The sequence below is a fragment of the Caballeronia sp. ATUFL_F1_KS4A genome, from assembly GCF_023630905.1.
Taxonomy (GTDB): Bacteria; Pseudomonadota; Gammaproteobacteria; order Burkholderiales; family Burkholderiaceae; genus Caballeronia; species Caballeronia zhejiangensis.
The window spans coordinates 53,631-110,556 of the sequence record NZ_JALQEB010000047.1; the positions used below are offsets into that span (position 1 = coordinate 53,631).

General features: G+C 63.8%; 53 protein-coding genes and 2 pseudogenes (2 of these 55 only partly in view). 39 read left to right on the plus strand and 16 right to left on the minus strand.

The window, feature by feature from the left end:
* Positions 1–555 carry the end of a GGDEF domain-containing protein gene (locus NCS03_RS30410; RefSeq protein WP_250530448.1) on the plus strand. It extends 663 nt beyond the left edge of the window, so only the last 555 of its 1,218 coding nucleotides appear in the window; its start codon lies off the left edge, out of view; it ends in the stop codon at positions 553–555.
* Between the two features lie 46 nt (positions 556–601).
* On the opposite strand, the gene NCS03_RS30415 is transcribed toward NCS03_RS30410, so the two are convergent.
* Positions 602–2,101, minus strand: a complete 1,500-nt coding sequence (locus NCS03_RS30415) for an argininosuccinate lyase (protein ID WP_250530449.1) — start codon at positions 2,099–2,101, stop codon at positions 602–604.
* 267 nt (positions 2,102–2,368) lie between these two features.
* Here NCS03_RS30415 and NCS03_RS30420 point away from each other — a divergent pair, with 267 nt between their 5' ends.
* Both NCS03_RS30420 and NCS03_RS30425 read left to right on the plus strand, forming a co-directional pair.
* Positions 2,369–3,745 (plus strand): DEAD/DEAH box helicase, encoded by a 1,377-nt coding sequence (locus NCS03_RS30420; RefSeq protein ID WP_175982151.1) that lies wholly within the window; start codon positions 2,369–2,371, stop codon positions 3,743–3,745.
* A gap of 278 nt (positions 3,746–4,023) precedes the next feature.
* Positions 4,024–6,120: a hypothetical protein gene (locus NCS03_RS30425; protein WP_502801558.1), complete on the plus strand. Its 2,097-nt coding sequence runs from the start codon at positions 4,024–4,026 to the stop codon at positions 6,118–6,120.
* A 180-nt stretch (positions 6,121–6,300) separates the two neighbouring features.
* Here NCS03_RS30425 and NCS03_RS30430 read toward each other — a convergent pair whose 3' ends face one another.
* From NCS03_RS30430 to NCS03_RS30445, 4 genes are read right to left on the minus strand one after another with little or no spacing between them, the layout of a single operon-like run.
* Positions 6,301–7,095, minus strand: coding sequence for an ABC transporter substrate-binding protein (locus tag NCS03_RS30430; RefSeq protein ID WP_250530451.1), 795 nt, complete (start codon positions 7,093–7,095; stop codon positions 6,301–6,303).
* Between the two features lie 46 nt (positions 7,096–7,141).
* Positions 7,142–8,602: an NAD(P)/FAD-dependent oxidoreductase gene (locus tag NCS03_RS30435; RefSeq protein WP_250530452.1), complete on the minus strand. Its 1,461-nt coding sequence runs from the start codon at positions 8,600–8,602 to the stop codon at positions 7,142–7,144.
* On the minus strand, positions 8,599–8,901 hold the full coding sequence (locus tag NCS03_RS30440; protein ID WP_008345641.1) for a (2Fe-2S)-binding protein: 303 nt from the start codon (positions 8,899–8,901) through the stop codon (positions 8,599–8,601). The genes NCS03_RS30435 and NCS03_RS30440 overlap by 4 nt, the downstream gene beginning before the upstream one ends.
* 2 nt (positions 8,902–8,903) lie before the next feature.
* The gene (locus NCS03_RS30445; RefSeq protein WP_250530453.1) at positions 8,904–10,028 is read right to left on the minus strand and encodes an NAD(P)/FAD-dependent oxidoreductase; all 1,125 of its coding nucleotides are present in this window, start codon (positions 10,026–10,028) and stop codon (positions 8,904–8,906) included.
* A 102-nt stretch (positions 10,029–10,130) separates the two neighbouring features.
* On the opposite strand from NCS03_RS30445, the gene NCS03_RS30450 reads away from it, so the two are divergent.
* The 7 genes from NCS03_RS30450 (at position 10,131) to NCS03_RS30480 (ending at position 17,612) form a co-directional block, all read left to right on the plus strand.
* Complete coding sequence (locus NCS03_RS30450) at positions 10,131–11,039, plus strand: LysR substrate-binding domain-containing protein (protein ID WP_250530454.1); 909 nt, start codon at positions 10,131–10,133, stop codon at positions 11,037–11,039.
* A gap of 241 nt (positions 11,040–11,280) precedes the next feature.
* A complete protein-coding gene (locus NCS03_RS30455) occupies positions 11,281–11,685 on the plus strand; it encodes a thioesterase family protein (RefSeq protein WP_008345636.1) in 405 nt (134 codons plus the stop codon).
* 24 nt (positions 11,686–11,709) lie between these two features.
* A complete protein-coding gene (locus NCS03_RS30460) occupies positions 11,710–13,059 on the plus strand; it encodes a phenylacetate--CoA ligase family protein (RefSeq protein WP_250530455.1) in 1,350 nt (449 codons plus the stop codon).
* The gene (locus NCS03_RS30465; RefSeq protein ID WP_033535650.1) at positions 13,056–13,826 is read left to right on the plus strand and encodes an enoyl-CoA hydratase/isomerase family protein; all 771 of its coding nucleotides are present in this window, start codon (positions 13,056–13,058) and stop codon (positions 13,824–13,826) included. The genes NCS03_RS30460 and NCS03_RS30465 overlap by 4 nt, the downstream gene beginning before the upstream one ends.
* A complete protein-coding gene (locus tag NCS03_RS30470) occupies positions 13,823–14,542 on the plus strand; it encodes an HAD family hydrolase (RefSeq protein WP_008345631.1) in 720 nt (239 codons plus the stop codon). The genes NCS03_RS30465 and NCS03_RS30470 overlap by 4 nt, the downstream gene beginning before the upstream one ends.
* Entirely contained in the window at positions 14,539–15,672 is a 1,134-nt protein-coding gene (locus tag NCS03_RS30475) for a branched-chain amino acid ABC transporter substrate-binding protein (protein ID WP_008345630.1), read from the plus strand. The genes NCS03_RS30470 and NCS03_RS30475 overlap by 4 nt, the downstream gene beginning before the upstream one ends.
* Before the next feature lie 83 nt (positions 15,673–15,755).
* On the plus strand, positions 15,756–17,612 hold the full coding sequence (locus NCS03_RS30480) for a sigma-54 interaction domain-containing protein (protein ID WP_250530456.1): 1,857 nt from the start codon (positions 15,756–15,758) through the stop codon (positions 17,610–17,612).
* Between the two features lie 22 nt (positions 17,613–17,634).
* On the opposite strand, the gene NCS03_RS30485 is transcribed toward NCS03_RS30480, so the two are convergent.
* Complete coding sequence (locus NCS03_RS30485) at positions 17,635–18,519, minus strand: SDR family oxidoreductase (protein ID WP_250437892.1); 885 nt, start codon at positions 18,517–18,519, stop codon at positions 17,635–17,637.
* A 115-nt stretch (positions 18,520–18,634) separates the two neighbouring features.
* Between NCS03_RS30485 and NCS03_RS30490 the strand changes: the two genes are divergently transcribed.
* Both NCS03_RS30490 and NCS03_RS30495 read left to right on the plus strand, forming a co-directional pair.
* Complete coding sequence (locus NCS03_RS30490) at positions 18,635–19,528, plus strand: LysR family transcriptional regulator (protein WP_250437893.1); 894 nt, start codon at positions 18,635–18,637, stop codon at positions 19,526–19,528.
* Between the two features lie 204 nt (positions 19,529–19,732).
* On the plus strand, positions 19,733–21,016 hold the full coding sequence (locus NCS03_RS30495; RefSeq protein WP_250530457.1) for a sensor domain-containing diguanylate cyclase: 1,284 nt from the start codon (positions 19,733–19,735) through the stop codon (positions 21,014–21,016).
* 42 nt (positions 21,017–21,058) lie between these two features.
* Here NCS03_RS30495 and NCS03_RS30500 read toward each other — a convergent pair whose 3' ends face one another.
* A complete protein-coding gene (locus NCS03_RS30500) occupies positions 21,059–23,416 on the minus strand; it encodes an acetamidase/formamidase family protein (protein ID WP_250530458.1) in 2,358 nt (785 codons plus the stop codon).
* Between the two features lie 290 nt (positions 23,417–23,706).
* Between NCS03_RS30500 and NCS03_RS30505 the strand changes: the two genes are divergently transcribed.
* The 12 genes from NCS03_RS30505 (at position 23,707) to NCS03_RS30560 (ending at position 36,606) form a co-directional block, all read left to right on the plus strand.
* Entirely contained in the window at positions 23,707–24,588 is an 882-nt protein-coding gene (locus NCS03_RS30505) for an ABC transporter substrate-binding protein (protein WP_250530459.1), read from the plus strand.
* A gap of 18 nt (positions 24,589–24,606) precedes the next feature.
* On the plus strand, positions 24,607–26,190 hold the full coding sequence (locus NCS03_RS30510; protein WP_175982136.1) for an amino acid ABC transporter permease/ATP-binding protein: 1,584 nt from the start codon (positions 24,607–24,609) through the stop codon (positions 26,188–26,190).
* 39 nt (positions 26,191–26,229) lie between these two features.
* Positions 26,230–27,480 carry an acetamidase/formamidase family protein gene (locus tag NCS03_RS30515; protein WP_250530460.1) on the plus strand — a complete coding sequence of 417 codons (1,251 nt, stop codon included), beginning with the start codon at positions 26,230–26,232 and terminating at the stop codon, positions 27,478–27,480.
* Between the two features lie 379 nt (positions 27,481–27,859).
* Positions 27,860–28,828, plus strand: coding sequence for a CobW family GTP-binding protein (locus NCS03_RS30520; RefSeq protein WP_008345613.1), 969 nt, complete (start codon positions 27,860–27,862; stop codon positions 28,826–28,828).
* Positions 28,829–28,862: 34 nt separating this feature from the next.
* Positions 28,863–29,366: a DUF1097 domain-containing protein gene (locus tag NCS03_RS30525; RefSeq protein WP_008345611.1), complete on the plus strand. Its 504-nt coding sequence runs from the start codon at positions 28,863–28,865 to the stop codon at positions 29,364–29,366.
* A 28-nt stretch (positions 29,367–29,394) separates the two neighbouring features.
* Positions 29,395–30,138 (plus strand): nitrile hydratase subunit beta, encoded by a 744-nt coding sequence (nthB, locus tag NCS03_RS30530; RefSeq protein WP_175982133.1) that lies wholly within the window; start codon positions 29,395–29,397, stop codon positions 30,136–30,138.
* A 31-nt stretch (positions 30,139–30,169) separates the two neighbouring features.
* Complete coding sequence (gene nthA, locus NCS03_RS30535) at positions 30,170–30,793, plus strand: nitrile hydratase subunit alpha (RefSeq protein WP_008345607.1); 624 nt, start codon at positions 30,170–30,172, stop codon at positions 30,791–30,793.
* A 10-nt stretch (positions 30,794–30,803) separates the two neighbouring features.
* A complete protein-coding gene (locus NCS03_RS30540) occupies positions 30,804–31,139 on the plus strand; it encodes a nitrile hydratase accessory protein (RefSeq protein ID WP_061119069.1) in 336 nt (111 codons plus the stop codon).
* A 29-nt stretch (positions 31,140–31,168) separates the two neighbouring features.
* Complete coding sequence (locus tag NCS03_RS30545; protein WP_008345603.1) at positions 31,169–31,378, plus strand: CbtB domain-containing protein; 210 nt, start codon at positions 31,169–31,171, stop codon at positions 31,376–31,378.
* A 13-nt stretch (positions 31,379–31,391) separates the two neighbouring features.
* Positions 31,392–32,177, plus strand: a complete 786-nt coding sequence (locus tag NCS03_RS30550; RefSeq protein WP_250530461.1) for a CbtA family protein — start codon at positions 31,392–31,394, stop codon at positions 32,175–32,177.
* The gene (locus NCS03_RS30555) at positions 32,174–33,166 is read left to right on the plus strand and encodes a GlxA family transcriptional regulator (protein WP_250530463.1); all 993 of its coding nucleotides are present in this window, start codon (positions 32,174–32,176) and stop codon (positions 33,164–33,166) included. Before NCS03_RS30550 ends, NCS03_RS30555 begins: the two co-directional genes overlap by 4 nt.
* Before the next feature lie 239 nt (positions 33,167–33,405).
* On the plus strand, positions 33,406–36,606 hold the full coding sequence (locus tag NCS03_RS30560; protein WP_250437899.1) for a bifunctional diguanylate cyclase/phosphodiesterase: 3,201 nt from the start codon (positions 33,406–33,408) through the stop codon (positions 36,604–36,606).
* Between the two features lie 112 nt (positions 36,607–36,718).
* On the opposite strand, the gene NCS03_RS30565 is transcribed toward NCS03_RS30560, so the two are convergent.
* Complete coding sequence (locus tag NCS03_RS30565) at positions 36,719–37,420, minus strand: TMEM175 family protein (protein WP_008345595.1); 702 nt, start codon at positions 37,418–37,420, stop codon at positions 36,719–36,721.
* A 477-nt stretch (positions 37,421–37,897) separates the two neighbouring features.
* Here NCS03_RS30565 and NCS03_RS30570 point away from each other — a divergent pair, with 477 nt between their 5' ends.
* A complete protein-coding gene (locus tag NCS03_RS30570; protein ID WP_175982130.1) occupies positions 37,898–39,589 on the plus strand; it encodes a methyl-accepting chemotaxis protein in 1,692 nt (563 codons plus the stop codon).
* A gap of 207 nt (positions 39,590–39,796) precedes the next feature.
* The gene (locus NCS03_RS30575) at positions 39,797–40,240 is read left to right on the plus strand and encodes a response regulator (RefSeq protein ID WP_144403563.1); all 444 of its coding nucleotides are present in this window, start codon (positions 39,797–39,799) and stop codon (positions 40,238–40,240) included.
* 343 nt (positions 40,241–40,583) lie between these two features.
* On the opposite strand, the gene NCS03_RS30580 is transcribed toward NCS03_RS30575, so the two are convergent.
* On the minus strand, positions 40,584–41,225 hold the full coding sequence (locus NCS03_RS30580; protein WP_250530466.1) for a hypothetical protein: 642 nt from the start codon (positions 41,223–41,225) through the stop codon (positions 40,584–40,586).
* Entirely contained in the window at positions 41,225–41,812 is a 588-nt protein-coding gene (locus tag NCS03_RS30585; RefSeq protein WP_033535651.1) for a MarR family winged helix-turn-helix transcriptional regulator, read from the minus strand. Before NCS03_RS30585 ends, NCS03_RS30580 begins: the two co-directional genes overlap by 1 nt.
* A 235-nt stretch (positions 41,813–42,047) precedes the next feature.
* Here NCS03_RS30585 and NCS03_RS30590 point away from each other — a divergent pair, with 235 nt between their 5' ends.
* The 8 genes and pseudogenes from NCS03_RS30590 to NCS03_RS30625 all read left to right on the plus strand — a co-directional run bounded on the left by NCS03_RS30590 (position 42,048) and on the right by NCS03_RS30625 (position 50,496).
* Positions 42,048–43,400, plus strand: a complete 1,353-nt coding sequence (locus tag NCS03_RS30590; protein WP_008345585.1) for an MFS transporter — start codon at positions 42,048–42,050, stop codon at positions 43,398–43,400.
* Between the two features lie 185 nt (positions 43,401–43,585).
* Positions 43,586–44,548: a PDR/VanB family oxidoreductase gene (locus NCS03_RS30595; protein ID WP_250530468.1), complete on the plus strand. Its 963-nt coding sequence runs from the start codon at positions 43,586–43,588 to the stop codon at positions 44,546–44,548.
* Between the two features lie 41 nt (positions 44,549–44,589).
* The gene (locus NCS03_RS30600) at positions 44,590–45,915 is read left to right on the plus strand and encodes a Rieske 2Fe-2S domain-containing protein (RefSeq protein WP_008345581.1); all 1,326 of its coding nucleotides are present in this window, start codon (positions 44,590–44,592) and stop codon (positions 45,913–45,915) included.
* Positions 45,915–47,108, plus strand: coding sequence for a Gfo/Idh/MocA family protein (locus NCS03_RS30605; RefSeq protein WP_250530469.1), 1,194 nt, complete (start codon positions 45,915–45,917; stop codon positions 47,106–47,108). The genes NCS03_RS30600 and NCS03_RS30605 overlap by 1 nt, the downstream gene beginning before the upstream one ends.
* 2 nt (positions 47,109–47,110) lie before the next feature.
* Positions 47,111–48,103, plus strand: coding sequence for an ABC transporter substrate-binding protein (locus tag NCS03_RS30610; RefSeq protein ID WP_008343726.1), 993 nt, complete (start codon positions 47,111–47,113; stop codon positions 48,101–48,103).
* Between the two features lie 265 nt (positions 48,104–48,368).
* Positions 48,369–49,301, plus strand: a complete 933-nt coding sequence (locus NCS03_RS30615) for an MBL fold metallo-hydrolase (RefSeq protein WP_250504513.1) — start codon at positions 48,369–48,371, stop codon at positions 49,299–49,301.
* A gap of 107 nt (positions 49,302–49,408) precedes the next feature.
* Positions 49,409–49,977: pseudogene (locus NCS03_RS30620) on the plus strand (YbhB/YbcL family Raf kinase inhibitor-like protein).
* Between the two features lie 81 nt (positions 49,978–50,058).
* On the plus strand, positions 50,059–50,496 hold the full coding sequence (locus tag NCS03_RS30625; protein ID WP_175982125.1) for a pyridoxamine 5'-phosphate oxidase family protein: 438 nt from the start codon (positions 50,059–50,061) through the stop codon (positions 50,494–50,496).
* Here the strand turns inward: NCS03_RS30625 and NCS03_RS30630 are convergent.
* Together NCS03_RS30630 and NCS03_RS30635 are read right to left on the minus strand one after the other, a co-directional pair.
* Positions 50,483–50,599 (minus strand): annotated as a pseudogene (locus NCS03_RS30630) (zinc-binding dehydrogenase); the annotation flags it as partial. The gene NCS03_RS30625 and the pseudogene NCS03_RS30630 overlap by 14 nt on opposite strands.
* A gap of 28 nt (positions 50,600–50,627) precedes the next feature.
* Positions 50,628–51,116, minus strand: a complete 489-nt coding sequence (locus NCS03_RS30635) for a hypothetical protein (protein WP_175982124.1) — start codon at positions 51,114–51,116, stop codon at positions 50,628–50,630.
* Here NCS03_RS30635 and NCS03_RS30640 point away from each other — a divergent pair.
* Positions 51,115–52,419, plus strand: coding sequence for an SDR family oxidoreductase (locus NCS03_RS30640; RefSeq protein WP_250442243.1), 1,305 nt, complete (start codon positions 51,115–51,117; stop codon positions 52,417–52,419). The genes NCS03_RS30635 and NCS03_RS30640 overlap by 2 nt on opposite strands.
* Positions 52,416–52,880, plus strand: coding sequence for a DUF2269 family protein (locus NCS03_RS30645; RefSeq protein WP_175982122.1), 465 nt, complete (start codon positions 52,416–52,418; stop codon positions 52,878–52,880). Before NCS03_RS30640 ends, NCS03_RS30645 begins: the two co-directional genes overlap by 4 nt.
* A gap of 9 nt (positions 52,881–52,889) precedes the next feature.
* On the opposite strand, the gene NCS03_RS30650 is transcribed toward NCS03_RS30645, so the two are convergent.
* Genes NCS03_RS30650 through NCS03_RS30665 form a run of 4 tightly spaced genes read right to left on the minus strand, consistent with a single transcriptional unit; the run spans position 52,890 to position 54,612 of the window.
* Positions 52,890–53,135 (minus strand): DUF3460 family protein, encoded by a 246-nt coding sequence (locus NCS03_RS30650; RefSeq protein ID WP_250437908.1) that lies wholly within the window; start codon positions 53,133–53,135, stop codon positions 52,890–52,892.
* Positions 53,136–53,162: 27 nt separating this feature from the next.
* Positions 53,163–53,717, minus strand: coding sequence for a DUF3005 domain-containing protein (locus NCS03_RS30655; RefSeq protein WP_008345556.1), 555 nt, complete (start codon positions 53,715–53,717; stop codon positions 53,163–53,165).
* Positions 53,718–53,773: 56 nt separating this feature from the next.
* Positions 53,774–54,358, minus strand: coding sequence for a diguanylate cyclase (locus tag NCS03_RS30660; protein ID WP_250520563.1), 585 nt, complete (start codon positions 54,356–54,358; stop codon positions 53,774–53,776).
* Complete coding sequence (locus tag NCS03_RS30665) at positions 54,355–54,612, minus strand: hypothetical protein (RefSeq protein WP_250437910.1); 258 nt, start codon at positions 54,610–54,612, stop codon at positions 54,355–54,357. The genes NCS03_RS30660 and NCS03_RS30665 overlap by 4 nt, the downstream gene beginning before the upstream one ends.
* 805 nt (positions 54,613–55,417) lie before the next feature.
* Here NCS03_RS30665 and NCS03_RS30670 point away from each other — a divergent pair.
* The 3 genes from NCS03_RS30670 to NCS03_RS30680 form a co-directional block, all read left to right on the plus strand.
* The gene (locus tag NCS03_RS30670; protein WP_034471109.1) at positions 55,418–56,341 is read left to right on the plus strand and encodes an NAD(P)/FAD-dependent oxidoreductase; all 924 of its coding nucleotides are present in this window, start codon (positions 55,418–55,420) and stop codon (positions 56,339–56,341) included.
* Positions 56,342–56,537: 196 nt separating this feature from the next.
* Complete coding sequence (locus tag NCS03_RS30675) at positions 56,538–56,900, plus strand: HigA family addiction module antitoxin (protein ID WP_008345543.1); 363 nt, start codon at positions 56,538–56,540, stop codon at positions 56,898–56,900.
* On the plus strand, positions 56,890–56,926 hold the 5' end (the start) of the coding sequence (locus NCS03_RS30680) for an ATPase domain-containing protein (protein ID WP_033535654.1). Its footprint extends 1,472 nt past the window's final position; 37 of the gene's 1,509 nt are visible here — the first part of the coding sequence; it begins with the start codon at positions 56,890–56,892; its stop codon lies off the right edge, out of view. The genes NCS03_RS30675 and NCS03_RS30680 overlap by 11 nt, the downstream gene beginning before the upstream one ends.

Below are 56,926 nucleotides of genomic sequence, written 5' to 3' on the forward strand. Positions count from 1 at the left end.
CGCGAATCGCAGACCGATTACCTCACGGGTCTCGGCAACCGCCGATGGTTCTTCGAAGAAGGCGCACGCGTCATCCGCGAAAGCGACGCCTTTCCGCCGGCGTCGTGTCTCGCGCTCGACCTCGACCGCTTCAAGGCGATCAATGACCGCTTCGGCCACGAAGCCGGCGATGACGTACTGAAGGCGTTCGCGAAGATTCTGCGCAGCGTGCTCGGACGCGATGTGATCCTGGCGCGCATCGGCGGCGAAGAGTTTGCCGCGCTGTTGCCGGGGCACGAAAGCGCCCGCGCGAAAGACCTGGCCGAAGCCGTCGTTCGCCGCTTCGCGCAGACCGTCACGCGCACGGCGGGCGGCGTGGAGATCGAGGCGACGGTGAGTATCGGCATGGCGCGCATCGGCACCGATGAAGACACGCTGGAAAAAGTGCTCGCTGCCGCGGATCGCGCGCTCTACAGCGCAAAATCGCGCGGCGGCAACCGGCTTGAAATCGCGCGAGCCGCGACGGCCCGCGCGAATCTCGACGATGCGCCGGACCGCCGTCTGACGGCACTCTGAGCGTTCATTCGCCTGGGTCGAGCAGCCCGTTGCGACACCCGGACGATCACCGGCTGCTCAAGAGCTTGTCGAAGTCACGATCGAGTCCGGCCAACGATGAATCGATCGTCTTGCGCTTCTCGGCCACCCATGCGTCCTGCTGCGCGATCTTCGCTCTTGCCGCAGTCAGCATGCGTGCCATCTCGGCCGGTTGAGGCCCGCCGACGGTACGCCGGTTATCGACGATAGCCGCCGGATTCAGCGTCGAACGAAATTCCTCTTCGCTCATCGGCAGCACGCCGTTGCCGTAGCCTTTGGTCGTTTCGGCGTAGATGCGCTGCGCCTGATCGTAGGGGAAATCGCTGGGCTTGATATCGTTCGCTCGCGCGTATTCCACGACCTCCGACGCGAAGTGGTGGCCCAATCGGAAAGGCAGCTTGTATTTGCGCATCAGCACGTCGGCGACTTCCTGCGATGCGGTCCAGTCGCTGTTCAGTTCCTCCAGCGCCCGGCCCTGATCGATCACCAAAGCCTTGAGAATGTCGTCCCATTTGCGCAGGACGGTGATAGCGCTGTTCACCATTTCCTTGTTGTCCCTGACTTCCTTCGCGTCCGGCATGCCGGGCGGCAGATTGTGTGCGCGAATGACCGGTCCCATCGCGAGCGTGATGGCAGTCGATGCATCCGCGCGTGTCGAATTCAGCAGGCCCGGATTGCGCTTCTGAGGCATCGCGCTGGAAACGTAGGTGTTGTTGCCGCCTTCCTGAAGCAGAATCCACGGACGCGGCTGCGCATATTGCGTCATGACGTCCTCGATGAAACTGCCCGCATGAAGCGCGATGCTCGTCACGATCGAGCCGACTTCTACCGGATGATCGACCGCGGCGATTTGATGCGCGTCGTAGGCGTTGTCGACGATGTCGGCGAAGCCCAGATATTGCGCCATGCGAACGCGGTCCAGCGGCCAGCTCGTGCCGTTCAGCACCGTGGTTCCCATCGGGCACAGATCGATGCGTGCGTACGCTTCGCGGATGCGCTGCGCGTCGCGATCGAGGGCGGCAGCGTAACCGAGCAGATAATGCCCGTAGCTGTTCGGCTGGGCGGCGACGCCATTGGTGTAATTCGGCACGATGGTGCGCTCGTGCTTTTGCGCCAGCGTCACGAGCGTCGCGGATGTCTTGTTCAACTGTTCGGCGAGGCGCAGCATATCGTCGCGCAAGATGGCGGCGCGATACGTGGCATGCATGTCCTGGCTGGAGCGCCCGGCGTGCAGCAGCGTCACATCCATTCCTGCGGCTTGAATCAGCAGCGGCTCGAATGTGATGACGGTGGAAGGGCGCTTGCCGCCGGGTTGATTGCCGTCGTGAATCACTTTGGCGAGGCCTGCCGCGATGCCGGGCACCAACGCCTTGTCCAGCAACCCTTCCTGACTATTGATGACCGCGGTAGCCTTGTTGATTTCGCCGAGCCAGTAAAACTCGTCGCGGTTCGTCGTCTGCTGGGCGCTCGCGGGCAACGCATGGAGAAGAATCGCGAAAGCGAGCGGAATTACCTTCTTTCTGAGCATGGTCTCGATTGTCCTTGTCGCTGCAGTGACAGCGTTTGTTCGAATAGCCGTTGCGCCGATAGCGAAGAGCGCATTCTAAACGCGGGCCTTTTCATCCATCATCGCAATCGATGAAGCGGGTCATCGCGGTGTCTCCTCGATCTCGCAAGCGCGGCGGATTCATCGATGCGAATCTGGAACCCGAGCTTTCGCGCCGCTTTCGATGGCGCGCGCCGCCGATGCGCGCTTCGTAAAGCTAAAATTGCGGTTTTAGCCCGGAATACGTGCATGTCCTTCGCCTCGCTTGGCCTGATCGGTCCGTTATTACGTAATCTGCAGGACCTCGAATATCGGACACCTACGCCGGTGCAGGCGAAGGCGATTCCTGCCGTGCTCGGCGGCAAGGACGTCATGGCTGCGGCGCAGACCGGCACTGGCAAGACGGCGGGTTTTGCGCTGCCGCTGTTGCAACGGCTGGTGCAGCACGGTCCGCCGGTGTCCAGCAACCGGGCGCGCGTTCTGGTGCTGGTGCCTACGCGTGAGCTGGCAGAACAGGTGCTGCAGAGTTTCATCGAATACGGCAAAGGCCTCGACTTGCGATATCTGGCCGCCTACGGCGGTGTGAGCATCAATCCGCAGATGATGAAGTTGCGCAAGGGCGTCGATGTGCTCGTCGCCACGCCGGGCCGTTTGCTGGATCTCAATCGGCAGAACGCGGTGCAGTTCGATCAAGTGCAGACGCTCGTGCTGGACGAAGCCGACCGCATGCTCGATCTCGGCTTTGCGCGCGAACTCAACGCTGTCTTTGCGGCGTTGCCGACCGAGCGCCAGACGCTGCTGTTCTCCGCCACCTTCACCGACGATATCCGCGCGATGGCGGCGGGCATTCTGCGCGGGCCGGTCAATATCAGCGTCAGTCCGCCCAATGCGACGGCCAGCAAGATCAGGCAGTGGGTCGTGCCGGTGGACAAGAGAAACAAGCCTGATCTCTTCATGCATCTCGTGGCCGAGAACAACTGGGAACACGCGCTGGTGTTCGTCAAAACCCGCAATGGCGTGGATTATCTGGCGGCGATGCTGGATGAAGCGGGATACGCCGTCGACACCATTCACGGCGACAAGCCGCAGCCCGCGCGCTTGCGTGCGCTCGAGCGCTTCAAGACGGGCGAAGTGAGCATGCTGGTCGCCACCGACGTAGCCGCGCGCGGGCTGGATATCGATGACTTGCCGCTGGTGATCAACGTCGATCTGCCGATCGTCGCGCAGGACTATGTGCACCGTATTGGCCGTACCGGACGCGCGGGCGCCAGCGGTGTGGCGGTGTCCTTGGTGTGTGCCGATGAAGCGCCGCAACTGGCCGCGATCGAAGCGCTGATCCGGCAAACGCTGCCGCGTGAAGAAGAGCCGGGTTTCGAGGCCGAACACCGCGTGCCGCAAACCAGCGCGACGGGCCAGATCATCAAGAAACCCAAAAAGCCGAAGAAGCCCAAAGTCGCGCCGGCCGCGACGTCCCGCGTTGCGGACGCGGACAAAGGCATGATCTCGCCTGGCAGCAATCCTTTCGGCGTGCAGAAGCCACGCGGCAAATCCGCCGGCAAGCCAGCGGCGGGGTCGCGCAAGCCCGCTGGTAAATCCGCTGATGGGCGAAGCAAACGGCGACCCTGATCCGGTCTGAACCTCAGCGTGGCGATAAACGACCGCTAGTGGCCGAGAGCAATCGGCGAGACCCTGTCATGGCACGGCGGTCGAGCGTGACGTCACGGATGCGCCGCGCGGCCACGATCCGCTCTTCTTTAGCCTTTCGAATCCGCTGAACAACCGGCCGTTATCGAGTCTGATCGCCGGATCGCGGTGCTGACGCTTGCCTTACGCTGATGACGTCGATGGTCGGCTTCCCGAAAGCCGCATCGGACACATCAAGCGCGGTTCATCGCCGCGCCCGCATCCTTATCGGTAAGGTCATCGTGAAGCCCATTCTTTTCACCGCCGCGGCGAGCGCGGCGTTTTCCCTGTGTCTGTCCGCGTGCGGCGGATCGACTCCGTCGACGTCGGGCGGCGTATACATGGGCCCGGTCGCGAACGCATCGGTGACCGTGCATGAGATCGCGGCCGACGGCACCGTCGCCGACAAGGCTTCCGCCGTCGCCACGACCGGCAGCGACGGCACGTTCAAGCTGACGGGCACGCTGCGCTATCCGCTGCTCGTGCGCGTGAAGGGCGGCAGCTTCGAGGAAGAAGCGAACGGCACGGCGACGACGCTCACCGGCGGACTCGACGCGGTCTATTTGAGCGCGCCTTCGCAGATGGTCGTCTCCGCGTATTCGAACGCGATCGTCGCCGATGCGCGCGCCGCGGGCGGTCTTATCGCGGGCAATATCGCGGCGGCTATGTCGCGCGTGAACGCGTTCGCCGGCGATATCGACGTGCAGCAAACCATGCCGGCACTCGTCGCGGCCGGCACGGCGTCGACGGTCACGGACGGCGCGAAGATGGCGCTCGCCCTCGGCGCGGAGTCCGAAAGCCGCACGGCCGACGGCAGCAGCATCGGGGCCAGCACGCAGGACATCGTCGCGCAGGCGGCCAACGGCGACACGCTGACGTCGTGTCACGCGGGCGCGGGCAACATCGCGGAAGACGGCACGGTGAGCGCGCCGGGCGGCGGCAACTGCTCGATCACGGCGGGCGCGGCGACGTACATGTCGAATCCGCGCAACCGCTCGGGCATCACGTCGGTCGCACAGATCGAGCCGGTGATGCCAGGCGCGGTGCAGACCGCGAAGGGCAGCGCGAGCACGTGCGGCGACCGCGTCGCGCTTCTGACCGATAACCTCGCGCTCTTCGATGGCCGCCGAAACGACGTGCAGGCGAAGCTCACCGGCAAGCTGACGAAGACCAACTGGTCGACGCTCAAGACGCCGAGCAGCTGGGGGCCGCTCGCCGGCCAGTACGGCGCGATCCAGGCGCCCGCCGGGTGCGCGGATAGCGGCACGTTCCAGCGTGAACTGGTGATCGCGGTCGAGAATTACTGGGTCGATCAGAACATCAACTATTGCCACCACCATATTCCGGGCTGGCTGCCGTTCGACGATTCGTCGGAAGCCGATCCGAAATATCGCAACTCGTCCAAGGGCAGCACGTCGGGCGGAAAGACCGATCCGGCGCAGAAGTACGGCATGACGTGCACGGCGCAGCGCAGCGGCGTCGACGGCTCGCAGGTCGTGCAGCGCAAGGGCGAAACGAACGCGGCCGCGCTCGAGCCGGCGCAGATTCAGTGGCACGGCGTCGACTGCTCCGACTTCACCGCGTGGGTCTACAACTTCGCGGGCTTGACCACGGACAATCGCGAAGTCGAAACCGGCATCACGACGCAGGCGTGCATGACGCCCGCGGGCGCCACGACGACACCGAAATGGGCGGGCGTCAAGCAAATGGGCGTGTTGCTCGACATCAACCACGGCAATTTCGATGCGACGTCGAAGCTGCTGTTGCCGGGCGATCTGCTCTATATCACGCAGGCGCCGAAGAAGGTCAACGGCGTGACGGTGCCCGAAACGGCGACGTCGACGATCGCGTTGTCGCACGTCGTCACGTGGACGGGCAAGACGTGGTCGCAGTTGCGCAACGGGCCGGACGGCTGGCGCTACGATCCGGCGCACATCGGCGAGCCGGGTTCGCGTCTGGGCGGCGATCTCGCGTACATCCTCAACGACGACGACGTCGAGGCCGCGCTGAAGCGTCTCGATCCGTACATGATCATCGACAGCCATTACGCGGGTCCGGCGTATCGCCCGTTCTACGGCTGGTATCGCGGCAGCGTGTCGAACGCGCGACGCATCATCGATGCGGACGCGGCGCGCGCGAACCCCGAACTCGCCGATCTGATCATCGAGCAACGTTCGACGCGCGCGGCCACGACGACCACGCTCGGCCAGATCGTGCTGGCGTCCAATCGCGGTCTCAAGAACGGCTACACGCTGCAGTACACGCAAGGCAGCAACGGCGCGATCGCGGACTGCGAACGTGTGGGCATCGCTAAATAAAGCGGCGTAAAAGCCGTCAAGCAACGGCGCGGCAAGACCACGGACAGTCGCCTCTTCGGCGCACTGCTGGACGTTTTTGGCCGCGCCGCTTCGACTAGGCGAGGACGCCGCCGCGGCCGGGTAGCGTGCGTTCGAGGCCGCCCGCACGAGCGACCCTGCGTGCGCGCCAAGCTACGGACATTACTTCCCGTACATGTCGAAATCGAAGTACCGGGCTTCAATCTTGCGATAGGTTCCGTCGCGCAGCATTTCGGCGAGGGCGCCATTCAACGCCTCACGCAGTTCCGGATCCGATTTGCGCACGCCGGCGGCGTCGCCGTCGCCCATGATCTTCGCGTCATAGACCACATCGCCCGCGAATGCGAAACCCTTGCCCGCGGGCGTCGCCAGAAAACCCAGCTTGCCCTGCACGGCATCCATCAGCACCGCATCGACGCGGCCCGCCGTCAGATCGGCATACGCCTGGTCGTAGCTCGGATACGCGACCACTTCGACGCCGGACGATGCCCACTTTTCCCGCGCATAGGTTTCCTGCACCGTGCCTTGTTCGACGGCCACCCGCTTGCCCGCGAGCTTCGACGCGTCGGGCAGCAGATGCGCGCTCTCCTTGGCGATGAGGCGTGTCTGATTGCGGTACAGCCGGTCCGTGAAATCGATCTGATCGCGGCGCTTCGCGTTCGCTGCCATCGATGACAGGATCACGTCGAACTTGCGCGCCTGCAGGCCGGGGATCAGGCCGTCGAAGCTGCTTTGCACCCAGACGCACTTCGCCTTGAGTTTCGCGCACAGTGCATTGCCGAGGTCGACGTCGAAGCCCACGACCTGACCGTCCTTCGCGACCGATTCGAACGGCGGATAGGTCGGGTCGACGCCGACGCGGATCGTGCTCCATTCCTTGGCCGATGCCATCGTGCTGACGGCCATCAGGGCGAGCGCGGCGGCGGTCAACATCGTCTTTGCGCGGGTGGTCTTCATTGGGGGCTCCGTGTGTGGGGTGTCGTTTCGTCTGTCGTGGATGGATTCAACTGGGAAATTCGCCGCGTGCGAAGTCGTCGTCGAGCGCGATGGACTCGGCGATTTCATCGACCGTGACCGGCTTGATCGGCGCGCGGATGCGGTAGTAACCGACATCGCCGACCGCGCGCTCCTGCACCTGCGCGATCAGTTCGCCGACCGTCGTGCCGCACCATCGGCCCTGACACGGGCCCATGCCGCAGCGTGAGAATGCCTTCATCTGGTTGGGTCCCTGGCAGCCCAACGCCGCGATCGCGCGAATCTCGCCCGCGGTGACTTCCTCGCACCGGCACACGATCACGTCGTCGGCGGGACGGCGCAGCGCGGCGGGCGGCGCGTAGAGCGCATCGAGCAGCGGACGCACGGCGAGATGGCGTTTCATCGCAAGCCGCGCAGGACGGCTGCGTGCATCGCGCGCTGGCGCATCGAGCGCGCCGAGTTCGCGCGCGATATCGAGCGCCGCAAGCGTGCCCGCGTGCGCGGCGGCCTTCGCCCCGCCGATGCCCGCGCCATCGCCCGCGATCCACACGTTCTTCACGCTGCTGCGCCCGCGCGCATCGGTGCGAGGCCGCCAGCAGGCCGACGACGCATCCCATTCGTGCTCGCAAGCGAGCGCGCGCGACAGTTGCGTCGACGGAATCACGCCCTGATGCAGCAGCACGAGCGACGTGCCGATCGATCGGGACGCGCCTTGTTCATCGACGAAACGCACGCGTTCGGCCCGTCCTTCGCCTTCGATCGAAAAAGCGCCAGCACGGCGATGCACCGGGATGCCCGCGCGCTTGACCGCGCGCATCATGCGCAGACCCTTGAGCAGATAGTCGGCGCCGGCGAGTGCGGGGAGCGCATGAGGCAGCGCGGCGCGCCAGGCATCGCGCGGTGTCGTGTCGATGATGGCCCGCACACGGCGTCCCGCATTCAGCAATTGCGATGCGAACAGCCACAAGAGCGGTCCGCAGCCGGCGAGCACGGCGTCTTGCGAGGGCGCCAATCCGGACGACTTCAGCAGCGTCTGCGCCGCGCCGACGCCCATCACGCCCGGCAAGGTCCAGCCGCGCACGGGCCACGGACGCTCCTGCGCGCCGGTCGCGACGAGCACCGCGCGCGCCGAAACGTCGAGCGTGCCGCCGGGCTCGCCGTCGTGCGCGCGGCGCGTGAGCATGGCGACGGCGCGGCCGTTTCCGGACTCGATCTGCCATACGACGCAGCGCGCGAGATGGGTCGCGCCGCTGGCCTCGAAAGCGTCGATCAGCGCGCGTCCCGCGAGATAGTCGTCGCCGAGCACGGATGCATCCGCGAGCGGAGACCGCGACGCGTTGCGATAGATCTGTCCGCCGGGCGCTTCGCCTTCGTCCGCGACTAACACCTCGAGGCCCGCGCGGCGCGCGACGATCGCCGCCGACATGCCCGCAGGCCCGGCGCCGATGATCAGCAGATCGCACTTCGACTGTGCCGGATGCCGTGTCATGCGAGTCTCGCCTTGCCGGACATCGGACGCACACGCATGCCTTCGCGCACGCGCGTCATGCACGCCTGCACGTTCGGCACGCCGTCGATTTCGACCAGACAGTCGAAGCACACGCCCATCATGCAGAACGGTCCGCGCGGTGCGCCGCTGACCGGCGTGTTCCGGCACGCCAGCGTGCCGCTTTCCAGCAGCGCCGCCGCGACCGTGTAATGCGTCGGCACCTGCCGATGCGCGCCGTCGATGTCGATGCACACCAGCGGCGTCGACAGCGTGGCGAGGGATTCGAAGTGCGTGGGCATGTCTAATTCGAAAAGCGCGTGGCGACGAAAGGATGAAGAATCGCGGGCCGTGCGCCGCCCGCGATCCACGGTGCGATGACGTCCGCGTGCGCGGCGGCGAGCGTCACGCCGCTATGACAAATGGCGAGGAACGCGCCGGGATGCGCCGCCGATTCCTCGTAGACCGGCAGTCCGTCCGGCGTCATGATGCGCAACGCGCCCCATGCCCGCACGATGCGCGCATGCGCGAGTGCCGGAAACGCGGTGCGTGCGCGCCGGGCGATATCGGCCATGACGGCGCGTGTCTGGCCGTCGTCGAAGCCGACCTGCTCGGCGGAGTCGCCGAGGAGCACGGAGCCTTCGCGCGTCTGCCGCACGACCAGCGTCGGATAGTCGAGAAACGGCGCGAGCCGCTCGGTCACCATGATCTGACCGCGCAGAGGCGTGATCGGCGCGTTCATGCCGACCATCGGCGCGAGGCGCTTGTTGTCGAGACCCGCGGCGAGCACGACGCGTCCGGCTTGCAGCATGCCGTGCGTCGTGTCGATCTCGAAGCGGCCCGCGCGAGGGCGAATCTCGCGCACCTCGCTATGCGGAAGATACGTGCCGCCGTGCGACGCAAAGGCCTGCTGCATGGCGCGCAGCGTGTAGAGCGGGCTCGCGTGGCCATCGTGCGGCGAATAGAGCGCGCCCGCAAGTTCGTCCGATGCCGAAGGCACACGCGCCTTGAGCGCGTCGATGTCGAGCACTTCGTAGTCGAGCGATGCGTCCTGCGCATGAATCGATTGGAGCAGCTGCCGGCCGGCTTCGAGCTGCTCGGCCGTCTCGCACAACTCGATGCCGCCGGGCCGTTCGAATCCGGCGTCGATGCCCGTTTCGCGCTTCAATTGCGCGGCGAAAGCGCTCCAGCGCTCCGACGACTCGCGCGACCATTGCGCATACGGCAGGCATCGTCCGCCTTTGCCCTGCACCCAGACAAGGCCGAAATTGCCGCGCGCCGCGCGATGCGCGGAGTCGGCTCCGTCGCACACGGCAACGCGCCGGCCCGCACGCGCGAGCCCGTAGGCGATGGCCATGCCGACGAGTCCGCCGCCCGCGACCACGAGATCGAACCGGCAGCATGTGTTATGGGCGAGATCGACGTGCATGAATTGCGCTTTGTGCCTGCATTGATGTATCGAGACGCAACTTTCGGCGGATAAAAAACGCCCGTCAAATGCCGAATGATCGGTCATCTATAATTCAATGTTATGGAAATGTCCGAGCTCAAAATCCGGCAGATCGAAGCGTTTCGCGCGGTCATGCTTCGACACACCGTCACGCGCGCCGCCGAGTCGCTGCATATCTCGCAGCCCGCGGTGAGCCGTCTTATCGCCGATCTCGAAAGCCGCGTCGGCTTCGTGCTGTTCGAACGGCAGCAGGGGAGGCTTGCGCCCACGGCCGAAGCGCGCGTGCTGTTCGAGGAAGTGGAGCGCGCGTTCGTCGGACTGGACCGGATCACGCAGGCGGCCCACCAGATTCGCGCGATGCGACGCGGTTCGCTGCGCGTGGCAGGGTCGCCCGCCGTCGCGCTCGATCTGCTGCCGGCGGTGATCGCGCGTTTCGTCGAGCAGCATCCGGGCATCGACGTGAGTCTGCTCGCGCACAGTGCGACGACGGTGGTCGACAAGGTTGCGTCCGGCCAGTGCGACGTGGGCCTGACCGCCGAGGCTATCCCGCATCCGGCCGTGAAGAGCGAGCGGCTTCCGAACGCGATGATGCGATGTATCGTGCCGCGCGGGCATCGCCTGGCGCGCCGTGCATCGTTGAGTCCCGACGACCTGCGCGGCGAGCCCTTCGTTTCGTTTCCGCACAGCTTCGACGCCCGCGCCGCGATCGACCGCGTCTTCGTGGAAGCGGGCGTGACACGCAATCTCGTGATCGAGGCGCAGTTATCGCAAGCGATCGTGGCGCTGGTCGCCAATCGAGCGGGAGTCGCGCTCATCGACCCGGTGACGGCGGCCTACGCACGGCAACGTGTGGCGGTGAAGCGTTTCGCGCCTGCCGTGCACGATCATTTTTATATCGTGACGAATGCCTCCCGGCCCGTTCCCGTTGTGGCCGACGCGTTTTGCGACGCCGTGCGGGAGGCCTTCGGACGGGTTGTCGCTGAGGTCTGACTTCATGCGGAACTCGCCCCGGTTTCATCCGTGATGGATGTCGAGACCCGCGCACGCTCGTCACCGTGCAGCGACTGCCGCATCAGCCGCCAAGACGTCCGTAGCGAATCGAAACGTCAAGAATCTTAACGGTCCGCCGTTCCAACGTCTTGCAAAATCGCCCGAAGCCCCGCCCGACGGGGCTTCGGCCCATATGGCCCGGACCTTGCCTTATTGGCGGCTACACAACCCGGAGCCGCACATGATCGAACGAGGCCGAGCCGCCACGCTCACCCACACCGTCACATCCGCGGATCTCGCATCCGCCCACGCGCGCGACGCGGACGAGCGCTACCCCGACGTGCTGTCCACGCCCGCGCTCCTGTCGCTGATCGAGCGCGCTTCTGCCGATGTGCTGCGCGACGCCATCGGTGACGGGCAACTGTCCGTCGGCGTGACGACGCATCTCAACCATCTCGCGCCGACGCCGCTCGGCGCCGAAGTATCCGCGACCGCGACCTTCCGCGACATCGACGGCGCGCTGTACTGGTTCGACATCGTCGCCACCGATGCGGGCGGGCCGATCGGCACCGCGAGCCACGCGCGGGCGATCGTCGAGCGGTCCGCGATCGAAGCACGCGCCGCCAAACGCCGCCGCGCCGAATAACGCCAACACGACAAAGGACCACACATGAACGTAGCAGTTCACTCGCCGGCGCACGGCGTCTACTTCGACGAAGCGTTCGAGACGCTCCCGCTCGACGAAGTGCGGCGTCATCAGGATGCGTTATGGGCGTCTCACTGGCCGTATCTGCGCGCGATGTCCGCGTTCTATCGCACGAAGCTCGAGCGCTGGGCCGGCCGCGACGACATCACGCTCGACACGCTGCAGGACATGCCCTTCACCGAGAAGGACGACTTGCGCGTAAGCCAGGAGAACGCGTCGCCGTATGGCGATTACGTCGCGTGCACGGAGAGCGGCATCGCGCGGCTGCATCGTACGTCGGGGACGACGGGACGGCCGCTGATCCTCGCCAACAGCGCGCGCGATGCCGCGGATATCGCCCGCGTCGGCGCGCGCTCGATGTGGGCGGCGGGACTGCGCCCGGAGCATCGCGTCGTGCACTGCCTCAACTACTGCATGTGGACGGGCGGCTTCACCGATCACACGATTCTCGAAGCCGCCGGCGCGACCGTCGTGCCGTTCGGCGTCGGCAACACGCGGCTTCTGATCGATTCGATCCTGAATCTCGGCATCGACGCGATTTCGTGCACGCCGTCTTATCCGGCGCTGATCGAGCAGGTGCTGCGCGAGACCGGCGGCCCCGCGCCGCGCGATCTCGGGCTGAAGCTCGGGCTTTTCGGCGGCGAGGCCGGTCTCGACAATCCGGAGTTGCGCGCCGCGATGGAGGAGAAGTGGGGCTTCGCGGTGCGCAATGCGAACTTCGGCCTCTCGGAAGTGCTGAGCATTCTCGGCGGGCAAACGGACTGGACGACCGATCTGCTGTATCACGCGGCGGACGTGGTGTTCGCCGAGATCATCGATCCGCACACGCTCGCGCGTCTGCCGATCGAAGCCGGCACGACGGGCGAACTCGTCTGCACGCATCTGCGCAAGCAGTGCCAGCCGCTCGTGCGTTATCGCACGCGCGACGTCGTCACGGTGACGGCCACCGACGCCGGCCCCGATGGCCGCAGCGCCTGGCGCTTTCGCGTGACGGGCCGCACCGACGACATGTTCAACGTGCGTGGCGTCAACGTGTTCCCGGGCGCGGTGCGGCTCGCGGTCGAGGCGTTGCCGCAATGGGCGTCGGGCATGTTTCGCATCGTGCTCAAAGGGCCGGGGCCATACGACCGCATCGCGATGACGGTCGAGGCCGCGAACGGCTTGCCCGTCGCACGCTGGAACGATGCCGCCGCGCGCATCGAGGCGGCCGTGCGCGAACGCATCGGCGCGAGCGCGGCTGTGACCATCGTCCCGTTCGAGCACTTTCCGCGCACCGAAGGCAAGACACGCTGGATCGACAGGGAGCCCGCATGAGCTACGTCAGGACACGCACGGAAGGACCGCTTCGGGTGGTGACGCTCGACCGCCCGGAGCGCATGAACGCGATCGGCGGCGCGCTGCTCGACGATCTGCACGAGGCGCTGCAAGAAGCGAACGACGACGCCTCGTGCCGCGTCATCGTGCTGACGGGCGCGGGCCGCGCGTTCTGCGCGGGCGACGATCTTAAGGAGTTCGGCGAGCAGAGCGCGACTGACGCAAGCATTCGTCTGCATATCGAGCGCATTCAGCGCATCACGCGCGATCTGATGTTCAACGCGAAGCCCGTCGTCGGCGCGGTGCATGGCTTTGCCGTCGGCGGCGGCTTCGAATGGATGCTCAATTGCGACATGGTCGTGGCGTCCGACGATCTCGTCGCGTTCTTTCCGGAGATGGCGTGGGGCCAGTTCGTCACGGGCGGCGTCACGCATTTGCTGCCGCAGGCGCTCGGCCATCAACGCGCAATGGAATTGTGGCTGCTCGGCGAGCGGCAAAGCGCGCAATCGCTGATGTCGATGGGACTCGTCAATCGCGTCGTGCCACGCGACGCCATGCTCGATACGTCGATCGCGCTGGCCTCGCGCATCGCGGAGCAATCGCCGGGATCCATCGCGCGGCTGAAGCGCCTCGTCACCACGCAATTGAGCGAATCGCTCGCACGGAGTCTCGAACTCGAGTTCGACGCGACGATCGACGCCTTCGCCGATCCCGACGCCGCCGAACGCGTCAAGCAGTTCGCCACGAGAAAGGAGCGCGCGCAATGAACCCCAAAGCCCTGACGTTCGATTACTTCGGCACGCTCGTCGATGTGGATCGCGGCGGCACGCTCGGCATCGCGGAAGTGTTGCGGCGTCTGTCGATCGAGACCGGCGACGCGATGTTCGACATCTATCTCGACTGGGATATTCGCAATGTGCGGCTGTATCGCGGGCAGGCGTATGCGCGTTACCGCGACGTGGCGGGCGAGGCGCTCGCCGCCGTGCTCGATGCGCGCTGGCCCGGCGCGCGCAAGGGCCACGCGCTGGACGAGCTGACCGACCTGTTTCTCGCGCATCTCGTCGAGGCGTCGCCCGCGCATGAGGACGCCGAGCCGTTTCTCGACTGGGCGGCGTCGCGCTATCCGCTGATGCCGATCACCAACATGGACAGCGACCTGTGGCGGCGCACGCAGCTCACCCGCTACTTCGAGCATGTGACGACGGCCGAGATGGCGCAGGCGTACAAGCCGTCCGAGGCGATCTTCAGGCTGGCGCTCGACCGCCTCGCGCTGCCGGCGCATGACGTGTTGCACTGCTCGCTCGCGAGCTGGGCCGACATCGACGGCGCGAAGCCGCTCGGCATGGCGGTCGCATGGATCAATCGCGGCGCGGACACGCTCGGCGCGTGGCAGCCGCGCCCGGATTTCGAGTTCGACACCTTGTCGCCGGTACGGGACCTTCTTGAGAATCTGACACTCACTGCGACGGGAGAATCACGATGAAACCGATGAAGACGGCAATCACGTTCATTGCATGCGCGGCGATGCTATGCGGCGCGGCGCATGCGCAGGAAGTCGTGAAGATCGGCGTGGCCGGCCCGCTGACCGGCAGTGCGGCGTCGAGCGGCAAGGACGACGAGCGGGGCGTGCGGCTCGCCATCGACGAATTGAACGCGAAGGGCTTCGCAATCGCCGGCAAGCCGGTGAAATTCGAGCTGATTTCGATGGACGATCAGGGCGATCCGAAGGTCGGCGTGAACGTCGCTCAGAAGCTCGTCGACGATGGCGTGTCGGCGGTCATCGGCCATTACAACTCGGGCGTGAGCATTCCGGCGGCGCGCATTTACAACGACGCCAAAGTCGTGATGATGACGGGCGCCTCGTCGAACCCGGATCTCACGCATCTCGGCTATCCGTACGTGTTCCGCCTCGCCACCAACGACAACGTGATGGGCGGGCGCATGGCGGTCTATGCGTCGAAGGTGCTGGGCGCGCAACGCGCCGCCGTCATCGACGACCGCACCGCCTACGGCACGGGGGTCGCGGACGTGTTCATCAAGACCGCGCAGAAGGAAGGCTTGCAGATCGTCGCGCGCGAGTACAGCACCGACAAGGCGACCGACTTCAAGGCCATTCTCACGCAGATCAAATCGCGCAATCCGCAGGTCGTGTTCTACGGCGGCTATTACGCGCAGGCCGCGACGCTCGCGCGGCAAATGAGCGAGCTCGGCCTGAGCGCGACGCTCGTCGGCGGCGACGGTATCTGTTCGCCCGAATTCGACAAGCTCTCGGCGGGCGTCGCGGACAAGCGCATGTTCTGCGCGCAAGGCGGCGCGCCGCTCGACACGCTGCCCGAGGGCAAGACCTTCCGCGCGAAGTTCAGGAATGCGTTCAGCGCCGATGTCGATACCTACGCGCCCGCGTTCTATGCGGCGACGCTCGTCGTCGCGGATGCGATGCGCAAGGCGGGATCGGCGAAACCGGAGGTATTCGTGAAGGCGCTGCGCGATCAGTCGTTCGACAGCATTCTGGGCCCCGTCAAGTTCGATTCCAACGGCGACTGGATCGATGCGCCTGTCACGGTGTACCGGCTGAACAGCGGGGCGCTCACGGCGATCGCACAGAAGGACTGAGCGCGCGATGCCGCGATGCGCGGGGCGGCGGGATTTTGTCCTGTTACATTCGAAGCCGTTGACCCACCGCATCGCAGGTAGATATGGCCACCGTCGCGCTCGATCCCAGCATCGCCACACTCGAGAGCGCGCTCGCGTCGCCCAGATGGCGCGATGCGCGCCGCCTGGCCGCGCGCGAGGCCGGCGCGTGCATCTTCACGCTCGATCGCAGTGGCCATGTGCTCGAACCGCTCGCGCACATTGGCGACGCCGCGCTCGATGCCTTCCTCGCGCGCTGTCCTTCGGCGGGGCTCGCCGCGCTCGCCGAAGCCGCCACCGTCTCATCGGACGGCCGCTGCGTGACGCTGGCGCTGCAGGACGCCGATGCATCGATCGCGCAGGCGTTCGCGCTGCGTGTCGATGCGCATGGCCGCCGGGTTTTTCTCGTCGCGTTGCGCTGGCGGAAGGCGGCGAATGAAGCGGCGAATGAAGCGACGAATGAAGCGACGAATGAAGCGACGAATGAAGCGACCCCCGCGCCCTGGATCACGCTGCTCGGCGCGACGCTCGACGTGCTGCTGCAAAGCGCGTTCGACCTGGCCGCCTACGACACGCTCGTCGAGGAACAGCGCGCGATCATCGATCATATCGGCGATGGGCTGATGGTCATCGGACAGGGCCAAGTGTTGCGCCACGTCAATTCGGTCGCGGGACGCATTCTGGGCATCGATCCGCGGACGAGCATCGGCAAGACGCTGAACGAAGTGATCGATTTCGAGCCGATCGTCGGGCCGATCTATCGGACAGGTGTGGGTTACGTCGATCGCGAGCTCATCATCGATTCGCCCGCGCGCCACTTGCACCTGCTCGATACCGCTATCCCGATCAAGAATCGTTGCGGCGAAGTCGTGTCGGTGGTGAACACGTTTCGCGAGATGCGGCGCGTGCGCAAGATGGCGGGGCGCTACGCGGGCAATCACGCACGCTTTACCTTCGACAACGTGATCGGCTCCAACGCGGGCCTCAAGCGCGCGGTCGATGCAGCGAAGAAGGCGGCGCGCGGCGCGTCGAACGTGTTGTTGTCCGGCGAAAGCGGCGTCGGCAAGGAAGTGTTCGCGCAGGCGATCCACAATGCGAGCGCGCGCGCCGCGCTGCCGTTCATCGCGATCAATTGCGCGGCGCTGCCCCATGCGCTGATCGAAAGCGAGCTCTTCGGCCACGCGCCCGGCAGCTTTACCGGGGCGGCGCGCGAAGGCCGTCCGGGCAAGTTCGAATCGGCGGACGGCGGCACGGTGTTCCTCGACGAAATCTCGGAGTTGCCCATCGACGTGCAGGCGAAACTCTTGCGCGTGCTGCAGGAGCGCGAAGTCACGCGCATCGGCGACACGCGCGGCATTCCCGTCGACGTGCGCATCATCTGCGCGAGCAATCGCGATCTCGCTTCGATGGTGCTCGCGAAGACGTTTCGCGAGGATCTGTACTATCGCTGCAATGTCATCGAGATCATGATCGCGCCGCTGCGGGAGCGTCGCGAGGACATCCGCGCGATGGCCGCGTTCTTCCTCGATCGATATTGCGCGCGCATGCACAAGCCGAGGCCCGAAATCGCGGAGCGGGCACTGCGGCAACTCGAAGCGCATGACTGGCCGGGCAATGTGCGCGAAATCGAGAATCTCGTCGAGAAGATCGTCAACTTCAACGAAGGCGAGCCTGTCGCGGATGTATCGGCGTTTTTGGGCGGCGCATCGGTTTCGCCGGCGCGCGATGGGTCGGCCGAGCATCATGGCGAGCCGGTGTCGCTGAAGGAGGCGGAGCGCCTCGCCATCGAAAGTGCGTTGAAGGCGTGCCACCTCAATGTGACGCATTGCGCGAAGCTCCTGCAAGTGTCGAAGCCCGCGCTCTACGCAAAGATGAAGCGGCACGGCATTCGCGTCGAACGGTCGATTCGTCAACTCGATTGAGCGGGCGGGCTTTTCACGGCAATCAAATGGTGCGCTGCGATTGCCCCTCTGCCAGATCGGCGGCGAAGTCGCGATAGGCGTGCAGGGGACGGCCCAAAATGCCGACAAGGCGCTCGGCATCGCCGAGTTCGGGCACCATCCCGTCGCTGACGTAACGCTCGGCCATCAGGCGCATCTCGTACGCCATCCACTTTGGCATGAAGCTCGCCAGATTCTGCTCGAAGCCAGTCGGGTCGTCGCCACCGTAGCCAACGGGACGACCGAGCACGTCGGTCCAGATGGCGGCGAGTTGGGGGCCGGTCAGCGTGTCAGGCCCGACAAGGTTGATGACCTCCAGTGGAAGGTGAGCGGCCGCCTCGTCCCGACGGATCAGTTCGAGGGCCGCGACCTCCGCAATGTCGCGGGTGTTCACCATTGCGACGCCCTTCGTTCCGATAGGCATCGGGTAGACGCCGTGCTCGATGACCACGTCCTTGATCATCAGTTCGTTATCCATGAAGTACGCGGGCCGCAGGATAGTGGCGCTGAAGCCCATCGCCTCGATCATATGCTCCGCACCGGACTTGACGGCGAAATGCGGCACATTGACGAAGCGCTCTGCGTGCATCACCGAAAGATACACGACGCGTTCGACGCCGGACTCGCGGGCGATATTCAGCGCGATCAGCGCCTGCGTGAATTCATCGCCCGAGACCGCGTTGAGCAAGAACAATGTGCGCACGCCGGCGAACGCGCGGCGAAGTGAGTCGATGTCGAGCATTTCGCCCTGCACGACACTCACGGCGCTGGGAAAGTCGGCCTTCGACGGATCCCGCACGAGTACGCGCACGTCGGCATTGCGACGCACGAGCTGGTCGACGACCTGGCGGCCGACACGGCCGGTGGCGCCGGTAACGAGAATAGTCATGGTGTTGCTCCTTGAGCGTGGTTGGGATGGCTCAAAGGTACGTGATCCAAATCTGGTCCGGAAGATGCTATAAAGAGACGACGTGTCTCACCAATGGAACGCTGGAATAGCGCGAATGGATCTTCTTGCACTTGCTGATTTCAACCTCGTCGCTCGTTACGGAAGCTTCGGCGAGGCGGCTCGCGCCGCGGGTCGTCCGAAGGCGACGCTTTCGCGAAGGGTGAGCGAACTCGAAAGCGACCTTCAAATCCGGCTTCTCGAACGGGGACCGCGAGGCGTAAAGCTCACGCAGGAAGGACTGGCACTCTATGAGCGCACCGGTGCGCTTCTCGCCGAGCTCAGCGCCAGTGCCGCAGCGATAGCATCGAGCAGCGAGCAGCCTCGCGGCCGCTTGCGAATCAGCGCACCCGCGCTTTTCTCGCAAATCGCCATGGGAAAACTGGTCGCCTCGTTCGCGCTGAAGTGGCCGGAGGTTCGATTGGAAGTCACGACGGAAGATCGCCCGGTCGACATGATCGAAGAAGGTTATGACCTGGTTATACGGGTCAACCCGGCTCCCGACGAGAATCTGGTTGGACGGATCATCCTGCACGACCGGCTCGTCGTCGTGGCGAAGCCCGGACTGGAGCCGCCCGAGGGAAAAGCGCGCGTGCCGGCAGTCATCCGTGGAGCGGCCGATCAAACGTCGTTCTGGGATGTCACCGGCGCCGAGGGGAGAAAGCGCATATTCGTCGAGCCATTCGCCAGACTGTCATCGCTCGTCATGGTGCGCGACACGGTCCGGCTTGGCGTTGGGATCGCGTGCCTGCCGCTGTCGCTCGTCAGCCGCGATATCGCCGCCGGTCGACTTTCACAGTGGGGCCAGTTGGACGGGTCCGACATCGCGCTGTGGGCGCTTTACCCTTCAAGGCGCTTTCTGAGCGCGCGCGTGTCCGCTTTCCTGAACCACCTCAAAGCATCGTTTCCCTCCGGCGCTCCGGAGGAATTGGCGGCGTTGATCGACGGGTAGGAGCGTCAGCCGATGCGCTGATACGAGGGTCTCGCCGTTGCGTTCGCCTTCGAGCCGGCCGCAACAAGCTGCGCTGCGGTGAATCGCGCTCGGACGCTTCGCCCTCAAGCCTTTGCCCACGCTGCCGATAACAAACGCATGGTGGCGTCAGCGACGCAAGTGGATGATTATCGGTGCCGGACGACGGCGCGGCAGGATAGGAGTATGTCGGGGTTGCCCAACACATCGCGGGAGATTACGGAAGGCGCAACGATCGGCGTGGCTATCGTGGGCCGCGATGCGCGCGGCGGTCTGATCGTCAGGACCTGCAACGACGCGTTCATGCGCATGACGGACGCCTCGCGAGCGGACACGCCCGCGCTTCCCCTCGCGGTCGATGCCATGATGCCGGCCGAGGCGCATCCGATCCTCATCGAAAAGTTGAAGGCGTGCTTCGACGGCCAGACGCACACGCATCGATTCATCGACGGCGCGCGTTCGTGGCGTCTCGCGCTCGAACCGCTCAGGGGGCCGGGCGCGCTCGAAGCCGTGCACGAAGTCATGATTTCGTGCATCGACGATACGTCGAAGAGGCCGCTCACGCGCGAAGTCGAATTCGACGCGTCGCGCTTTCGCGCGGTCGTGGACTCGGCGTACGACGCGATCGTGAGCATCGACGAGCGGCACGAGATCACGCTGTTCAATCGGGCCGCCGAGAATCTGTTCGGCTATACATCGGCAGAAGCGCTCGGGAGGCGCATCGAGATGTTGCTGCCGGAGCGCGCGCGTGCGCATCACGCGGACAACGTGCGGCAGTTCGCGAATTCGCCGATGACGAACCTGCGCGCGATGACCGCGCCGCGCATGGACGAAAGCAACAGCGTTTTCGGGCGGCATCGCGACGGCACCATCATTCCGGTGGAAATCGCCATCTCCAAGATCGACGTGGGCGGCGTGGTCGAGTTCACCGCGGTCATTCGCGACATCACCGAGCGCGCGCGGCTCATGGAACTGCTGAAGCAACAGGCCGTCACCGATGCGCTCACCGGTCTGCCGAACCGACGCGAGTTCATCGACTTCGTCGAAAAGCTGCTCGCGACCGACGAGATCCTGTCCGTCTTCATTCTCGACATCGATTTCTTCAAGGCGATCAACGATAACTACGGCCACGATATCGGCGATGAAGTGCTGCGCGTGCTCGCGAATGTCGGAAAGTCGATCCCGCTCGAATCCATGCTGTTCGCGCGCTGGGGCGGCGAGGAGTTCGTCGCGGCGCTGCCGGGCGCGGACGCGAGTGCCGCGCCGCGGATCGCGGACGCCTTGCGCCAGCGTCTGGAGCGGCAGGATGTCGAGCATGTCTGGCGCGTCAAGGCGATTCCTTTCACCGTGAGCATCGGCGTGGTGACACGCGAGCCCGGCGAGCGCGACGTGGATGCGCTCATGCGCCGCGCGGACCGGGCGTTGTATCACGCGAAGGCGGCGGGGCGTAACCGTGTCGAGGTCAGATGAACGCGGGCAGAAGCCCGGCCTGCACGAAGCGCGGGACCGCGCTCAATCCGTGAACAACGCCTTGCGGATGATCGCGTGCACGCCCCAGTTGCCATCGACGACTTGCGTGACGCCGAAGTCCACCGCCACCGACATCAGCGAGATGGCTTCGTCTTCGGTGAGTCCCTTGGTGGACATCAGAAACCGCCGCGTCTTGATGAAGGCATCGCGCATGGCCTGATCCAGCGTGGACTTCTGATAGACCTCGCTTTGCGCGCTGGTGCCGAACTCGGCCAGATAGTCGGGATGGCTGAAGCCGTGCAGCACCCATTCATCGGCGGTTTCGACGAGCGGATACGTGAGGTCCGCGAACGACTGCGAGGCAAGCGTGTGCTTCTTGTGCAGGATCAGTTCGAAGTCGCCGGTGAGCGAGCATTCGATGGCCGTGCCGCACAACTCGGAATCGCCTTGCGACGCGTGCGGGTCGCCGATCGACAAGAGCGCCCCGGCCACGCCGACCGGCAGAAACACGCTCGCACCGGGACCGACGCGCCAGTTGTCGAGATTGCCGCCGAAGGCCGAAGGCGGAATCGAATCGATCAGACCGTTCTGCTGCGGCGCCACGCCGATCACGCCGAAGTGCGGTCGCACGGGAATGGTCACGTTCTTCAGCACGTCGTGATTCTCGACGACGCTCGCGTGATCCACCGGCACGCCCGGATAATCGATGATCGGATGCAGCACGCCGAAAGGATCGCGCTGCGGCGTCCAGCGGTAGTTGTAGACGGCGCGCGCATAGGCGCTGTCGTCGCGCGCTTCGTCCGTGTGGATCTCGTAGATGGTCACGACTTCGCGCGGCTTCGGTTCGGTGAGCAGTTCGCGATAATGAAAGCCCCACCACGCCGCGACGTTGCTGCCGAACGCGCGGCCGTGGAACTTCGGGTTCCTGCAGCGGCGCGGATGAATATCGACGATGCGCACTTCGAGGACATCGCCCGGTTCCGCGCCTGTCACCGCAATCGGCCCGGTGCAGATATGCACGCCGAAGCCTTCGCCCGCGCCGCGTCCATAGATGGAGGCGTTCATCGGGCCCGCGCCGCGACGGTCCACGTTCTTGCGTTCGGCTGTCCAGTGGAACACGCTCTCCGCGCCGGGATCGCCCGCGATCATGCGGTCCCAGTCATCCGACGCATGCTGCGTGAGCGCTTCGACCGTCACCGTATCGCCGCTCGCGACTTCGAGCACGGGCTTGAGATCGTGGCTGAAATAGCCCCAATGCACCGTGTTCGCCGTTGCGCGCAGCAAATGATGCCGCGGCCTGCCGCCCGTCCGCGCGGGCCGCGCTTGCACGGCATCGCTTTCGTCGCGCGCGGCGACGAGCGTGTCGCCCGTCTCTTCACTGCGCGCCTGCGCGATCAGACTCGCGGCGTTCACCGGCAGCCCGCGCGATAGCGAATGCACGAGATGGCGCGCGAGTTCCAGGTTCGCTTCGTGCCGGAACGTGCGCGGCGATGCGCCATAACGCTCGCGGAACACGCGGCTGAAGTGCGCCGGATCGTTGAAGCCCCAGCGAAAGCAGATGTCGGATATGGAGACTTTCTCCGAGAGCGGATCGGCCAGTTCCGCGCGGCAGCGTTCGAGGCGGCGCGAGCGCACATACGTCGAGAAACTCTGTCCGGCGAGTTCGAACAGCTTCTGCACGTAACGCGGCGACACGCGTTCGTCTTTGGCGAGCGAGGCCACGCTCAGGGTCGAATCGGCGAGATGCGTTTCGATGAAGCGGCACAGTCGCGCGAACAACGCCGACTGCGGCGGCGTCAGCCCGTTGAACGAACCTTTGCGTTCCTGTCCGGCGAGACAGGCCACGAGCATTTCGGCGAGCGCGAGTTCGGTGGGACGCAACTCCTCCGCGCTCAGCGTTTCGAGGCTTTCCACGACCGAACGCAGAAAGCCCGAGAAGATGTGGCCGATGCCCGTCGCGCCCGGCAACAAGGCCACGCGCAGCGAGAGCGGCGAAATGAGACGCGCGTTGATGGCGCTCCTGGGCGCCCGCACGATGAACGCGCGAAAGCGTCCCGCGAAAACCAGCGACGCGCTCTGGCCCGGCGCGGCATAGACGATGTCATGCGGGCTCACGCGCTCGCGCAGACCATCGGCGACGAGCGTGGCGTCGCCATCGATCAGCAGCACGAGCATGAGACTGTCCGCGTGATCCGCGCTCATCTGCAGCGTCTGCGCGGCCGAGGCGATGGTCGTGAACTCGATCCCGCCCGCCGATACGCGCGATGTCAGCGTGCCGTGCAAACCGCGTTCGCCGCCTTCGATCTTGCCGCGCCATCCGAGACGTGCGAGCGCCGCGTTCCATTCATGCCGGCGCTCGAACTCGGGATACGACTCGGTGGTGAAGCGCGACAGATTCAACGAAAACTCCACGATAGGCGAAGCAGCAAGCGCTTTTCAAAAGCAACCTTCGCGCCATCGCGATGCTTACGGCGGCGGGTGCATCGCGTATCGAAGACAGTGCATACATGCGCCATCGCGGCGCACGCCTGCACTTGCGCGCATCACGCGACGCGCGGCCTCATGCGTTCTTGGACGAGCGTGCACGCCAATACCAGCAGTTGTGCGCAGCCAGTCAAGTTCGCGGGATTTCGGTCGCCTACGCTCTGGGCATCGCAAGTCAATCGTCATCAGCCGTCAGGAGCGTATCGATGCAAAGGAATCTCATGGGCCGTTTATCTCGCGCAGGACTTGGCGCGCTGTGCGCGGTGTTGTTCGCCTTCGCGGGACAGGCGCACGCCGCCGCGCCCGCCGAATGCAGCGCGTTGCAGGCGAAGTACCCGCAGTTCAAGGGCAAGACACTCACCAATGCGATCAATCCGCATACGCCGGGCTATGAAGCGCTCGACCCGAACGATCCGAGCAAGTACATCGGCTTCGATATCGATCTGGGCGAGTTGATCGCGCAATGCCTCGGCTTCACGATGGCCTACAAGCCCGTGACCTTCGCCGCGCTGCTCACGACCTTGCAGAGCGGTCAGGCCGATATCGTCATCTCCGATATCTACGCGACCGAGGAGCGCGCCAAGGCCGCCGACTTCATCACGTACTCGAAGGTGTTCGACGGCGTACTCGTCGCCAAGGGCAATCCGAAGAAGATCACCGGCATCAACACGTCGATGTGCGGCACGACCGCCGCCGAAAACACGGGCTATGTGGAAGTGCCGCTGATTCAGGCACTGGCGCCGCAATGCAAGGCGGTCGGCAAGCCCGAAGCCACCGTGCAGCTCTACGACAACAACGCCAACTGCATCCAGGCCATTCTCGCGGGCCGCGCGGATACGTACATCAACGACGTGAACACGGTCGACCAGGCGGTGAAGGCGTATCCGGACAAGCTGGAGAAAGCGACCGCCGTGACCTTGCCGTACTTCGTGGGCATCGGCGTGCCGAAGGACAAGCCCGATTTCCGCGATGCCGTGATGGCCGCGCTCGTCGCCATTCAGAAGAGCGGCGCGCAGTCCGAACTGCTGAAGAAGTGGGGCCTCGGCGTCGAGAATCTCGCGACGCCGCAACTCGTCGTTGCCAAGTAAGCGCGGAAGCATCGGCATATGGACCTGTTCCTTCACTATCTCGGCCTGCCTTATCTGCTCGACGGCATCCGCTTCACGATCACCGTCACCTTGCTCGGACTCGCGGGCGGGCTCGTGCTGGGACTCGTCCTTGCCGCCATGCAACTGAGCCGAATCGGACCGCTCGCGGCCATCGCGCGCGGCTATACGGTGATTTTTCGCGGCACGCCGCTGATTCTGCAACTCGTGTTCGCCTACGACGCCCTGCCGCATATCGGCATCAAGCTGAGCGCCATCGGCGCGGCGGGCCTCGCGCTCGCCGCGAACGAAGCGCCGTTCATCGCGGAGATATTCCGCTCGGGCGTGCTCGGCGTGGATCGCGGACAGACGCTCGCGGGGCAGGCGCTCGGCATGACGCCTTCCGTGCTGATGCGCCGGATCATCGCGCCGCAGGCCCTTCGCTCGATGATTCCCGCGCTCGGAAACGAAACCGTCAGCGCGTTGAAGAACTCTTCGCTGGCTTCGGTCATCTCGGTGGGCGAGCTGACCTTGCGCAGCACGCAGCTTGCTTCGTCGACGTTCGACTTCTTTTCGATCTTCTTTGCGTCGGGTCTCTTGTATTTGTGTCTGACGGGCGCGATCGCCGCCATTCAGCTGATGATCGAACGCGCGCTCGATCTGGACCGCGCCAGCTCGCGCGGCGGCTTCTGGGGACGACGCCGGAGCACGCCCGTATCGACGAAGCCCGCAGGCCCGACCGATCTGCCGCCGGTCTTCGTCCCGGCTCGCGTCACACCCGGCGACCGCGCACGCCGCTACGACGCGCTGTCTCGCAACGGCACCGCCGTGCAGATCAATGGCGTACACAAGCGCTACGGCGAGCAGCCGGTGCTCAATGGCTTCGATCTCGACATCCGCTCGGGCGAAGTCGTCGCGTTGCTCGGACCGAGCGGCTCGGGCAAGAGCACGCTGCTTCGCTGCATCAATCATCTGGAACAGTGGGAACAAGGCGAGATACGCGTGGGCGGACGGCGCCTGGGCTTTCGCGATGACGGGCGGCGCATGAATCCGCGCGAGCTTGCGAAGGAGCGCGCGAGTCTCGGCGTCGCCATGGTGTTCCAGCAGTTCAATCTTTTCGGCCATCTGACGGCGCGCGAGAACATTGCATTGCCGCTCGTCTGGGTGCACGGCGCGACGCTCGCCGATGCCAACCGACGCGCGGATGCCCTGCTCGAACGCGTGGGCCTCGCGCATCGCGCCGATGCGTTGCCGCGTCATCTGTCGGGCGGCCAGCAACAACGCGTGGCGATTGCGCGTGCGCTCGCGCCGAATCCGCGCGTGCTGCTGCTCGACGAGCCGACTTCCGCGCTCGATCCGGAACTCGTGGGCGAAGTGCTCGAAGTGATCCGCCGCCTCGCGCTCGACGATGGCCTGACGATGATCATTTCGACGCATCAGTTGCGCTTCGCCGATGAAGTGGCCGACCGCGTCGTGTTCCTGAGCGGCGGCAGCGTCGTGGAGGACGGACCCGCGCATCAGGTCTTGACGCGGCCGCATCATCCGTTGACGGCGCGCTTTCTCAACGTGATGGGCGCGGGCAGCACGCTCGAAACCGTGCACTGAATCGCATCGATAACACAGCCACTCGCCGAGGACGAATCAATGAAGCATTACACGCTGCCCGTTTCATCATCCACCGTGCATTGGGGATACTTCAGCAAACGGGTAGAACCGCGCCTCACGCTCAAGTCGGGCGACCGCGCCACCATCGAAACGCTGACGCATCACGCGAACGACGACCACGAGCGCATGATCGCGGGCGATCCGGGCGCGCAGAGCGTGTTCGAATGGACGCGCGAGCACAAGGCCGTTTCGCGGCGCGGCGCGGGTCCGACCGAAGGACCGTTCCGCCTCGGCGCTGGCGAAGGCCTGGGCGTGCATCTGCTCACCGGTCCGGTGGCAATCGAAGGCGCCGAACCCGGCGACGTGCTCGAAGTGCGCATCCTCGACGTCAGGCCGCGGCCGAGTTGCAGCGCGTGTCATGCGGGCAAGTGCTTCGGCTCGAACGTGGCCGCGTCGTGGGGCTTTCAGTATCACGATCTGATCGAGGAGCCGAAGCCGCGCGAGGTGGTGACCATCTTCGAACTCGATACTTCCGGCGAGCCGTATGCGCGCGCGGTCTACAACTATGTGTGGACGCCGCAGACCGACCCGGATGGCATCGTGCACGCGACGATCGATTATCCCGGCGTGCAGGTGGATCACCGGCTCGTGACGAAGCGCGAAAACATCTTGCCGGATATCCGCGTGCCGGCGCGACTGCATTTCGGCACCATGGGCGTCGCGCCCGCCGAAGCGGACTATGTCAGTTCGATTCCGCCGAGCTACACGGGCGGCAACATCGACGACTGGCGCATCGGCCGGGGCGCGACCATGTATTACCCGGTGGCGGTCGAAGGCGCGCTTTTCTCGGTGGGCGACCCGCATGCCGCGCAGGGCGACAGCGAACTGGGCGGCACCGCTATCGAAACATCGTTGACGGGGGACTTCGAATTCATCCTGCACAAGAAAGCGGATCTCGAAGGCACGCTCCTCGAAGGGCTCACGCATCCGCTGCTCGAAACGGATCAGCAATGGTCGGTGTACGGCTTCACGTTCCCCAACTATCTGGCCGAACTCGGGACGAACGCGCAAGTGGAAGTGGCGCAGCATGCGAGCCTCGACAAAGCCATGCGCGATGCCTTTCGCAAGCTGCGCCGCTTTCTGATGACGGTGCACGGTTTGAGCGAAGACGAAGCCATTGCGCTGATGTCGGTAGCGGCGGACTTCGGCGTGACGCAGGTGGTCGACGCGAATTGGGGCGTACACGGTTCGATCCGCAAGGAAGTGTTCAAGAACTACAAGAAGCGTTGATCGACGCGAATCAAGACATCGATCCATAGCCTGTCAATCCGCGCGCACGCGCGCGTCGCTTGCATGACTGAGGCGAGCGGCCTGTCCATCCATCCATAACGTTCACGAAACCCTCGCCAAGGGAATGCCGGGTCGCGTCCGTTCGTATCGGCGGGCGAGAAGAGGGCATCGCCTGCACTTCGGCGATGCGCGTCGCGCACCAATGTGTTTCGTCGCCTTACGTGCGTCTTTGTCCGTCCGTGTCGCTTCGGAACAGAACGGACATGCGCTCATGCACGCCGCGCCAAGTATCGCCCGATGGCGGCCAAGCGCGGGAAATCGGAACGGAAGCCGCTAAAGGGTAGGCGTTCCTAATCGACGCACGCGAAGGATAACCCTCATGCGACCCGCCAAAGTGCCTGCCACTGTCATTACCGGTTTCCTTGGAGCCGGCAAGACCACGCTCGTGAATCACCTGCTCGAATCCACGCGGCCGATGCAGATCGGCATCGTCGTGAACGAATTCGGCGAAGTCGGTATCGACGGGCAGTTGATCGTCGCCGATGAACGCGCCGTGATCGAGATCAACAACGGCTGCGTCTGCTGCACGGTCCGCACCGATCTCGTCGCCAGCGTGCGCGACATGTTGATGCGCTTCGGCGATCGCCTCGCGCGTCTCATCATCGAAACGTCGGGCCTCGCCGATCCCGCGCCGGTGCTGCAGACCTTTCTCGCCGATCCCGACGTGCGCGAGCGCGTGGAACTGGAATCGGTCGTCGCCGTGGTCGATGCAATGCACGCGCAATCCCAGCTACATGACGACATCGCGCGGGAGCAAGTGGTGTTCGCGGACCGCATCGTCATCAACAAGACCGATCTCGTTTCGACCGATGCCGTCGATGCGCTCGTCGCCGGGATTCGCCGGCTCAATCCCACTGCACGCATCGAGTACGCGCAGCGTTCGAGGATCGACGCCCATGCGCTTTTCGGCACGCGGAGCTTTTCGGTCGACAACCTGCTCGCCATCGAGCCGAATCTGCTCGACGAAGACGGCCACGATCACGAACACGACGACAGCATTGCATCGTGCGCGATCGTGGTGCCCGGCGGCATCGATGCGACGCGTTTCAACCGCTGGATCAATCAGCTCGTGCAAACGCAAGGCACACAACTTCTGCGCATGAAAGGCGTGCTCAACATGCACGACGAACCGCGACGCCTGCATTTCCATAGCGTGCATATGTTGCTCGACACCACGTTCGGCCGTGCGTGGATGCGCGACGAAACACGAGAGAGCCGTTTCGTGATGATCGGCCGCAACATCGACGCTGCGCGAATGCGCGACGGCCTTCTGAGTTGCATGAACTGAAGCCTTCATTCATTTCTTCTTCAAGGAGCTACGCATGAAAAAGCCAGAGGCATACACGGTGAGCATCGGCGTATTGGCGGTCGTCGATACATGGCTCACCGGCACGATCTTTCCGGTTCCGGTTTGGGTGACGTTCATCGCGTGGGCGTCGTTCTTCGTGCTCGGCGGCGGGCGCGCGGGCTTCGTCAAGAGCGTGGCGTCGAATCTCACGGGACTCGTCATCGCTTCGCTTACCTTGCTCTGCATTGCGACGACGAGCGGCGGCGCGATCGCGGTGGCCGTGCTGGTTGGCATCGGCAGCGCGGCGATGGTTCAGGCGTCGAAGATCAAATTGCTCGATGTCTTGCCCGCGATCGTCTGGGGCTTCGCCTCGACGGTCGGCACGATGGTCGCAACGGGCAAGGCGATCACCACGGCGGGCATCGGCAATCCTGCGCTGGTCGCGGCCGCCGCGCTCGTTACCGGCGCAGTGTTCGGCTTCGTCTCGGAAGTGGTCGGCGAAGCCCTGCAATTCAGACGCGAGCATCGGCTCGGATAAGACCGTTTCCATTCAAGCGGAGCACAACATGAAGCTGCAACATCATCTCGGCGGCATCGAAAATCTGGGGCCGGTCAGCACTGAAAAGCGCGTATTCGTCGAGCCGTGGGAGAAGCGCATCTTCGGCATTCATACGGTGATGATGGCGGAGAGCGCGCATCTGTCGGACACGCCGCATCGCTATCCGGTCGATACGCTGCCCACCGCCTTCAAGAGCAACTGGACCTGGGCCTCGCTGCGCACCGGCGCCGAAGACATGCAGCCGTTCGAGTACTTCAAGTATCGCTACTACGAGAAATGGCTCGGCGGCATTGCGCAGTTTTTCGTCGATCAGGGGTATGTGTCGGCGGAGGAACTCGCTGAGAAAACCGCCCACTACAGCGCGCACCCGGACGCGCCTTTACCCGATCGCCCCAATGCCGAACTCGCGGCGCAGATCGACGCCTATTTGCAGCACGGCGACTCGGGCTATCACGCGCTCGACGGCGCGGCGCGCTTTCGAGCGGGCGATGCCGTGCGTATCGCCGATCCCGAAGCGGTGGACCACACGCGCTTGCCGGGGTATTTGCGCAACAAGACCGGCGTGGTGGATCTCGTCTATCCCGGCGCGTTCTCCTATTTCGTCTCGACGGGCGTGGACGGTATCGGCGCGCCGATGCCTGTGTATCGCGTTGCCTTCGACGCCGCGTCGATCTGGGGCGCCGGCAAAAGCGAGCCGAACACGACCATTTACGCCGACCTGTACGAAGCCTACGTGCAGGCCGCCGATTGAACTCGAACATAAGCCAACCCCGAGCGAACCCATGAGCCAACTCTTCGAATTTTCCGGCGACCGCGAAGCATCGAGCGCCGCCAAAGTGCGTGCGCTGGAAGCCTTGCTGATCGAAAAAGGCGTGATTGCCACCGACTCCGTCGATGTCGTGCTCAAGCACTTCGAGACGATGGCCGGCCCGTTCAACGGCGCGAAGATCGTCGCGCGCGCATGGGTCGATCCCGACTACGCGAGACGTCTCGTCGAAGACACGCCGAAGGCGATCGCCGAACTCTCGCTTCCGCTCGGCATGGCGGGCGCGGAAGGCGAGCATATGGCGGCGGTCGCAAACGACGCGAACGTGCATAACCTCATCATCTGCACGCTGTGTTCGTGTTATCCGTGGCCGGTGCTCGGCCTGCCGCCGTATTGGTACAAGGACCCTGTATTTCGCGCGCGCGGCGTGCGCGAACCGCGCGCCGTCCTGCAGGAATTCGGCGTACAGGTGCCCGCCACGAAGGAGGTGAAGGTGTGGGACAGCAGCGCGCAGATTCGCTGGTTCGTGGTGCCCGAGCGCCCCGCGAACACGGAGCATCTGAGTGAGGAAGAACTCGCCGCGCTCGTTACGCCCGAGTCGATGATGGGCGTTGCACTCGTCGAAGCGCCCGCAGCCTGAGGAGCGTGCCATGTTCACGCGTTTCGAAGAATACGCTGCCGCGTCGATGCTCGGCGCACCAGATTCTCCGCCGCGTCTCGACGGCAAACTGCTGTTCACCAATCGCTGGGAGCGCGATGTGTTCGGCCTCGCGCTCTCGCTATCGAAGGCGGGATGTTTCGAGTGGGAGGACTTTCGCCAGAGCCTGATCGCGTCCATCGCGAAGTGGGAAGCGATCGAATGCGCGAATCAGCCGCGCTGGGACTACTACGAACGTTTTCTCGAAGCGCTGCTGAACGTGGTCGAGACGAGCGGCGTGCTGTCGCGCCGGGAGATCGAAGCGATCGTCGCGGCGCGCAGCCGTTAACATTTTTCCGACTCTTTTGGAGGTACTTCATGAATCAAGCTGTCCTGCATTCCACTGACACGTTCGAACCGATTCCACTGCGCGAACTGCTGCCGTGGACGATCTTCGGCGGATTGCTGATGCTGCTGGCGCTGTATTTCGTCGGCGCGGAGCAGGGTGCTACCGCGGTCTTTCAGGGCACCGCCATTCACGAGTTCGTGCATGACGGACGCCATCTGTTGGGCTTCCCCTGCCACTGACGAGGAGACGACGATGGTCGGCAAACTGTTGATGCGCGGCATGCTCGCGGGCCTCATCGCGGGACTGCTGGCCTTCTGCTTCGCGCGGGTGGCGGGCGAGCCGCAAGTCGAACGCGCGATCGCTTTCGAGGCCCATGAAGCGCACGAGCACGCTCACGCCGGCGATGCGCCCGAGCCTGAAATCGTCAGTCGTGAAACGCAAGCGGGCGTGGGCTTGCTGACGGGCGTACTCGCGTACGGCGCTGCATTCGGTGGGCTCTTCGCGTTGTGCTTCGCCTATGCGTGGGGACGCGCGGGAAGCATGGGCGCGCGGCCGCTTGCAGCATGGCTTGCGCTCGCGGCTTTCGCCGCCCTGGTGGTGCTGCCGGCGCTGAAATATCCGGCGAATCCGCCTTCGGTGGGCGCGGCGGAAACCATCGGCGTGCGCACCGCGCTTTATTTTTTATGCATGGGGATTTCCGTCGCCATTACACTGCTGTCGATAGCTTTGCGCCAAGCCCTGTCGCGCAAATGGGGCGATGCCAACGCGACGCTCGCCGGTCTGCTGGCTTTCGCGATCATGGCCGCCGCGATGCTCGCGCTGTTACCGGCTATCGACGAAGTGCCCGCCGAGTTTCCCGCCACGTTGCTGTGGCGATTCCGGGTGGCGTCGATCGGCATGCAGGCGATCATCTGGACGGTCATCGGCGCTGCGTTCGGCGTGGCGGCGGAGCGCATGGCGTTGCCCGGCGCTGCGCGCGTGGGTCGAGGCATGACCATGAGCAAGTCTGTTCTCAGAGGATCCGGATATCGGCGATGAAACGCATCAAGGTCGGAATGCTCGTCTTTCCTGGATTTCAGCTGCTCGACATCGCCGGGCCGAAGGATGCGTTCGCCGAAGTCAAGGTGCTGAGTTCAGGCGAGTGCGAGTACGAAATGATGATGGTCGGCACGACGCGGGGCACGGTGCAATCGTCGAGCGGCCTGACTACCGTGCCGGATCGTACGATCTTCGATCCGTGCCCGGAGTTCGACATCATCATCGTGCCGGGCGGGCTCGGCATCTTCGACGCCTTCGACGATCCGGCGCTGAGCAACTGGCTGCGCGCGCAGCATCGGCAGTGCCGCCGCGTGTCCGCTATCTGCAACGGGTTGTTCGCCCTCGGCTCGGCGGGGCTGCTCGACAACAAACTGGTGACGACTCACTGGATGGACGTGCCCCGGCTCGCCAGCACTTTTCCGAAGGCGCGCATCGAGCCGGATCATATCTTCGTTCGCGACGGCAGCATCTACACGACGGCCGGTGTCACGGCGGGCATCGACCTCTCGCTCGCGATGATCGAAGACGACTTCGGCCGGCAAATGGCGCTCGATGTCGCCAAGTATCTGATCGTCTATCTGCGGCGCTCGGGCGGGCAGTCGCAGTTCAGCCCGCTGCTGGAAACGCAGGCTTCGCCGGGTTCGCAGACTATCGAAGTCCAGCAATTCATGCTGGATAACCTGCATGTGGATCATACGGTCGCGTCGCTCGCGGAACGCGTGCATATGAGCGCGCGCAATCTCTCGCGCATCTTCGCCAAGGATTGCGGCATCACGCCGATGACTTACCTCGCCAATGCGCGCATCGATGCCGCGCGGCGCTACCTGGAAGCCACGGACTTGCCGCTGAGAGTCATCGCACACCGATGCGGCTTCGAGGACACCGACAAATTCCGCCGCACCTTCCTGCGCCGTCTGCAGATCAGTCCGGTCGATTATCGCAACCGGTTTAGATCGATGAACAAGCAAGAGTCGCTCAGTGCGGTCTGAAGAGACTCGCCACGCGGGGATGATGCGCTGAGCGTGACTTTTCCGGCACTAAACGCGTGCATGGCCATGCACTTCTTCGGGGCTAAAGCGGCGCACTAAGACTTTAATTAAAGGTTAATTTTGGCGAGCCGTAAGAGGCGTAATAGATAGGTGGGCGAACACGATCGCCGGCGGCCATTCGCTGCCCTGTGAGCGCCCGCCTGCATGACTCTTCTTGCACGTTTCCAAACGTCTCGCCCATGAAACGGAATCCTTTCTTCAAGCTGCTCGCGCGCTTGCGCGTGGGGCACAAGTTGCTGCTCATCTACCTGCTCGATCTCAGCGCGGTGATCTACATCAGCGGGATTCTGATTCACGAAAAGTATCTGGCGATCGATTTTTCGAACAAGGAGATTGTCGGCAACGCGTATGTTCACGAGGTCGAACATGGCATCACGTCCATCGCGATGGCGGGCGCGGGCAAACCGCCGACGGCGGCGCAGCTCGATGCCGAGATCGACAGGCTCGTTCGTGCCGAGCAGCAATACGGCGCGCAAATGGGAAGCGCGGAGCCGAGCAACGCGCTGCGGACCGCTCTGCAGACGATGGCGCACGAACGCGAGGTCGGGATCGCGTCGACGGACCAGGCGCTGACGGCCTCCCGCGATCTGATAACGCGCATCGGTAATCAATCTAACCTGATTCTCGACCCGGATCTCGACAGCTACTACGCGATGTCGCTCTCGATCTTGCGCTATCCCGCGCTGCTGACCGCGGTGAACAGCATCGGCCGCCATCTGCACGACGGCGCTCACGCGCGCTCGCGAGAGGAAGTGCGTTCGCGTTATCTGGTCCTCGAAGGGCAACTCGACGGGGTCATGCAAGGTTTGCGGTCGGACTACGCCGAGGCGGGGGCGGCCAATCGTCAATTCGAGCGCACACTCAGCCCGTCGTTCGATCGAATGCGCATTGCCGTCGAGGCATTCAGGCATGCGGCGCGCGTGGTGGTGGACGACAACGTGGCGCCGGATGCAGCTGTGCTGATGATCGTCGACAGCGCGCAGCAAGCGCTCGTTCAAAGCGTAGACGGCCTCTGGCGCGATACCGGCGAGCAGCTAGACGGCCTGCTGCATGCACGCGTGCAAGCCCTGTTTTCGCGCATGTGGCTGCATTTGGGCACGGCGCTTTTCCTGCTCTGCGCCATCCTGACACTGGTTTATTGCGTCGCGCAGCAGATTTCGTCGCCGCTACGCAAACTCGCGCGCGTGATGGATGTGGTGCGCCGCACCGGCGATCACACGAAGCGCGCCGACTGGGACAGTCAGGACGAGATCGGCCAACTCGTGCGCGGCTTCAACGAAATGCTTGCGCAACTGGATCGCGAACGCGTCGTGCAGAAGGAATTGGCGGCGACCGCCCGCGCGTCGGCCGCGCAATCAGCGCTCGTGGAAGCCACGCCCGTGCCGATGGTCGTCACCGCCATTCCCGGCCACGAGGTATTGCACGCCAATGCGCCTGGACTCTTCTGGCTCAATGGGAGCAGCACCGACCCGTGGGCTCAGGGTCTCGACTCCGCGACCCGCGCGCGCTTCTTTCAGCAACTTTCCGACCGCGAAGCCATCGACGAATTCGAAGTTCACTGGAAAGCGACCTCGCAGCCGAGCTGGGCGATGCTGTCGGCGCGCCGTCTCGACTTCCAGGGACGCGACGCCATTCTCACCGCCTTCACGCCGATCAATCAGATCAAGCTCATGGAGCAGCGGCTGGAACTGTGGGGCAAGGTGTTCGAGGCATCGTCCGAGGCGATCGTCATCCTGAACGCCGAGGCGCGTCTGCTCACTGCGAATCCTTCGTTCTTTCGCGCAACCGGTTATCGGATGGACGACGTGGCGGGCAAGCCGCCGGCCTTCATCGACACGCAGGCGCAGGAAGACGAAAACGGTCCGCTGGGTAACCTCTTGCAACGCGTCGGGCGCAGCAGCACCTGGCACGGCGAAGCGCAAATAAGCCGCCGCGAGGGCGGTGATTATCCGGCGTGGCTCATGATCAGCGCGGTACACGACAAGCGCGGCACCGTATCGCATTACATCTGCACGCTGATCGACATCACGGACCGCAAGAAGAGCGAAGCGCGCATTCAGTTTCTCGCGCAGCATGACGTGCTCACCGAACTGCCCAACCGTGCACTCTTTGCCGCGAAGCTCGGCGTTGCCATCGCAGCAGCGCAGCGAACGCGGCAGCGCGTCGCGGTGCTGTTCATCGATCTGGACCGCTTCAAGAACATCAACGATTCGCTCGGACATCACATCGGTGATGGCCTGTTGCGGTCCGTGTCGCGACGCCTGCTCAATGCGGTCGGCACCCACGACACCGTGAGCCGCCTGGGCGGAGACGAGTTCACGGTGCTGCTCAACGGAGTCGGTCACGCGAGCGAAGTGGCGCGCAGCATCGAACAGCGGCTGCTCCCGCTGCTTCGCGAAGCGCATGAAGTGAGCGGGCTGACACTGCAGGTTGCGAGCAGCATCGGCGTCGCACTATACCCGGATGATGGCGAAGACATCGATACGTTGATGCAGAACGCCGACGCCGCGATGTATCAGGCCAAGTCTGCCGGACGAAATCAGGTCAAGTTTTTCTCGGCCGACATGGCCGAACAGGCGAGGCATCGGCTCACGCTGGAAACGTGTTTGCGCACGGCTATCGAGTTCGGCGAGTTGCGGCTCGAGTGGCAGCCGTGCCTCGAAGCGCGGTCCGGTGCGCTCGCGAGCGTCGAAGGACTGCTGCGCTGGAAGAGCGCGGTACTGGGTGAAATCGGTCCGGCTGTGTTTATCCCGGTGGCGGAGGACACGCGCCTCATCGTTGCCATTGGCGCGTGGGTGATCGAGGAAGCGTGCCGGCAGCTTGCCGCCTGGCGCGACGAAGAGGGCCTCGAAATACGCGCGTCCGTCAACATTTCGGCGCTCCAGCTACGCGAGCCGGAGCTCGTTGCGGCGCTTGGCACGAGTCTGCTCGCGCATGGCGTGCCGCCGCATTGCCTGGAACTCGAAATCACCGAGACGGTTCTCATGGATGGCGCCGAACACTACGCGCAAGCCATTCACGCCATTCGCGGGCTAGGCGTCAAGCTCTCGCTCGACGACTTCGGCACCGGCTACTCGAGTCTCAGCTATCTGAACCGGTTTCCGCTCGACCGTCTGAAGATCGACCGCGCGTTCGTGCGAGACATGCTCGACGCATCTGCCGATCTTGCCATCGTCAAGGCGATCGTCGATCTCGGGCATGAGCTTGGTTTGCGCGTGGTGGCCGAAGGGGTGGAAACCGGCCATCAAGCGCAAGTGTTGCGCAAGATCGGCTGCGATGAGTTGCAAGGTTTCCTGTTCGCACCGGCGATCCCAGCCGAGGAATTGGTGCTGTGGAACAGGGCGCGGCAGGACGAGGCGCTCGATGCTTCGCCGGCTTGAGGCGAAGCATCGAGGCCGGCGCCCGTGCAGCCGTCGAACTCTGCTGGAATGACGAGCGGGATTGAGCAAACGGCCGAATTTGGCCGATCCCGCTCGAGGCAGCGCGCCCCCTTTACTTGCCTAATTTCTCAGCCTCGCTCGGCTCCTCTCTGGGGTTGTAGCGCGGCGTGGGCTGTGGCAGCAGAAAGAAGGCGATGGACAGCAATGCAATGGCCACGCCGATGCGGCACGCCGCGATCGCGACGGGAACTGCAGCGATCTGAACCAGCGTCGCAGCGCCGTAGCGGCGCGTCATCTGCTGGAGGAAATCCGGCGCGAGCCGTTCGTCCATCAGCCGGCGGCCTGGCATTGCATAGAACCACTTCGCCATCCAGGTGCAGGCGGTCAGGGCAAGACCGGCAACGAGGGTTACTGATGCGACGGGCTCGAAGCCCGTGCCGAGGTGAAAGCACCACACGCGGATCGGATAAGGAATGACGACGATCGCCAGCAGGAACAGGAGGTTGATTACGCCGAACCAGTGATCGCTCTTTGCATAAATGCGACCCGAATAATGGTGTTGCAGCCAGTAGGCTCCGATCACGACATAGCAGAGAACGAGCGCGAGATATTCGCGCCACTGCTCCGCCATGGCGCTTGCCAGGTCGCTGTAGTCATGCGTGCCCTCCGGGGATCCGGGAACCTTGATCTCGACGATCAGCAGGGTCAGCGCGATCGCGAACACCGCGTCGCTGAATCCCTCGAAGCGGTCGAGTCCGCGCTCGGCACCATGCGTTTCCGTGTCGGCAGATTTACGCCTGTTACGTAGCATCATCTGAGTCCTTTCGCGCTCGGCAAGATCAGAATCACCGGCCGAAAAACGGCAACGCTTTTCCTTTGCGTGCCGCCTTCATTGGCAGCCGACGAAGCACGGCCCGGACGACTCGCGCGTTCGCAAGGCTGACTGACCGAGCGCCGAACCCGTCTGACGCGGCCCCGCGACGACGGCGTCGCGGCGGAAAGACTCGAAGCATTCGGTGTGCCGCCCACGCGTTCGCAAGCGGGGGTTGGGCATCACGATACCGGCCGACCAGACGTAGTTTGGCTTGAAAGGGGTCAAGTCGAACTTTGAACACGTCCGACGGGGGAACGCTCGCGTACCGCGGCAGCGTGTCCGCAGCGCGTCCCGCGGTCGGCCAGACGAAAACCGGATGTCCGCCGCGATCCTCGACTCAAGTGCTTGCGGTTAGTGCCGTTAGCAGGGAGGACGCCGCGAATTGCCGCGACCACAACCATGCACACGGAATCTGCAATGAAAGTTTCTACTCGGCTGACACTGTTAGCCGTCACAGCGCTTATCGCTTTGCTCGCAGTCGGAGGATACAGCGTCTATAGCGAGCGACGCGCAATGCTCGATGCGAAACAGGCGGAGATAGTCAACCTGTTGAAAATGGCCGAGCACCTCGCTGAGTATTATCACAATCAGGAAGTTGCCGGTGCGATGACTACGGAGCAAGCGCAGTCCGCAACGAAGACCGCTTTGAACAGGATGAATCATTCCGATCAGAGTTACTTCTGGGCCCGCCTCCCGGATGGGACCTCGCTCGTTCATCGCAAACAGGAGAACATCGGCAAAATCCTGCTGGGCAAGGCGCCGGACGGACGGCCAGACACAGAGTTCTATCGCGAGATGCTCGCCAAGGAGCACATCCCCGTGGTGATGGTGGTTACCGCCCACCCATCGACCGGCGTCATGACAGGCAAGATGAACGGCATTGTCGAGTTCAAGCCTTGGGGCTGGTGGATCGGCACCGGATTCTTCACCGACGATATCAGCGCCACCATCCTGCATACGACGCTTCAGACTGCCGGCTTGATAGGTGTAGCGCTCTTGGTCATTGCTGCGTTGGCGTGGAAAATCATACGCAGCGTCACGGGAGCCCTCGGCGGAGAACCAGAGTTTGCCGCGCGCGTTGTTCGGGAGATTGCAGGCGGAGACCTCGGTTCGCCAACGCCCTTGAAGGACGGTGATGACCGCAGCCTTCTCGCGGCAGTCGAAAGCATGCGCCGTGGTCTGCAAGACATGGTTATCACGATCCGAACAAGTTCGGAATCCGTATCATCGGGCGCTGTTCAGATTGCGGCTGGCAATACCGACCTCTCGAGTCGCACAGAGCAGCAAGCGGCATCGCTGCAAGAAACCGCCGCGAGCATGGAGGAACTGACGGCGACGGTTAAGCAAAACTCGGAGAACGCCCAGCAAGCGAGCGGACTGGCGGACAACGCGAATGCGGTCGCCAACGAGGGAAGCGCCATCATCGGTCAGGTGATTCAGACGATGGATGGCATCGAGCAGAGCTCCGAAAAGATCGCCGAAATCATCGGGATTATCGAAGGCATCGCATTCCAGACCAACATCCTGGCGCTCAACGCTGCAGTCGAAGCAGCACGCGCCGGCGAGCAGGGCCGCGGCTTTGCCGTCGTTGCGAGCGAAGTGCGCAACCTTGCGCAGCGGTCATCGACGGCCGCCAGGGAGATCAAGGATCTCATCGAAACGTCAGGCGGAAGAGTCCAAGAAGGGACCGTACTCGTCGCACAGGCAGGCGAGACGATGAAGCGTGTGGGCACGGCGATCCAACGAGTCACCGACATCATGGGCGAGATCGCCTCCGCATCCAACGAGCAAAGCCGTGGCATCGAGCAAGTGAATCAAGCTATCTCGCAGATGGACGAGGTGACGCAGCAGAACGCCGCGCTCGTTGAAGAGGCGGCGGCCGCGGCAGGTTCGATGGAGGACCAGGCGAAGCAACTGACCGCCGCCGTAGGCGTGTTTCGCACCGGTCAGACGCTCGCCGTCAAGCCAATCAGTCATCGCGCTCCTCAGACGCCGCGACCCGCACTCGCCGAAAAGAGCGGGACGACGCCGCGCGTGCCGAAGCCTTCGAGCGGGCAGAAGCCGGTTGCAGTCGCGGCGGCGGCTGACGGCGACTGGTCGACGTTCTGAGCGTGGCGGGCGGCCGATGCCTTGGCCTGAGTCGGCGGCGAAGGCTTGCGTCGAATTCGACGCGTTGTCTCGATCGGACGTCCTTGGGCTCGCTCAACACCGTCGTCTCGAAAGGCGGCCGTTGTAGTGAATCAATAGTGCGAAGCATCTTGCAGGGGCGATAGCCAATACTTGCGAGCGCTTCTTTAAATGAAGGAGAAGGAAAGGGTGGTAAATGCTCACACGCGTTTGTTGGTGGTCGATGACATGGCCACCATGCGCAATCTGATCCGGAAAATGCTGAGAGCGATCGGTTATACGACCATCGACGAAGCAGAGGATGGAGTGTCAGCGCTCGAAAAGTTGCGCACGCAACAGTTCGATCTCGTCATAACTGATTGGAACATGCCCAATATGGACGGGCTGACTCTCCTGCAGGAGATCCGCAAGTCCGATCTAGCCGAACTGCCGGTATTGATGGTGACCGCCGAAAAGCGGCGCGAGAACGTGCTCGCCGCGATCAACGCCGGTGCGAGCGGCTATATCGTGAAGCCGTTTTCAGAAGCCGCGCTCGCAGACAAGCTGGCTCAAATTGCGCCGCCTTTAGCCAGCGCCGCGCCGACAGGTAAGGACACATCCGGATTCGGCGCGATCTTCGAGAGAACCCTATGATGGCGCGAGCGCTCTGCTTGGTCGCTCGCAAGCGACACAAGAGGATTTTTTCGGCGTCTGCGAGAAGCGCTCGAGCGTAGTTTCTACATGAACGGCGGCGTAGACGGCAGGGCGCTGAGCATGGAGCGCGACCGGTGGCCGGATGCTGACTCGCGTTTAATCGACTACGCGATGCGTCTGGCTGGCCGTCGCTGGGACTCACCATCCGCCTCGGTGCGCGCGTGAGGGCCGTGCCGATGCCGCGGATGTCGCGCTGAACCTGCATCGCGTGCGCCGACCCGAGCAGGTGCGCCCGCCGTTTGCATTCGACGATGGACCATGACCAGCCTCCGTGAGCCGGCCGTCAACGTTGTCCTTCATTCGCGCCAGTGGACGGCACGCCGGCCGGACTTGGAGGATCGCGTAATTCAGCGTCTTCGTTAGCGCGGTGGGGCGGGTTCTTGGGCTGTGCCGGACCGAGATCGGTGAGCCCGTCGAAATCGATCGGATTCTGAGGCGGCTTGCTGTTTTCCGTTCGTGCGGCGCACATGATCGGCTCCATCGTTGTCTTGATTCTCAAGAACAGCAAACGGTGTTCCGGCCGTTTGGGCATTCTTCGTGCTGCAGTCGATGTTGCGCGCCTCGAGGCGCTCACATTCACGTACCGATTGGAGCCGATGATGACCATTCCGCAGAACGAACCCGGCACTGACGTTGTCGATACCGACAAGGCGAAGCAACCCGATACGAAGCCCGTCGAACCGAAACAGGATTTGCCGTTGACGGAGGCTGATGACGGCAACACTCGGACGCCGCCGAATCCATCGTGACCGGCAAGGGACCGGCCATTAGCAAGCGTCCAAAACGCCCGTTGCACGTCATTCCCGCACCAGGCGCGCTTCTCGATCAGCACCCAAAACTCGATGCGGAAATCGTGATGGATGACCGCCCAATCGATCCGTTCGAGGTCGCATGACGCGATCGGCGCGGAGGCGCTACGGCGCATCACGCGTCTTCAAAACTCTCGCCGCGCTCGGCGATCAGCTTGCCCAGTTCGCGCGTCGATAAGACGCGTCGCATGGGATTGGTCGAGCCCGACTCATCATCCGCGAGATTCTCGATGATCGTGAGCAGCACCTTGCGCGCTGTCTTGATTTCGCGGTCAGTCAAACCCGTCACGCTGATCTCGTTAACTTCCTCGGCAAGCGGAACCAGTTGGTCTTTCAATGCGCGCCCTTCGGCGGTGAGGAACACATGCGTGTTCTTCTTGTTGTCCGGCCGCTGCTGACGCTCGACGAGTCCCAGCTTCTCCATCGCAGTGACGGCGGCGAAGGTCGTCGGCGCCATCACGCCGGCCTGTTCGCTCAATTCGCGCTGCGTCAGGCCGTCTTTCTCCCACAGAATGCGCAGGAAAGTCCAGTGCCCGAACGACACCGAGTGCTCGGCGAGCCGCATCTGCAATGCGCGCACCATCGAGCGCGTGGCGTCCTTTACAAGGTGCGCGAGGCGATCGTTGGGCACCGATTCGTGCCAATGGCGCAGCATCTCCGCGGTCTCGCGGGGCGCGCCCTCCACAGCCTTCTTTCGTGTCATGGCGGTTCGTTCCCGAATGCAGTTGGTCTTCCCGACATCATAGCCGCGCAGCCGTCGCGCCCGCATCCGTTGCAAAGCGCGCAGAACTCCGTGCAAACCCGAACTTGTCCGCGCGCGCCGGTCTCCTTACCATAATGATTAGATATCGAATAAAAATAAGGTATGTCCGGGTCGCGGGAGGCATCTTTCTGCGCCAGGGCATCGTCCTCATGAGCATGGGAATCGGAGACGCTTTGTGGCCAAATCCACAGTCACGCAATTCATATCGGAATCGGACGCGGCGGCAGCGCGCGTAGAGGCCACGTATCACAAGGTCACCTGGCGGCTGATGTCGTTCATCTTCGTCTGCTGGGTGCTCAATTATCTGGATCGCGTGAACGTCAGCTTCGCGCAACTGCATCTGAAGCAGGATCTCGGTCTGTCCGACGCCGCTTACGGTCTCGGCGTGAGTCTGTTCTTCATCGGCTATATCCTGCTGGAAGTGCCGAGCACGCTGTGGCTCAAGAAGATCGGCGCACGCCTCACGATTTCCCGCATCATGATCCTGTGGGGCGGCATCTCGACCGCGATGGCCTTCATGACCACGCCGGCGCAGTTTTATATCGCGCGCATCCTGCTCGGCGCGGCGGAGGCCGGGTTCTGGCCCGGCATCATTCTCTATCTGACGTACTGGTACCCGGGCGCGCGGCGCGCGCGGATCACATCGCGCTTCCTGCTGGCGATTGCCGCGGCGGGCATCATCGGCGGGCCGCTCTCGGGCTGGATCCTGCATAACTTCGTCGACGTGCTCGGCTACAAGAACTGGCAGTGGCTCTTCTTTCTCGAAGGCCTGCCTGCGCTGCTGATGGGCATCGTCGCGTTCTTCTATCTCGTCGATCGCCCGCAAGACGCTCGCTGGCTCGACGAGGAACAGAAGAAGATCATCCTCGATGCGCTCGCCGCCGACCGCGCCGAGAAAAAGCCCGCCAAACATACGCGTCATCAGTTGCTGGCGGCGCTCAAGGATCCGCGCGTGTATATCCTCGCGGCGGGCTGGGGCACGGTGCCTTTGTGCGGCACGATCCTCAACTACTGGACGCCGACCATCATCCGTCAGGCGGGCGTGTCGGACGTGCTGAACGTCGGTTTGCTGTCCGCGCTGCCGTACATCATCGGCGCGCTCGGCATGTTCGCGGTCGCGCGCAGTTCCGACGTGACGCTGGAACGCCGCTGGCATTTCTTCCTGTGTACGGCGGTGGGCGCGCTGGGCGGCTTCCTGCTGCCCGTGCTGGCCGGCAATACGACAGCGGCCATCGTCTGTCTGGGCATGATCTCCATTTCGTACTTCGGCGCGGCCGCGATTATCTGGTCGATTCCGCCGGCCTATCTCTCCGATGACGCCGCCGCCGCGGGCATCGGCGCGATCAGTTGCCTGGGGCAAGTCGGCGCGTTCTGCGGACCCATCGCGCTCGGCTGGATCAAGACGATGACGGGCAGTCTGGCCATCGGGCTATCGGCGATCGCGGCCATCGTCATGCTGGGCGGACTCGCCGTGCTGATCGGCGTGCCGGCCAACACGCTGCGCGAGCACGCGGAAAAGCATTCGTAAGCATCGATTCTCGCAGCAGCGGCGGCGCCTTCGTCATGAAGGCGCCGTTTTTTCTTGTAACGAGGTGACGCGCTTCAGGGAAAACCCGCTTGCCGATAAATGATTAGATATCTAATATAAACGTCATGGTGATCGACGCTGGGAAGGCTCGATCGAATGAGGCGACAAGCAGGGGAGCCGGTGCAATGAACGACGAACTGTCATTCAGGACGCTCGTGGTGACGAAGAAGGATCAGGTGGCGGAAGGCATCTTCCGTTTCGAGTTGCGTGACGGCGCAGGCGGCGAGCTGCCTGCGTTCACGGCCGGCGCGCATCTGACGGTGCGCGTGCCGAACGGCGCGAATCGCAGCTATTCGCTCTGCAACGATCCGGCCGAGACGGACCGCTATGTGATCGCGGTGAAGCGCGACGCGGCGGGTCGCGGCGGCTCGGTCAGCATGGCGGACGACCTCGCGCAAGGCGATCGCATCGACGTCTCGGAGCCGCGCAACGAATTCGTGCTCAACGAGCGCGCGCGCAGTTTCGTATTCGTTGCAGGCGGCATCGGCATCACGCCGATTCTCTCGATGATGCGTTATCTGAAGGCCATCGACGGCCCGCGTTTCAAGCTCATCTACGTCTCGCGCAGCCCTGAGACCACCGCTTTCATCGACGAACTGTCGGGCCCGGAATGGAAGCCGCATGTGGTCATTCATCACGACCACGGCGACCTCGCGCAAGCGTTCGATTCCTGGCCCGTGTTCGAGAAGCCCGCGAGCGGCGCTCATGTGTATTGCTGCGGCCCGCGCGCGTTGATGGACGGCGTGCGCGACATGACCGGGCACTGGCCGACCGGCAGCGTGCACTTCGAGAGCTTCGGCGTGGATCAGTCGCGCGCAGCCGACAACGCGCCTTTCAGCGTGAAGCTGGAACGCTCGGGCCGCTCTTTCGAGATTCCGAAGGACCGCTCGATTCTCGAAATCTTGCGGGACAACGGCATCCGCGCGCCGAGCTCGTGCGAAAGCGGCACTTGCGGATCGTGCCGCACGACGCTGTGCGCGGGCGAAGCGGATCATCGCGACATGGTGCTCGGCGAGGACGAGAAGCGCGATCAGATCATGATCTGCGTATCGCGTGCGAAGAGCGAAGAACTGGTGCTGGATCTCTGAAGAACATTCCCCACTGCATAGGTTGGTCAGGAGAAGCGTAAATGCTCACGCATGAAGAAAATGAATTGCTGTGCCGCGTCGAAGGCGATGCGCCGATGGGTCAGTTGATGCGCCGTCACTGGACGCCGGTGTGTCTCATCGAAGAAGTCAGCGAACCTGACGGGGCGCCGGTGAAGGCGCGTCTGTTCGGCGAGGATCTCGTCGTCTTCCGCGATACCGACGGCAATGTCGGCGTGATGGACGAGTACTGTCCGCATCGCCGGGTGTCGCTCGTCTATGGACGCAACGAAGATTGCGGTCTGCGCTGTCTCTATCACGGCTGGAAGATGGACGTGAAGGGCAATGTGATCGAGATGGTCTCGGAGCCTTCGTGCAGCGACATGACGAAGAAGGTCAAGCACAAGGCCTATGAAACGAAAGAGTGGGGCGGCTTCGTATGGGCTTACATGGGCCCGCAGGACGCCATTCCCGAGTTCGTGCCGCCGGCATGGGCGCCGACCGAAGACACGCGCGTGAGCATCGCCAAGGCGATCCTGCCGTGCAACTGGGCGCAGATTCTCGAAGGCGCGATCGATTCGGCGCACAGCTCCAGTCTGCACTCGTCGGACTTCGTGCCGGCGCGTGTGGGCGGCGCGGAAGCGACCTCGAAGAACTGGCTGCGTCCATCGACGGACAAGGCGCCGCGCCTCCAGGTGCATCGCACCGAATACGGCTTTCGCTATGCCGCGCTGCGCCGCCCGATACAGAACGCGGCTACGCATGACTACGTGCGCTCGACCGTGTTCGTCGCGCCGGCAACCGCGCTGATCCCGCCGAACAACCTCTACAACGTCGCGAACATCAACGTGCCCTGCGACGACCACAGCACGGCGTTCTATTTCATGGCGTGGGGCCATCCGGACAAGACGCCGGAAACCGAGACGTGGCGCAAGTTCCTGGGGCAGCAGGTCGGCATCGATCTCGACGAGAACTATCGGCCGCTGCGCAATCACGACAACCGTTTCTGGCAGGATCGCGAAGCCATGAAGGCCGGCAACTTCACCGGCATCAAGGGCTTCCCGAATCAGGACATCGCCATGTGGGTGACGATGGGCGCGATCGCGGATCGCACCGAAGAGCGCCTCGGCGCGAGCGATGTCGCCGTGGTCGAGTTCCGCCGCCGCATGCTCGATGCGCTCGAGGCGTTCAAGTCCGGCGAGGCGGCCATCGGGACCGGCGAGAAGGCCATTCCACGCAGCGTGTGCTCGTTCCAGGCGATGGTGCCGAAGGACACCGACTGGAAGCAATACGCGGCGCATCCGGTCTGGATGGAGTCCGTCGACAAGGAAGCGCCGGAACTCGAATCGAACTATCAGGTTCAGGTCTGATGACCACGATCAGACTCGGCATCGTCGGCCTCGGCCGCGCCTTTTCGCTGATGCTGCCGACGTTTCTCGCCGACGCGCGCGTGCGACTCGCCGGGGCGTGCGATCCGCGCGAGACGGCGCGCGCGCAGTTCGAAGCGGATTTCGACGCGCCCGCTTTCGACGACATCGAAGCGCTCGCGCGCCGCGCCGATATCGATGCGCTCTACATCGCGAGTCCGCATCAGTTTCATGCGGCGCATACGCGAATCGCGGCGGCGCACGGCAAGCATGTGCTCGTCGAGAAGCCGATGGCGCTGTCGCTCGCCGAGTGCGACGACATGATCGCCGCATGTCGCGAGGCGAACGTGCATCTCATCGTCGGTCACTGCCATAGCTTCGACACGCCGTATCTGCGAACGCGCGAGTTGATCGCATCGGGCGCGTTCGGCGACGTGAAGATGATCCAGGCGCTCAACTACACCGACTATCTCTACCGGCCGCGCCGTCCGGAGGAACTGAAAACGGAAGAGGGCGGCGGCGCGGTTTTCAGTCAGGCGGCGCATCAGGTGGATATCGTGCGGATGCTTGCGGGAAGCCGTGCTACGCGCATCCGCGCCGCCGTCGGCAACTGGGATACGGCGCGTCCGACCGAAGGCGCGTACACCGCGACGCTCTGGTTCGAGAACGGCGCATTCGCGACGCTTGCCTACAACGGCTATGGACATTTCGATTCCGACGAGTGGACCGGCTGGATCGGCGAAATGGGTCAGACGCGCAACGCCGACGAGTATGGCGCCGCGCGGCGCAAGCTCGCGAAAGTGGCGTCGCGCGAAGAAGAGGCGCGTCTCAAGGCTGCGGGCACGTACGGCGGCAACGCCTATGCGCCCGCCGCCAAGACAGCCCATACCCGCAGGCATCAGCACTTCGGGCCGCTGATCGTGTCGTGCGAGCGCGGCGATCTCCGGCCGATGCCCGATAGCATCGTCGTGTATGGAGACGAACGGCGCGAGCGCATCGAGCTCGATGCGCCCGAGGTGCCGCGCGCGGAAGTCATCGACGAACTCATGGCCGCCGTGCACGGCGAGACCGCTCCGCTGCACGATGGCGTCTGGGCGCGCGGCACGCTGGAGATCTGCCTCGCGATGCTGCGTTCGAGCGCCGAACAGCGCGACGTGCTCATCGGCGGCGAAACGTCAATCACAAAGGAAAGTTGAATATGGGCAAGCTCAATCTGTCGGTCGCGGTGGGGAACTACGATCGCATGCGGCCGCTGGTCGATGGCGAAGTGCAGATCGACGGCGTCGATCCGACCTTCATGCTGCAGGATCCGGAAGAGATCTTCTTTCGCGCGTTTCGCCACGCCGACTACGATATCTGCGAACTGTCGCTGTCGAGCTATAGCGTGAAGACGGCGGCGGGCACGAGCCCGTATATCGGCGTGCCGATTTTTCCGTCGCGCGCGTTCCGGCATACGTCGATCTATGTGCGCAACGATCGCGGCATCGAATCGCCTGCCGACTTGAAGGGCAAGCGCATCGGCGTGCCGGAATATCAGCTGACGGCGAACGTGTGGGCGCGGCTCTTTCTCGAGGAAGATCACGGTCTGAAGCCGTCGGACGTCACGTGGGTTCGCGGCGGCTATGAGGAAGCCGGCCGGCTCGAAAAGATCAGTCTCAAGCTGCCCGGCGACGTGAGGCTCGAAAACGCACCGGAGAACCAGACGATCTCGGGCATGCTCGCATCCGGCGAGATCGATGCGCTCATCGGCCCGCGCGCGCCGTCGTGCTTCGCGAACGGACATCCGAACGTCAAATACCTTTTCGACGATCCGCAAAAGGCTGCCGCCGACTGGTACACGCGCACGAAACTGTTCCCGATCATGCATCTGCTGGGCGTGCGGCGCACGCTCGCCGAGCAGCATCCGTGGCTGCCCGGCGCGGTGGCGAAGGCCTTCGAGAAGAGCAAGGCGCTGGCGCTCGCCAGACTCAGCGATACGTCCGCGACCAAGGTGACGCTGCCGTTCGTCGAAGAACAGTTGCGCAATGCGCGGCGTCTCATGGGCCACGATTTCTGGTCGTATGGCTTCGAGCCGAACCGGCACGTGTTGTCGCGGTTCCTTGAGCGGCATCATCAGGAAGGCTTGTCCAGCCGGCTGCTGCAGCCCGAGGAACTCTTTCATCCCGCGACGCTGGAAAACTTCAAGATCTGAGCGTGACATGGCCGCGGCGACGCGGCCTCACATCTTCGATAGCGCCTCACATGCCGGTTCCGGCATCTTCCGTTCAGTCTGGACTCACCGGATGACGGCCGTCGCGCGACCGTCCATTGTCGCCACTCAGGCAACACGGTGTACGCACTCGCGACCCTACTGGCCTTCGCTACCGCTTCCTACAATCCGTCACACGCTCGGTCGAACGCGAGCGAAAGGAAGCGCAACGCGCGCTCACGCCATCAAATTTCCAGGACTATCGAAGATGAGCCAGACAACCCGCAATGTGCAGCCCGTTATCGCCAAGCTCGGCAAAGAAGGATCGGGCGAGCTCGTGTCTTCCCGATACGCAGTTCGCATAGGCGATATCGATGTCGTGCTGATCAGCGACGGCGTGCTGCCGCTGCCGACCTCCACCATGTCCACGAACGTGAGCGAAGCCGATCGCAACGAATGGTTCGATGGCCGTTTCCTGCAACGGGACACGTTCGACTGGGCGTTGAATATCGCGCTCGTGCGCAGCGGCGAACGCCTGATCCTGATCGACTCGGGCGTAGGCGATGGGTTCGAATACTTCTCGCGCGCCGGTCAGTCGGTAATGCGCCTGGAATCGGCCGGTATCGACCTGGCTGCCATCACCGATATCGTGATTACGCACATGCACATGGATCACGTCGGCGGGCTGAATGTCGATGGCGTCAAGGCGAAGCTGCGTCCCGACGTGCGCATTCATGTGTCCGCCGCTGAAATCGCGTTCTGGAAGAATCCGGACTTCAGCAAGACGGTGATGCCCGAAGCGGTTCCTCCGGCGCTCCGCGAGGCTGCTGCGAAGTTCGCGAAACGCTACAGCGAGAACATCGTGCAGTTCGATCAGACAGTTGAAGTCGCACAGGGCGTGTCGGCGCGGGTGACGGGTGGCCACACGCCGGGGCACTGCGTCGTGGATGTCGCATCGAACGGGGAGAAGCTGACGTTCGTCGGCGACGCCATTTTCGAAGTCAACTTCGACAACCCCGATTGGCAGAATGGCTTCGAACATGATCCCGAAGCCTGTGTGGACGTGCGTATTGCGCTGCTCGACGCCGCCGCTGACACCGGCACGCTGCTCGCTGCTGCGCACGTCGCGTTTCCGTCGATCGGTCATGTTGCAAAGAGCGGTGAGCGTTACCGCTTCGTGCCGGTGCAGTGGGACTATTGATCGATACTTCGCGGCGCATTGCGAGTTGGATTCGAGGACATCCGCGTCACTGGCAATGATAGTCAGTGAGCGGCCTTCTTCTACTGGTTCTATACAACGGACACGATATGGAACTCAACGGTCTCCTGCCAGCCGTGTGCTGCACGGCTTTGCTTGCAAAGTACCCGCCATTGCGGTTGCAGATTCCTTCACTGTCAAGGTCGATGGGCTGAATCGCGGTCGGTTCGAAAATGAACAGGTGTACGGTCAATTCGGCTGTCATGGCGAAAACGTCTCTCCGCGCATTTCGTGGTCGCATGTTCCGGCCGGCACGAAGAGCATCGTCATCACCATCTACGACCCGGATGCACCCACCGGCGGTTTGGGCTGGACGCACTGGCAAGTGGCAAACATTCCGCCGTCGCAAACATCGATTGAAAAAGGCGCGTCGGGCAATGCCCGAGTGCTGCCGATAGGTGCAATCGAGACGCTGACCGATTTCGGTGCTTCGGCGTATGGCGGACCGTGCCCGCCGCCGGGCAAAGCGCATCGATACATCGTGACGGCTTCGGCTTTGACCGTTTCGAGCCTCGATGTCAAAGCGGATTCAAGTCCCGCGCTTGTCGCCTATCAGATGCATGGGAAAGTCATCGGCCAGGCGCGCTACGTGGCGCGCTATCACCGTTCGGCGGACTGAGCAGACCTGCAAGGCGCGGCTCTCCGATGCGAACCGGCACGCGGGTTGCGGAAGATACGCGATCAACCCACGGAGAGCACCATGAGCCAACTGACTTTGCACGATCTCGCAACCAAGATGGCGGAGATCGACTTCGCGATGCTTTCGACGCGCTCGCTGAACGGCAAGATCGCCGCGCGGCCGATGAGCAATAACCGCGATGTCGAATACGACGGCGACAGCTACTTCTTCACGCTCGAAGAAACGCATACGGTGCAGGAGATCAAGGCCGATGCGACCGTGGCGCTGACTTTCACGAGCAGCGCGAACCCGGACGGCGCGCCGCCGCTTTTCGTGGCCGTCGAGGGGCGCGCGGAGCTCATTCGCGAGAAACCGGCGATGAAGGATCACTGGAACGAAGACATCGAGAAGTGGTTCTCGGAAGGCTTCGAAACGCCGGGGATCGTACTCATCAAGGTTCGCGCCGAGCGCATTCACTACTGGATGGGCGAGGAGGATGGCGAGATCACTCCTGACTGATTGCCGTAGCCGCTGACAGAATGATCTTGCCGACATTCGTCGACGATTCCATCCGCCGATGCGCGTCGGTTGCACGCGCGAGCGGATACGTCGAGTCCACGACGCGGATTGCAGCGAGCGAGGCTGCGCATTCAGCGGCGCTTCGACAGAAAGGGCACAACCAGTCCCGCGCCGAACGCCAAATAGACAGCGGCGATGTGCGCCGCGGGCAGGTGATATTCGAAGCCGGGCGTGAAGCGCTTGGGGACGACGATATAATCGCCGGCCGCTGCGGCAAGCGTCGTCGCTGCGGCGAGTGCGACGCGTTGTCCGTGAGTCGGCGCGGCACCGCCGCGCAGTCTCGGCGATGTGCGCGCGGCCGCGACAGCCAGCGCATTGCAGGCGGCCCAGCCGATCGACATCGACTGGTGAATGGCGAGACCGGCAAGCAGATGGCGCCATTCCGGCCGCGCGGTCTGGTTTGCTTCTTGCGGCCATAACCAGTGGCTGACGGCGCTGATCGGCGCGCTTGCGCGTTTGCCGTGCAGACGCCCACAGATCGCAAGGGCCGCCGTCGATAACAGTCCGGCAACGGAGCCGGGAATCAGGATATCCGTCACAGGGTCGATGTCTTCAGTCATGGTCATTTTTCTGACAGGCGCCACGGGGCTCCTCGGCTCGCGCATCGCGGCGGCGCTGGTTGCGCAAGGACACGCGGTGAGGTGCGCCGCGCGCCATGCGCCTGGCGGCGAAGGCGCCGTGAGAGGCTGCCGTTTCGTGGCGCTCGATTTGAGCGATGAACTCGACCCAGCAAGCGTGATGCCGCTGCTCGAAGGCGTCGATGTGGTCATCAATGCCGCCGGCATCTTCGAGGACCGGACCGGACACGACTTCTCGCGCATCCATACGCGTTCGCCGATCGCGCTGTTCCAGGCGGCCGTGATGGCGGGAGTCGGCCGCATCGTGCAGATATCGGCGCTTGGCGCGGATGCGGGCGCACAGACGCCTTATCACCGCTCCAAGAAAGCCGCCGACGACGCGTTGCGCGCGTTGCCCATCTCGTCGTTGATCGTGCAGCCTTCGCTCGTGTTCGCCGAAGACGGACGCAGCACGCAGTTCTTCGCCGCGTGGTCGACGTTGCCGGTCGTGCCGCTGCCGGGGTCGGGCGCGCAGGTCGTGCAGCCGGTTCATGTGGACGATGTGGTCGAACTCGTGACGCGCGGCGCGTTGACGCGCGCAAGCGCAGCCCCCGCGAGCGAGACGGTGGCGGCTGTCGGTCCGAGACCCGTGACGATGAAGGAATACTTGCGTCTGCTGAATCGGCTTTGCTCCGCCGGTGCGCCCTTGTTCATGCCGGTGCCGATGCCGCTCGTCAAGACGGCCGCCGCGTTATGCGCGCGCTTGCCCGGCGCGCTGATGAGCCCCGATGCACTCGCGATGCTGGAACGGGGCAACGCGGCATCGGCGGATGGCATGCAGCGATGGCTCGGCAGGCCGCCCCGATCGCTCGGCGACGAGCCGTCGAAACGCGCCACGCTTGGCCTGCGTGCGAAGCTCGCGTGGCTCGCGCCGCTGCTGGCGGGCGCGATCGGTGCGGTGTGGATATGGACCGCGATCGTGTCCGCCTGGCTTTATCCGCGAGCGGCGAGCCTCGACTTGCTGGCGCGAGTCGGCGCGCCCGAAGGCACGCGCCTCTTCCTGCTGTATTCGGCCGCGCTGCTGGACCTGCTATTGGGCGTGCTGTGCTTCGCGTGGCCCGCGCGGCTCGGACCGCGACGCCGTCTCTGGTGGGCGCAGATCGGGCTGATCGTCGTCTATTCGGTGCTGATTACCTGGCGCTTGCCGGAGTTCTGGCTGCATCCGTATGGCCCGCTGTCGAAGAATCTGCCGATGATCGCCGCACTCTTACTGCTGATGAACATTGATGGAAAGGGCTCGACGTGACTTATCTGACGATCAAGTGGATCCATGTGATCTCGTCGACGATCCTGTTCGGCACCGGAATCGGCTCCGCGTTCTATCTGCTCGCCGCGAGCATCGGACGCGATGCACGGACCGTCGCGCGCGTGTCGCGGCTCGTGGTGCTGGCAGACTGGCTTTTCACGACGCCGACCGCCATCGTTCAACCGCTCACCGGCTATCTGATGATGCGGCTCACGGGCTTTCCCGTTTCGAGTCCCTGGCTCGCCTGGTCGATCGGCCTCTACGTTTTCGCGATCGCGTGCTGGCTGCCCGTCGTGTGGCTGCAGATGCGCCTCGCCGCCGAGGCGCAAGCCTGCGCCGTATCCGACGCCGGGCTGTCGAGGCGCTACTGGCGCCTCATGTCCGCATGGATCGCGCTCGGCGTGATGGCGTTCGTCGCGTTCGTCGGCATCTTCTGGCTGATGGTCACGAAGACGCTCTAGGCACGCGGTTCAATCCGTCCGGCTGTAATAAACATACGAAGGTTGTCTCAGCTCGCCTTCCTTCCCGGCGACATCGCCGGAATTCGGAAACTGTGGAAGCTTGTCCCACAGCAACGCGCGTCCGAGCATCTGTTCGCGATCCAGTTCGGGATGATCGTGCTTGAGCCGATTCAGAAACTGCTCGAAGTCCGACACATAGAGATCGGTTTTAACGGCGTGCTCGCGCCGATGAAAGAGACGCTGCAAGAAACTCATCGCTTGCTCCTCGGGGTGCGGCCCGGGCTATTCGCGCTCCAGCCTGAACACGTGCGATGCGCGTGAACCGTTGCGCTCTTCGGCGTACACCGTTTCCGTAACGACGACCCGATAGCCCGGCTTCGGCAAGATGGAAGGGAGATTGCCCGTCACGCGGCTATCGATGCCGCCCAGTCCTGCGGCCGGCGCCGGCACGTTGTTTTCGAGCGTCGCGTTCGATGTGATGACGTTGTCGTGCCAGCCCGACAGATCGCGGCGCGCCTCGATCGACTTGGCGTCCGCGTCCACGGTATCGTCCGTCGAGCCCATGCCTTGCGAATCCACGCCGACGATGCGGCTGTTCGCCCGCTGCACCGGATCGCCGGAATCCCGCGCGATCGAAGCATGGTCGATGTCGGGCAGCGGCGACGGGTCATTGCGCTGCCCGGGCTCGGCCGAGCCAGCATTGCGGTCGCGGCCGAACTCCGCTGCCTGCGTGGCGGCATCGGGCGATGCGGTGCCTGTCGCTGGTGTCTTGGCGGGGCTTTTTGCCGCCATCTCGTTCTGCTGGGCCTGGGTCGGGTTGCCTTCGGCGTTCTGCATGCTTGCTCCAAGTCGTCGTTTCTCGCTGCACGACTCGGTCTGCGCATGGCGCGTGCCTAGCGCATGACGGACTCGCTGGCGGCATCCGTCTTCCGCCGTTGCCGCTTGCGCGAAGCGCGGATAGACGCTGCGAGTTCCATCGCGTACGGCACGACGCCGAATATCGCGCAGAGCATCAGCACGGCTGTGACGGTCGTCGAGGACAACGGAGGATCGCGCCATGCGGGCGTGTAACTAGCGGCGTTATCGAACAGTCTGGCGAAGACATCGGGATGGGCGAGACAAATGATGGCTAGCCCGACGATCGGCGCCATCTCAAGAACGCTATGTACCATTTGCTCGACGGGTGTAATGACGCGCGTCGCCGATGCGTAGCGCAGATCCGCATACACGGTGAGATGGTGGACGACGATGAGCGCGGCCATCGCAACGATCGCGAACGCGTTGATTTGCAGGAACAACGCGCACAGCACGACACCGGCGCCTTCGGTTAGCTGGGCGATATGCATCAGCGATTCGCGCACGCCGGCAGTCTCGGGAAGATTCGCCCAGCGGTGACAAAGCGCGTCCGCGGTGCCGGCGGCGAGCCACAACGGAAGCACGCCGTAGAGCAGGAAGTGCTGCGCGAGCGCCGGATTCATGTTCCGCTGCCGCCGGGCGATGCCGCGGCCTGACACAGTTGAAGCGAGACGCCGCCGACGAAGGAAAGCGACGCGAGATGCTCGGCGCAGCGCCTGAGCGCGCCGACGTCGGCCTCGCAAACGAAGTTGATGCCATCGGGTGCGACGCGGGCATCGAGAACGGCGACGTGGCGCTGCATCAGTGCGGTTATCAGGTCGTGCTCGGGAAGCGGCTCCGCTGTCATGGTTCGAATAGTGATGTTGGCTTTAGGCATGTTCGACTGGTTTCACCACAGGTACGTGCTCCCTGTCACGGGCACCGCCGCGCGTCACAACTCAGCGCGCATGTACGAAATGCGAGGAAGCGGAACGTCAACGCGGAAGTACAAACGCGGGCGTCCACAAACCGCGCGATCCGAACACCGAGGGTCTGCCTGGCAGCAGAGCGCTCGCGGATGACAAGGCGACCGGCGTCAGCCCGCCGCTGTTTCAAGAAGTGAACCCGGCCTCTTATATTCAAGACGCGTGCTGAAAGTTGCACGGCCACCGATCCACAGATGGTTGGCCGACCGGCTCGCGACACAATGTCCGAACATCGGTGCACCGTTCAGTGTGAAACACAGTCGGTCGGAACGCTGTGACAGGCGGACGGCGGGTTGCCTTTGGCCACCGAACCGCGCACCCGTTCTGATTGCTGGTTGATCTGGCGTCGCGATCATCCCACCCGCAAGCGGGGGGCGGCGCTGCCCGCGCGAACGTCGGTGTCCTTCCCACGAAGCGCGCTTTCGGTGCCTCGACCTGAGACTGAGACGAAAGACGAGATTCGCTTTTCGACGAAGTCGACGGCTGCCTGGGCTGCCGCGCACGAGACCCGCTTGCTAACTCCGGGCATGTCGAATCGGCAGCGTGGCTCGACGGGTCGGGTGCTTGCGACCCTTACGCACTGTCGCGATCACTTTGATTGTCGGGTTCCAACATGGGACTTTTGGGAATCGGAATTGCTCAACCCTGCCACGAAGGCTTGTTAATGAACCGCGCACCGTGTTGATTCGGCTATGTCGGTTGTGCAAGAAGGAATCGATGATGGATCAGGCTTTTGACTGTGTTGTTATCGGCGGCGGTCCGGCAGGGTTGACCGCTGCACTCTATCTTGCCCGGTTCAGGCGCTCGACCCTGGTTATCGATGCCGGTCAGAGCAGAGCGTCGCGGATCCCGATCGTGCGTAACCTTGCTGGTTTTGAAGGCGGCATCAGCGGCAAGGAACTCATCGTCAAGATGCGTCGGCAGGTCGATTGCTACCCGGTGCCGATAATCGCCGGCCGAGTCGTCGCGATACGACAGGTGTCCGCCGGCTTCGTCGTGGACTACAGGAGCAGCGGCGATGCTGACAGGCAGAGCGCTCTGGCACATCGTGTCCTGCTCGCGTTCGGGATCCGCGATAGGCTACCGCCGATCGTCGGAGCCGAACGGCTTACCGAAAAAGGATTGCTCAGGTTGTGCGCGATATGCGATGGCTTCGAGGCGCAAGGCAAACGGGCGGCGATGCTGGGTTCCGCGTCACGAGCGCTGTCGCACGCTTTGTTCTTCCGAACGTTTTGCAGGCAGGTAGCTGTCGTCGCGCCCGACCTTTCGGCGCTGACGCAAGAGGAGCGCGCGTCGGCCGTAGAGAACGCCATAGAATTGGTGCCGTTGGGTGCGCTCGAAGCTTCGGCTAACGCTGACGGGCGCTTGAGCGTTGTCTGCCCGGATGGGCGGCGACAGAGGTTCGATATTGTCTATCCTGTGCTTGGCTCTCGCGAAGAAACTGAGCTATTGAGTGGCTTGAACGTCGAACGGGATGAGGACGGCATGATCGTGGCGGATAAGCGGCAGCGCACTAGCGTGGCCGGCATATTTGCCGCGGGCGATGCAGTCAATTCGTTGAATCAGATCTGCGTGGCAGTCGGCGAAGCCGCGATCGCGGCGACGGCTATCCATTGCAGCTTGCCAGGCAATCCGCTTTGAAGCGGCGGCAGGCCGCTGCGACATCAGCATCGGCGTGAGTAGGCTAGCTGCGCCGTATCTTGCTTCGCACTGTCGCGGCTCAGAGCGAGGGAATCTGTGAAAAGATGGTCTGGCCGGGCCGGGACGCTCACGGCGCGGCTCACCCAGCTTCATGGTAGCCTGATCACTTGTCACGCAACGCGTTACGCTTGCCACCATGGCTTCCACGTCGATTCCCGGCACCACCCGCTATCAGGACGAGGCACACCATCCAGGGGATCTTCTCAAGATCTTTGTGCTGCCCCATTTGGGCCTCTCGGTGAGCCAGGCGGCCCGAGATCTGGGCGTGGCTCGTCAAACGCTTCACCGGATCTTCGACGGCAGCGCGAGCATCACGCCCGAAATGGCGGTGCGTCTCGAGGCCTTTTGTGGCGTGCCGGCGATGCACTGGTTGGAACTGCAATCCGCGCATGATGTCTGCGACGCTCGTACTTCGCTCGAGCAGGCGCTGACGAAAATTCCGAAACACAGGCTCTCCCGTGTTGCAATGAAGCAGCTTGGAGCAACAGATGAACGATAGTACCGTAATGCCCCAATACGCTCGCA

Excerpts from the sequence above, each read along its gene's own strand:
- NCS03_RS30415 (WP_250530449.1), bottom strand. The coding sequence starts at position 2,101 with ATGCTCAGAAAGAAGGTAATTCCGCTCGCTTTCGCGATTCTTCTCCAT.
- NCS03_RS30420 (WP_175982151.1), top strand. The coding sequence starts at position 2,369 with ATGTCCTTCGCCTCGCTTGGCCTGATCGGTCCGTTATTACGTAATCTG.
- NCS03_RS30430 (WP_250530451.1), bottom strand. The coding sequence starts at position 7,095 with ATGAAGACCACCCGCGCAAAGACGATGTTGACCGCCGCCGCGCTCGCC.
- NCS03_RS30435 (WP_250530452.1), bottom strand. The coding sequence starts at position 8,602 with ATGACACGGCATCCGGCACAGTCGAAGTGCGATCTGCTGATCATCGGC.
- NCS03_RS30440 (WP_008345641.1), bottom strand. The coding sequence starts at position 8,901 with ATGCCCACGCACTTCGAATCCCTCGCCACGCTGTCGACGCCGCTGGTG.
- NCS03_RS30445 (WP_250530453.1), bottom strand. The coding sequence starts at position 10,028 with ATGCACGTCGATCTCGCCCATAACACATGCTGCCGGTTCGATCTCGTG.
- NCS03_RS30450 (WP_250530454.1), top strand. The coding sequence starts at position 10,131 with ATGGAAATGTCCGAGCTCAAAATCCGGCAGATCGAAGCGTTTCGCGCG.
- NCS03_RS30455 (WP_008345636.1), top strand. The coding sequence starts at position 11,281 with ATGATCGAACGAGGCCGAGCCGCCACGCTCACCCACACCGTCACATCC.
- NCS03_RS30460 (WP_250530455.1), top strand. The coding sequence starts at position 11,710 with ATGAACGTAGCAGTTCACTCGCCGGCGCACGGCGTCTACTTCGACGAA.
- NCS03_RS30465 (WP_033535650.1), top strand. The coding sequence starts at position 13,056 with ATGAGCTACGTCAGGACACGCACGGAAGGACCGCTTCGGGTGGTGACG.
- NCS03_RS30470 (WP_008345631.1), top strand. The coding sequence starts at position 13,823 with ATGAACCCCAAAGCCCTGACGTTCGATTACTTCGGCACGCTCGTCGAT.
- NCS03_RS30475 (WP_008345630.1), top strand. The coding sequence starts at position 14,539 with ATGAAACCGATGAAGACGGCAATCACGTTCATTGCATGCGCGGCGATG.
- NCS03_RS30480 (WP_250530456.1), top strand. The coding sequence starts at position 15,756 with ATGGCCACCGTCGCGCTCGATCCCAGCATCGCCACACTCGAGAGCGCG.
- NCS03_RS30485 (WP_250437892.1), bottom strand. The coding sequence starts at position 18,519 with ATGACTATTCTCGTTACCGGCGCCACCGGCCGTGTCGGCCGCCAGGTC.
- NCS03_RS30490 (WP_250437893.1), top strand. The coding sequence starts at position 18,635 with ATGGATCTTCTTGCACTTGCTGATTTCAACCTCGTCGCTCGTTACGGA.
- NCS03_RS30495 (WP_250530457.1), top strand. The coding sequence starts at position 19,733 with ATGTCGGGGTTGCCCAACACATCGCGGGAGATTACGGAAGGCGCAACG.
- NCS03_RS30505 (WP_250530459.1), top strand. The coding sequence starts at position 23,707 with ATGCAAAGGAATCTCATGGGCCGTTTATCTCGCGCAGGACTTGGCGCG.
- NCS03_RS30510 (WP_175982136.1), top strand. The coding sequence starts at position 24,607 with ATGGACCTGTTCCTTCACTATCTCGGCCTGCCTTATCTGCTCGACGGC.
- NCS03_RS30515 (WP_250530460.1), top strand. The coding sequence starts at position 26,230 with ATGAAGCATTACACGCTGCCCGTTTCATCATCCACCGTGCATTGGGGA.
- NCS03_RS30520 (WP_008345613.1), top strand. The coding sequence starts at position 27,860 with ATGCGACCCGCCAAAGTGCCTGCCACTGTCATTACCGGTTTCCTTGGA.
- NCS03_RS30525 (WP_008345611.1), top strand. The coding sequence starts at position 28,863 with ATGAAAAAGCCAGAGGCATACACGGTGAGCATCGGCGTATTGGCGGTC.
- nthB (WP_175982133.1), top strand. The coding sequence starts at position 29,395 with ATGAAGCTGCAACATCATCTCGGCGGCATCGAAAATCTGGGGCCGGTC.
- nthA (WP_008345607.1), top strand. The coding sequence starts at position 30,170 with ATGAGCCAACTCTTCGAATTTTCCGGCGACCGCGAAGCATCGAGCGCC.
- NCS03_RS30540 (WP_061119069.1), top strand. The coding sequence starts at position 30,804 with ATGTTCACGCGTTTCGAAGAATACGCTGCCGCGTCGATGCTCGGCGCA.
- NCS03_RS30545 (WP_008345603.1), top strand. The coding sequence starts at position 31,169 with ATGAATCAAGCTGTCCTGCATTCCACTGACACGTTCGAACCGATTCCA.
- NCS03_RS30550 (WP_250530461.1), top strand. The coding sequence starts at position 31,392 with ATGGTCGGCAAACTGTTGATGCGCGGCATGCTCGCGGGCCTCATCGCG.
- NCS03_RS30555 (WP_250530463.1), top strand. The coding sequence starts at position 32,174 with ATGAAACGCATCAAGGTCGGAATGCTCGTCTTTCCTGGATTTCAGCTG.
- NCS03_RS30560 (WP_250437899.1), top strand. The coding sequence starts at position 33,406 with ATGAAACGGAATCCTTTCTTCAAGCTGCTCGCGCGCTTGCGCGTGGGG.
- NCS03_RS30565 (WP_008345595.1), bottom strand. The coding sequence starts at position 37,420 with ATGATGCTACGTAACAGGCGTAAATCTGCCGACACGGAAACGCATGGT.
- NCS03_RS30570 (WP_175982130.1), top strand. The coding sequence starts at position 37,898 with ATGAAAGTTTCTACTCGGCTGACACTGTTAGCCGTCACAGCGCTTATC.
- NCS03_RS30580 (WP_250530466.1), bottom strand. The coding sequence starts at position 41,225 with ATGCGCCGTAGCGCCTCCGCGCCGATCGCGTCATGCGACCTCGAACGG.
- NCS03_RS30585 (WP_033535651.1), bottom strand. The coding sequence starts at position 41,812 with ATGACACGAAAGAAGGCTGTGGAGGGCGCGCCCCGCGAGACCGCGGAG.
- NCS03_RS30595 (WP_250530468.1), top strand. The coding sequence starts at position 43,586 with ATGAACGACGAACTGTCATTCAGGACGCTCGTGGTGACGAAGAAGGAT.
- NCS03_RS30600 (WP_008345581.1), top strand. The coding sequence starts at position 44,590 with ATGCTCACGCATGAAGAAAATGAATTGCTGTGCCGCGTCGAAGGCGAT.
- NCS03_RS30605 (WP_250530469.1), top strand. The coding sequence starts at position 45,915 with ATGACCACGATCAGACTCGGCATCGTCGGCCTCGGCCGCGCCTTTTCG.
- NCS03_RS30610 (WP_008343726.1), top strand. The coding sequence starts at position 47,111 with ATGGGCAAGCTCAATCTGTCGGTCGCGGTGGGGAACTACGATCGCATG.
- NCS03_RS30615 (WP_250504513.1), top strand. The coding sequence starts at position 48,369 with ATGAGCCAGACAACCCGCAATGTGCAGCCCGTTATCGCCAAGCTCGGC.
- NCS03_RS30625 (WP_175982125.1), top strand. The coding sequence starts at position 50,059 with ATGAGCCAACTGACTTTGCACGATCTCGCAACCAAGATGGCGGAGATC.
- NCS03_RS30640 (WP_250442243.1), top strand. The coding sequence starts at position 51,115 with ATGGTCATTTTTCTGACAGGCGCCACGGGGCTCCTCGGCTCGCGCATC.
- NCS03_RS30635 (WP_175982124.1), bottom strand. The coding sequence starts at position 51,116 with ATGACTGAAGACATCGACCCTGTGACGGATATCCTGATTCCCGGCTCC.
- NCS03_RS30650 (WP_250437908.1), bottom strand. The coding sequence starts at position 53,135 with ATGAGTTTCTTGCAGCGTCTCTTTCATCGGCGCGAGCACGCCGTTAAA.
- NCS03_RS30655 (WP_008345556.1), bottom strand. The coding sequence starts at position 53,717 with ATGCAGAACGCCGAAGGCAACCCGACCCAGGCCCAGCAGAACGAGATG.
- NCS03_RS30660 (WP_250520563.1), bottom strand. The coding sequence starts at position 54,358 with ATGAATCCGGCGCTCGCGCAGCACTTCCTGCTCTACGGCGTGCTTCCG.
- NCS03_RS30665 (WP_250437910.1), bottom strand. The coding sequence starts at position 54,612 with ATGCCTAAAGCCAACATCACTATTCGAACCATGACAGCGGAGCCGCTT.
- NCS03_RS30670 (WP_034471109.1), top strand. The coding sequence starts at position 55,418 with ATGATGGATCAGGCTTTTGACTGTGTTGTTATCGGCGGCGGTCCGGCA.
- NCS03_RS30675 (WP_008345543.1), top strand. The coding sequence starts at position 56,538 with ATGGCTTCCACGTCGATTCCCGGCACCACCCGCTATCAGGACGAGGCA.